At 41.7% G+C, this 57,671-nt stretch carries 46 protein-coding genes, 1 tRNA gene and 1 riboswitch (1 of these 48 running past the window's edge); of the genes, 25 read left to right on the top strand and 22 right to left on the bottom strand.

Going from position 1 to position 57,671, the window contains the following annotated elements:
- The 7 genes from bglX to KTR07_RS20650 form a co-directional block, all read right to left on the bottom strand.
- Nucleotides 1-262, bottom strand: partial view of a beta-glucosidase BglX gene (gene bglX, locus KTR07_RS20680; RefSeq protein ID WP_055229694.1) — the beginning only. Its footprint begins 2,018 nt before the window's first position; 262 of the gene's 2,280 nt are visible here — the first part of the coding sequence; the start codon lies at nt 260-262; the stop codon falls past the left edge of the window.
- A 193-nt stretch (nt 263-455) separates the two neighbouring features.
- The gene (locus KTR07_RS20675) at nt 456-1,439 is read right to left on the bottom strand and encodes a glycoside hydrolase family 43 protein (RefSeq protein ID WP_016269673.1); all 984 of its coding nucleotides are present in this window, start codon (nt 1,437-1,439) and stop codon (nt 456-458) included.
- A gap of 58 nt (nt 1,440-1,497) precedes the next feature.
- Complete coding sequence (locus KTR07_RS20670) at nt 1,498-3,456, bottom strand: RagB/SusD family nutrient uptake outer membrane protein (RefSeq protein WP_217315495.1); 1,959 nt, start codon at nt 3,454-3,456, stop codon at nt 1,498-1,500.
- Between the two features lie 11 nt (nt 3,457-3,467).
- Nucleotides 3,468-6,827 carry a TonB-dependent receptor gene (locus tag KTR07_RS20665; RefSeq protein ID WP_196045169.1) on the bottom strand — a complete coding sequence of 1,120 codons (3,360 nt, stop codon included), beginning with the start codon at nt 6,825-6,827 and terminating at the stop codon, nt 3,468-3,470.
- A 271-nt stretch (nt 6,828-7,098) separates the two neighbouring features.
- On the bottom strand, nt 7,099-8,112 hold the full coding sequence (locus KTR07_RS20660; protein ID WP_217315494.1) for a FecR family protein: 1,014 nt from the start codon (nt 8,110-8,112) through the stop codon (nt 7,099-7,101).
- Between the two features lie 70 nt (nt 8,113-8,182).
- Nucleotides 8,183-8,773, bottom strand: coding sequence for an RNA polymerase sigma-70 factor (locus KTR07_RS20655; protein WP_130042076.1), 591 nt, complete (start codon nt 8,771-8,773; stop codon nt 8,183-8,185).
- A 127-nt stretch (nt 8,774-8,900) separates the two neighbouring features.
- A complete protein-coding gene (locus KTR07_RS20650) occupies nt 8,901-11,093 on the bottom strand; it encodes a GH92 family glycosyl hydrolase (RefSeq protein ID WP_193759474.1) in 2,193 nt (730 codons plus the stop codon).
- 258 nt (nt 11,094-11,351) lie between these two features.
- On the opposite strand from KTR07_RS20650, the gene sppA reads away from it, so the two are divergent.
- From sppA to KTR07_RS20625, 5 genes are all read left to right on the top strand, one after another.
- Nucleotides 11,352-13,130 (top strand): signal peptide peptidase SppA, encoded by a 1,779-nt coding sequence (gene sppA, locus KTR07_RS20645; RefSeq protein WP_008765466.1) that lies wholly within the window; start codon nt 11,352-11,354, stop codon nt 13,128-13,130.
- 10 nt (nt 13,131-13,140) lie between these two features.
- Nucleotides 13,141-14,283, top strand: a complete 1,143-nt coding sequence (lpxK, locus tag KTR07_RS20640) for a tetraacyldisaccharide 4'-kinase (protein WP_008765467.1) — start codon at nt 13,141-13,143, stop codon at nt 14,281-14,283.
- Complete coding sequence (locus KTR07_RS20635; RefSeq protein WP_008761225.1) at nt 14,222-15,031, top strand: purine-nucleoside phosphorylase; 810 nt, start codon at nt 14,222-14,224, stop codon at nt 15,029-15,031. The genes lpxK and KTR07_RS20635 overlap by 62 nt, the downstream gene beginning before the upstream one ends.
- Before the next feature lie 15 nt (nt 15,032-15,046).
- Complete coding sequence (gene thiL, locus KTR07_RS20630) at nt 15,047-16,081, top strand: thiamine-phosphate kinase (protein WP_008761224.1); 1,035 nt, start codon at nt 15,047-15,049, stop codon at nt 16,079-16,081.
- Nucleotides 16,082-16,246: 165 nt separating this feature from the next.
- A tRNA-Phe gene (locus tag KTR07_RS20625) sits at nt 16,247-16,319 on the top strand.
- A gap of 77 nt (nt 16,320-16,396) precedes the next feature.
- Here KTR07_RS20625 and KTR07_RS20620 read toward each other — a convergent pair.
- From KTR07_RS20620 to KTR07_RS20600, 5 genes are all read right to left on the bottom strand, one after another.
- Complete coding sequence (locus tag KTR07_RS20620) at nt 16,397-17,623, bottom strand: glycoside hydrolase family 76 protein (protein ID WP_022470651.1); 1,227 nt, start codon at nt 17,621-17,623, stop codon at nt 16,397-16,399.
- A gap of 270 nt (nt 17,624-17,893) precedes the next feature.
- On the bottom strand, nt 17,894-18,352 hold the full coding sequence (locus tag KTR07_RS20615) for a cold shock domain-containing protein (RefSeq protein ID WP_113748222.1): 459 nt from the start codon (nt 18,350-18,352) through the stop codon (nt 17,894-17,896).
- 54 nt (nt 18,353-18,406) lie between these two features.
- Nucleotides 18,407-19,531 carry a DEAD/DEAH box helicase gene (locus KTR07_RS20610; protein WP_008761181.1) on the bottom strand — a complete coding sequence of 375 codons (1,125 nt, stop codon included), beginning with the start codon at nt 19,529-19,531 and terminating at the stop codon, nt 18,407-18,409.
- Between the two features lie 94 nt (nt 19,532-19,625).
- On the bottom strand, nt 19,626-20,699 hold the full coding sequence (locus KTR07_RS20605; RefSeq protein ID WP_016269667.1) for a nitronate monooxygenase family protein: 1,074 nt from the start codon (nt 20,697-20,699) through the stop codon (nt 19,626-19,628).
- 363 nt (nt 20,700-21,062) lie between these two features.
- Entirely contained in the window at nt 21,063-21,365 is a 303-nt protein-coding gene (locus tag KTR07_RS20600) for an RNA-binding protein (protein WP_008761179.1), read from the bottom strand.
- A gap of 319 nt (nt 21,366-21,684) precedes the next feature.
- On the opposite strand from KTR07_RS20600, the gene KTR07_RS20595 reads away from it, so the two are divergent.
- Nucleotides 21,685-22,461, top strand: a complete 777-nt coding sequence (locus KTR07_RS20595) for a LuxR C-terminal-related transcriptional regulator (protein WP_008765472.1) — start codon at nt 21,685-21,687, stop codon at nt 22,459-22,461.
- On the opposite strand, the gene KTR07_RS20590 is transcribed toward KTR07_RS20595, so the two are convergent.
- Nucleotides 22,462-23,046 carry a hypothetical protein gene (locus KTR07_RS20590; RefSeq protein ID WP_008765473.1) on the bottom strand — a complete coding sequence of 195 codons (585 nt, stop codon included), beginning with the start codon at nt 23,044-23,046 and terminating at the stop codon, nt 22,462-22,464.
- A 141-nt stretch (nt 23,047-23,187) separates the two neighbouring features.
- Here KTR07_RS20590 and KTR07_RS20585 point away from each other — a divergent pair, with 141 nt between their 5' ends.
- The 6 genes from KTR07_RS20585 (at nt 23,188) to KTR07_RS20560 (ending at nt 31,221) form a co-directional block, all read left to right on the top strand.
- Nucleotides 23,188-25,248 (top strand): UvrD-helicase domain-containing protein, encoded by a 2,061-nt coding sequence (locus KTR07_RS20585; protein ID WP_117981759.1) that lies wholly within the window; start codon nt 23,188-23,190, stop codon nt 25,246-25,248.
- 706 nt (nt 25,249-25,954) lie between these two features.
- Nucleotides 25,955-27,610, top strand: a complete 1,656-nt coding sequence (locus KTR07_RS20580) for a lipopolysaccharide assembly protein LapB (protein WP_008761175.1) — start codon at nt 25,955-25,957, stop codon at nt 27,608-27,610.
- A 162-nt stretch (nt 27,611-27,772) separates the two neighbouring features.
- Nucleotides 27,773-28,177, top strand: a complete 405-nt coding sequence (locus tag KTR07_RS20575; protein WP_016269651.1) for a hypothetical protein — start codon at nt 27,773-27,775, stop codon at nt 28,175-28,177.
- 12 nt (nt 28,178-28,189) lie between these two features.
- The gene (locus KTR07_RS20570) at nt 28,190-29,476 is read left to right on the top strand and encodes a leucine-rich repeat protein (protein WP_048694876.1); all 1,287 of its coding nucleotides are present in this window, start codon (nt 28,190-28,192) and stop codon (nt 29,474-29,476) included.
- Between the two features lie 245 nt (nt 29,477-29,721).
- The gene (locus KTR07_RS20565; protein WP_055220211.1) at nt 29,722-30,273 is read left to right on the top strand and encodes a LemA family protein; all 552 of its coding nucleotides are present in this window, start codon (nt 29,722-29,724) and stop codon (nt 30,271-30,273) included.
- 15 nt (nt 30,274-30,288) lie between these two features.
- Nucleotides 30,289-31,221, top strand: coding sequence for a DUF3137 domain-containing protein (locus tag KTR07_RS20560; protein ID WP_117860391.1), 933 nt, complete (start codon nt 30,289-30,291; stop codon nt 31,219-31,221).
- Nucleotides 31,222-31,304: 83 nt separating this feature from the next.
- Here the strand turns inward: KTR07_RS20560 and KTR07_RS20555 are convergent, their stop codons facing one another.
- Together KTR07_RS20555 and KTR07_RS20550 are read right to left on the bottom strand one after the other, a co-directional pair.
- The gene (locus KTR07_RS20555) at nt 31,305-32,012 is read right to left on the bottom strand and encodes a TIGR02757 family protein (RefSeq protein WP_072067428.1); all 708 of its coding nucleotides are present in this window, start codon (nt 32,010-32,012) and stop codon (nt 31,305-31,307) included.
- 12 nt (nt 32,013-32,024) lie between these two features.
- The gene (locus KTR07_RS20550; protein ID WP_113748220.1) at nt 32,025-33,347 is read right to left on the bottom strand and encodes an MATE family efflux transporter; all 1,323 of its coding nucleotides are present in this window, start codon (nt 33,345-33,347) and stop codon (nt 32,025-32,027) included.
- 437 nt (nt 33,348-33,784) lie between these two features.
- Here KTR07_RS20550 and KTR07_RS20545 point away from each other — a divergent pair, with 437 nt between their 5' ends.
- Entirely contained in the window at nt 33,785-35,095 is a 1,311-nt protein-coding gene (locus KTR07_RS20545) for a lysine-sensitive aspartokinase III (protein WP_011108043.1), read from the top strand.
- Nucleotides 35,096-35,128: 33 nt separating this feature from the next.
- On the top strand, nt 35,129-35,929 hold the full coding sequence (locus KTR07_RS20540) for a pyrroline-5-carboxylate reductase (RefSeq protein WP_070750098.1): 801 nt from the start codon (nt 35,129-35,131) through the stop codon (nt 35,927-35,929).
- A 253-nt stretch (nt 35,930-36,182) separates the two neighbouring features.
- Here the strand turns inward: KTR07_RS20540 and KTR07_RS20535 are convergent, their stop codons facing one another.
- The gene (locus KTR07_RS20535; protein ID WP_055220199.1) at nt 36,183-36,407 is read right to left on the bottom strand and encodes a winged helix-turn-helix domain-containing protein; all 225 of its coding nucleotides are present in this window, start codon (nt 36,405-36,407) and stop codon (nt 36,183-36,185) included.
- Between the two features lie 312 nt (nt 36,408-36,719).
- Here KTR07_RS20535 and KTR07_RS20530 point away from each other — a divergent pair, with 312 nt between their 5' ends.
- Nucleotides 36,720-37,577, top strand: coding sequence for a GyrI-like domain-containing protein (locus tag KTR07_RS20530; protein ID WP_070750099.1), 858 nt, complete (start codon nt 36,720-36,722; stop codon nt 37,575-37,577).
- A 121-nt stretch (nt 37,578-37,698) separates the two neighbouring features.
- On the opposite strand, the gene KTR07_RS20525 is transcribed toward KTR07_RS20530, so the two are convergent.
- Together KTR07_RS20525 and KTR07_RS20520 are read right to left on the bottom strand one after the other, a co-directional pair.
- On the bottom strand, nt 37,699-38,064 hold the full coding sequence (locus KTR07_RS20525; protein ID WP_011108047.1) for a VOC family protein: 366 nt from the start codon (nt 38,062-38,064) through the stop codon (nt 37,699-37,701).
- Nucleotides 38,065-38,157: 93 nt separating this feature from the next.
- On the bottom strand, nt 38,158-38,961 hold the full coding sequence (locus KTR07_RS20520) for a helix-turn-helix domain-containing protein (RefSeq protein WP_055220194.1): 804 nt from the start codon (nt 38,959-38,961) through the stop codon (nt 38,158-38,160).
- Nucleotides 38,962-39,171: 210 nt separating this feature from the next.
- Between KTR07_RS20520 and KTR07_RS20515 the strand changes: the two genes are divergently transcribed.
- Entirely contained in the window at nt 39,172-40,389 is a 1,218-nt protein-coding gene (locus tag KTR07_RS20515) for a TnsA endonuclease N-terminal domain-containing protein (protein ID WP_113748219.1), read from the top strand.
- A 51-nt stretch (nt 40,390-40,440) separates the two neighbouring features.
- Here KTR07_RS20515 and KTR07_RS20510 read toward each other — a convergent pair whose 3' ends face one another.
- Nucleotides 40,441-41,310 (bottom strand): hypothetical protein, encoded by an 870-nt coding sequence (locus tag KTR07_RS20510; protein WP_011108050.1) that lies wholly within the window; start codon nt 41,308-41,310, stop codon nt 40,441-40,443.
- Between the two features lie 529 nt (nt 41,311-41,839).
- Between KTR07_RS20510 and KTR07_RS20505 the strand changes: the two genes are divergently transcribed.
- From KTR07_RS20505 to pncB, 3 genes are all read left to right on the top strand, one after another.
- The gene (locus KTR07_RS20505) at nt 41,840-42,778 is read left to right on the top strand and encodes a DUF1848 domain-containing protein (protein WP_011108052.1); all 939 of its coding nucleotides are present in this window, start codon (nt 41,840-41,842) and stop codon (nt 42,776-42,778) included.
- A gap of 383 nt (nt 42,779-43,161) precedes the next feature.
- Complete coding sequence (locus KTR07_RS20500) at nt 43,162-43,941, top strand: SDR family NAD(P)-dependent oxidoreductase (protein ID WP_008766263.1); 780 nt, start codon at nt 43,162-43,164, stop codon at nt 43,939-43,941.
- 932 nt (nt 43,942-44,873) lie between these two features.
- A complete protein-coding gene (gene pncB, locus KTR07_RS20495; protein ID WP_113748218.1) occupies nt 44,874-46,043 on the top strand; it encodes a nicotinate phosphoribosyltransferase in 1,170 nt (389 codons plus the stop codon).
- 212 nt (nt 46,044-46,255) lie between these two features.
- Here the strand turns inward: pncB and KTR07_RS20490 are convergent, their stop codons facing one another.
- A complete protein-coding gene (locus KTR07_RS20490; RefSeq protein ID WP_113748216.1) occupies nt 46,256-46,579 on the bottom strand; it encodes a co-chaperone YbbN in 324 nt (107 codons plus the stop codon).
- Between the two features lie 190 nt (nt 46,580-46,769).
- Nucleotides 46,770-46,976, top strand: a riboswitch (cobalamin riboswitch).
- Nucleotides 46,977-47,111: 135 nt separating this feature from the next.
- On the opposite strand from KTR07_RS20490, the gene accC reads away from it, so the two are divergent.
- The 4 genes from accC (at nt 47,112) to KTR07_RS20470 (ending at nt 52,374) form a co-directional block, all read left to right on the top strand.
- Nucleotides 47,112-48,623: an acetyl-CoA carboxylase biotin carboxylase subunit gene (gene accC / locus KTR07_RS20485; RefSeq protein ID WP_217315493.1), complete on the top strand. Its 1,512-nt coding sequence runs from the start codon at nt 47,112-47,114 to the stop codon at nt 48,621-48,623.
- A gap of 20 nt (nt 48,624-48,643) precedes the next feature.
- The gene (locus KTR07_RS20480; RefSeq protein WP_113748214.1) at nt 48,644-49,153 is read left to right on the top strand and encodes an acetyl-CoA carboxylase biotin carboxyl carrier protein subunit; all 510 of its coding nucleotides are present in this window, start codon (nt 48,644-48,646) and stop codon (nt 49,151-49,153) included.
- A gap of 20 nt (nt 49,154-49,173) precedes the next feature.
- Nucleotides 49,174-50,709 (top strand): acyl-CoA carboxylase subunit beta, encoded by a 1,536-nt coding sequence (locus KTR07_RS20475; RefSeq protein WP_113748213.1) that lies wholly within the window; start codon nt 49,174-49,176, stop codon nt 50,707-50,709.
- Nucleotides 50,710-50,871: 162 nt separating this feature from the next.
- Nucleotides 50,872-52,374: an arylsulfatase gene (locus KTR07_RS20470; RefSeq protein ID WP_061473757.1), complete on the top strand. Its 1,503-nt coding sequence runs from the start codon at nt 50,872-50,874 to the stop codon at nt 52,372-52,374.
- A gap of 181 nt (nt 52,375-52,555) precedes the next feature.
- On the opposite strand, the gene KTR07_RS20465 is transcribed toward KTR07_RS20470, so the two are convergent.
- Nucleotides 52,556-53,590, bottom strand: a complete 1,035-nt coding sequence (locus KTR07_RS20465) for a YeiH family protein (protein WP_008766269.1) — start codon at nt 53,588-53,590, stop codon at nt 52,556-52,558.
- 579 nt (nt 53,591-54,169) lie between these two features.
- The gene (locus KTR07_RS20460) at nt 54,170-55,210 is read right to left on the bottom strand and encodes an N-acetylmuramoyl-L-alanine amidase (protein ID WP_008761152.1); all 1,041 of its coding nucleotides are present in this window, start codon (nt 55,208-55,210) and stop codon (nt 54,170-54,172) included.
- A 121-nt stretch (nt 55,211-55,331) separates the two neighbouring features.
- Between KTR07_RS20460 and KTR07_RS20455 the strand changes: the two genes are divergently transcribed.
- Together KTR07_RS20455 and KTR07_RS20450 are read left to right on the top strand one after the other, a co-directional pair.
- Nucleotides 55,332-56,612, top strand: a complete 1,281-nt coding sequence (locus KTR07_RS20455; protein ID WP_008761151.1) for an O-acetylhomoserine aminocarboxypropyltransferase/cysteine synthase family protein — start codon at nt 55,332-55,334, stop codon at nt 56,610-56,612.
- 213 nt (nt 56,613-56,825) lie between these two features.
- A complete protein-coding gene (locus KTR07_RS20450) occupies nt 56,826-57,593 on the top strand; it encodes an MBL fold metallo-hydrolase (protein ID WP_008766271.1) in 768 nt (255 codons plus the stop codon).
- Nucleotides 57,594-57,671 lie beyond the last annotated feature (78 nt).

Raw genomic sequence — 57,671 nt, 5'->3', positions numbered from 1 at the left:
TTTTGATTCCTTTTACATTGAAAAAGCCACCGATCTCTTCTTTGCGAATCATATCACTAAGCTCACTATTCATCACCGAGCCTGTCACCAAGTCGCCACCGGAAGGAAGGTTCAACTGTCCCAGCTTCTCACGGATCGTCATTTTACCCATCAGGTCTGTGACAAAGCGATCCATCTCTACCTCTTTTCCCCCACCAGACTCCGAACAGGAAAAGAATATAATGCCACAAATGGCACCAAACACCAGATTTCTTATTTTCATAAGCTCTTCAAATTATTTATTTACTTTTCTGACTTTACCTTCTATACAATAACGGCAACATCGGTCAACAGAATCTATTTCGCCAAAGTTAACACTTCCTTCTAAATAATGAGACATATACCCGCAAAATAGATTATTTATTTCTGTCAACTGAATCTATATACAATAGACGGTTCAGAAAGAAAAAGCCACATTAATTCAGAGCTACAAATTTTCCATCCTTAATATAAATAGGTGTTATCACCGGATGTTCCGTCTGCGAATTCGGTGCATGATAAGAAATCATCAGCCTGCCTTTAAGATCCTTGAATACCATCGCGTGTCCGCCATCGTCACTATTTAACGTTTCGGGCTCCTGCACCCAAGGACCAAGCACATCACCTGATGCCGAGACAGCCTGCCCGATGGCATATTTTCCATCTGTCTTTCGGAAACTGGACCATAGCATAATCAGTTTTCCATCATCCAGACGATAGATAAAAGGAGCATCCGTAACATTGCCTGTCACCCCGGAACTTGTAATAGAGCCTACCCAGGGAGCTTCCGAAGCCTTGAACAACAGATACGGATCACCTTCTGTCGTTTTCAGATCTTTCGCCAGCCGTTGGGCATAAATTTCACCGTCGATGGCCTCCAGCCACTCACGACAGAACAACAGCCAGGGATTTCCTTCTTTGTCAATATACAAAGATCCATCCAGACACATCCAGCCGGAAGGAGTAATCGCCTTGTTTACAAGTGGAGTGAAAGGGCCTTTCGGACTATCGGAAACTAGAATAGAAGTTCCCCGCTTCACTCCCGCATTACTGAAAGTAGCAAATAAATAATAACGTCCTTCATATTCATACACATCCGGTGCCCAAAAATCCTGTTGCCCCCAGAAATCAGTTTTAGCTATAAAAGAATATCCTTCGTCTTTCCACGTGGACAGGTCTTTACTTTTATAAACTCTGATTTTCAAGTTATTATTGAAATGAAGATAATACATCGAAGTTTTCTTGTCGACCAGAATAAACGGGTCCCGCAAACGCAAACTCGATACAGGAATCGTGAAACTTTCTCCCCCTACTTCATCCGGATCGGTGGAGGAAGTCTGTCCATCATCATTACTACAACTGACAATACACGCTCCCATCAATAACAAGAGCGAAAGAATAGAATGCTTTAACTTTTTCATATATCAATGATTATTTAATAAAATACCTATTGAAAACTGATAAATAAATTGTTCAAGATCAATAATGAGGATTCTGCTCGATATGAGAATTTTCAATAATAACCGAAGTAGGAATCGGGAACAAAAGATTCTTCTCTGAGAAATTAGTACTATACTTCTTACCGGTTTCTACATATTTCCCCATCCGGATCAAATCTTCCCTGCGCTTTCCTTCATACCAGAACTCCCAGCCTCTTTCTTTCAGAATCCAGTCTCTCAACGACTCCTTATCCGGGAAATCGGATAATTGCTTTATGATAGCGTCTCCACCATCAGCAGCCTGTTCCATTGCTGTAAACTCGATTTCATCAATCCAAAGTTCATATCCGCTTCCGGAATTTCCCAAAGCAAGGAACAGAGCACAATTTTGATCTTCCGTAGCTTTACCTGTCTGTGTGGAGAATTCCTTTACTTCGCCTGCTTTCAAAGAGATGGATTCCATGTGGCTCAATGGTCCTTCAACGCGTATTTCAAACTGAATGTCTTTCGAGGCTTTCAGCTTCATCTTTATTGAATACTTACGCCCTTTTGCAACCAAAGGTTCTGTTCGCATCTGCAAAGTCCAGAATTCTGTACCCGAAGATTCAACTTCCACATGTAAGCTGTTTCCGTTATTCAACGTGTTGTTTTTATCCACATCATACTTCCAGGCAGATCCACCGGCCTGATCGTAGTTATTCATCGAGAATATCCCTATAACATTGTCAACAAACTCTCCGTCAAAGCTCTCTTTAAAAACGGGTATTGCAGGCAGCGAGGTGCCAAAGCCAAAAGCACGTTTCCGGATATCATTAATCAGATCGACACTCCCTTGATTAGGACCATTCAGTTCATTCAATGCTTCCGCCTTAAATAACAACACTTCTGCATATCGGTCGAGTACCTTGTCATTGCCTGCCCATGTGCCTGTAGCTTCAGGATCAATCCCATATTTCAAAGGCAAAGCACCTACATCACCACTGGCTCTCAAATCAACTGTAGCACCGGACTTTGATGTATATTCGGCCTGTGCCAAAGCTCTTCGTCGGTCATTTTCATCAAACGTATCATAGAATTCCCACGGCATCCGGTGTCCGGACCATCCTTCTACGATGTTTCCATAAGGTGAAGCGTAGTCACCCGGCAAAATATTTGCATATGTATGATTACCATAATCTGCCAGTGGTTCAGCTCTCACAACAAACATCAGTTCTTTATTACCTTCGTTCTGATCTGAAAATATACTTGCATAATCCTTCTCCAGTTCATAGTAATTCAGACCGATAATCTCATTTGCCGTTTCGAGAGCATTCTGCCACTGCTTTTCATGCATATAATATTTCAGTAAATAATGCAGGGCAGCTCCCTTTGTGATACGTCCGTATTCAGCTTGTTCTACCGGAAGTGCGTCGGCAGCAGCACGTAGTTCTGTCGTCAGGAAAGTTCCGACTTCTTCAGACGTAGGTCTGTAAGGTTTATAATCCGGGTCCGGATTGATTGCCTGGTCGGCTTCCAGAATCATTGGCATAGGACCATAAAGCCGATATAAATCGAACATGAAAAAGGCTCTGAGCGCCCGGACCTCCGCAATATACAAGTCTTTCACCGACTGAGCTACCGGAGACTCTTCCATCTTCGCTATCGTATAAGTGCAACGGGTGATATTAGGGGCAGTCCAGTTATAGAATCCTTTCACCATCTGGTCAGCATCCGTCCACGAACCATTCAGAAAAGCAACCCATGACCACTTGGTAGTCCATTCTTCGGTTGAAACTTCATCCATTACAAAAGAACTTCCATCACAAAACAAATAAGGTCCCCAGCCTTTTTGGCGTAATTCATAATAAAGGGCAACCGTTGCAGCCGAAAGGTCTGCAGGAGTATTAAACGCATTTCCAGTATCTACAACTCCATACAAGTGAGGTTCCAAGCTCCCCTCACAGGCTACAAACTGAATGCTTATAAATAGTAATAATAGTTTTTTAGCTAATTTCTTCATGACATTCCAGTTTAAAATTTCACATCAAGTCCAAATGAAAAAGTCTTCTGTTGAGGATATGACGCCCGGTCGTTTTCAACTTCCGGATCGAGTCCTTTATATCCGGTAAACGTCAGCAGATTCTGACCGGAAAAGTAAAATCTTACTTTCAACTTATCAGCTTTAAACAGTCTGCTCAAATCATATCCCAACGTTACGTTCTTCAGACGTAAATATGTATTCTTCTCCCAATTCGGAGCACCGTAGCTATCATAGCTGTTCACTTCGCCACTAGGCATAGCGGAACTCATGTTATCGGAAGTCCAACGATTTTTTATATCCGCCAGAAAGTTATTATTGTCTTTCAGCCTCTGGATGCCGTTTCCACCATACACTCCGTGTTCTACCTGAGTGTAAGGATAGGAATATCCGCCAACCGAAGCATAAAGATAAATATTCAGATCAAATCCTTTGTACCGGAAATCATTCGAGAATCCCATAGTAAACTTCGGTGCACGTGTCCCCAGATATACGACATCTGCCTGGTCTATTTTCCCATCAGGCTTTCCTGTCAGATTCCCTTCCTCGTCGAGTCCGTTCACATCTTTATATTTGCGCTGTCCCGGTAACAAATCCGGCATAGCCGGCGTATCTTCACCGGCCTGCTTTATACCGTCCGGAATCAGCGTATAGATAGCACTTACCGGATCGTCTTCTTTGACATAAGGAGCCAGGATTACTTTCGGATCACGTTCTTTCCATCTGTCACGATAGGAAGTATATGTCAATGTCGATTCCCAATGTAACGGTCCTTCCAGATTCACTGTATTCAGCGTCAGTTCAAAACCGGTACTTTTTGTTTTTCCAATGTTGGACCATATACCGGTAGTGACAGCTGTATGCGGCAACGAACGCCAGCTCAGCAGGTCTTTTACCTCTTTAAAGAAAACATCTACACTACCATTGATACGATTCCGGAAGAAACCGAAATCCAGTCCGAAGTTAACTTCTGTAGTGGTTTCCCACTTTAAATCAGGATTACCGAACTTTCCCAGATTTACTCCTCTCTTTTCTGTATCTCCCAGATAATAATTTCTGCCGTCAAAGGCAAAGTACTCGGAAGCAGCATCGTTAGGCAGATTTTCATTACCCACTTGTCCCATGCTGACACGCAACTTGGCATCGGAGAGCCAGTTGACATCTTTCAGAAAATCTTCCTGATTCATTCTCCACGCAAATGCTCCCGAAGGAAAGAAAGCATAACGGTTGTTCTTTCCAAAACGGTCGCTACCATCGATACGGGCAGTAAAAGTAAACAGATACTTGTCTTTGAAAGAGTATTGGGCACGACCAAAATAAGAAGCCAACACGTGTTTATTTTTATAAGAACTGACCACCGGACGCGTTTCACCTGCCTGTAGTTTATAATACATCAACGCATCAGACATAAATCCCATAGCACGTGCATACGCTCCGTCATCATTCTGCACCTGATACGAATATCCCAGTAATGCAAGAAGTTTATGTCTCTCCTTGAAAGTCTTCTGAAAATTAAAAACCATATCTGCCACATAGTCTTCACGGTTGGCGGAATTGATATTCGCATCTCCATTCACACTACTTCCATATTTCGTAGTCATCGGATAGTAGCTATGGCGGGACCCGTCGCGGATATCCGCACCGGCAGACAGTTTCAACCAGAACACATCTTTTATAAAATAGAAATTAGTGAATGCTGTTGCCAGAAAACGCTTGGTCTTTGTCTCATCCTCAATGTCGAGATAGGACAAAGGATGATTGAGCAATGCCTGCTTAGGATCTTCCATCCATTTGCCGGTCGTCGGGTCTCGTTCCGCCTTCACTGTCGGACTATAACTTAACGCCGATTCAATAATACCTGCCGTACTGTCATATCCTCCCCCCAGTGTCGCATTCTGATCGACTACATAAGAGGCTGTGGCAGAAATACCATAATCCCACCATTTCGTTATTTTATGGTCCAGATTATAACGGAAGCTATAGCGTTTATAACCGGATGTTTTCACCACTCCTTTCTGATCGAAGTAGTTCAGCGAAATCAATGATCTCATCTTTTCATTACCATAAGTCACTGTGAGGTTATGTTGCTGGATAAGACCTGTACGGGTAATCATATCATACCAGTTGGTCCCTTTTCCGGCTTTTGTTATTTCTTCATCTGTGTACATAGGTACATAAGGGCTGACAGCACTCGGATCTGTATTCCCATAAGGATATACCAGATTCTGCATTAAATACTGTTCTTTATAGTAACTGTTCTGAGTAGTCATTAACTCTCCGGCCGTCAATAATTCCGGTCGTTTATTTATAGTCTGAAATGACATATTCATGTTATACTCTACTTTCGTATCCTGAGTACCTCTTTTTGTCGTAATCAGAACAACTCCATTAGCACCCCGCGCACCATAAATGGCAGTTGCCGAAGCGTCTTTCAAAATCTCTATGGATTCGATATCGTTAGGGTTAATACTGCTCAAAGGACTGTTACTTCCTGCCGTCCACTGATTACCGCTTCCGGGATTGACACCGGCGTTCACTATGGGGAAACCATCGACCACATACAGCGGATCATTCCCCGCACCGGTAGAAGCCGCACCCCGAATCAGAACTTCAATACCACCACCGGGCTGTGCACTCCCCTGTTTTACAGTAAGTCCTGCCGCACGCCCCATCAACATTTCAGAGAAGTTCGGTGAAGCTGCTTTATTGAGTTTCTCAGACTTTACAGAAACAATCGAAGCATTCAAGTCACTTTTCTTCATTGTACCGTATCCCACTACCACAACTTCATCCAGCAATTCTTGCTTTTCATACAAAACGATGGATAAATCTGTCTGATTTCCAACTTTCACTTCCAGAGGCTGATAACCGATGTAAGATAGTTCCAATACCGCTCCCGACGATACTTCCAACGTAAACTTCGCATTTATATCCGATACCGTTCCGTTAGTTGTCCCTTTTTCTTTGATGGTAACACCGATAATAGGCTCGCCGTTAACATCGTTTACCACACCTGTGATCTTACGTTTTTTACCATCCTTTGAAGTTTTCTGCCTGGCTTGTCCTTTCTGAACAATTACATTCTTCCCCTTTACTTCATAGACAACGTCTTGTCCGTACAATATCTGATCGATAGCCTCATTCAGCTCTTTCGCCTTTACAGTTATAATCTTCTTTGTATCCAGATCTCCGACTTTATAAACGAAAGAATATCCGCTTTTATTCTTCAACTGGGTCATTGCTTCTTTCACTGAAACGTTATCCATTTTCAATGAAACAGCCTGGGCTAGTATTGCTATGTTAAGGCAAAACAGAGCCATGACCATTAATATGGCCTTCTTCCTGTAATTCATAAAATAAACAAATTATTAATTAAAACTTGAATAACTCGTTTTAAAAGAGATGTATTTTGCTAACTTTGCATATTCTCTTTTGAAAACATATTCACACTAGATGATTGTTGAAAGAAGAGATTCAAGGAGCCGGGAGATGTCCGAAATCTTCCGGTTTTTTATTTGTCTCTCCTTATTTGTCAGCTAAAGATTATTCTGTATTTTTCTCTTTATTCATACTTTTCAATTTTTAAGGTTAAACAATCATAGCATTATAATCTCTGGTAACCGGTTAGTAGATAGTTATATTGCGTTCTTCAATCTTATATTGCATTTTTTCCGTAGAAGCCAGTGCTTCCAGTACTTCCTGGATATTTTGTTCGCGACGAACGAAGTTGCCATAGAAGCGGAATGTTTTTAAGGAATCATTGGCTATGTGAATCTTCACATTATAGCTGCGTTCCAGTTCTTTGGCGATATCCGACAAGAGTTCTTCATCAAAAAACAAGTAACCGTCCGTCCACTGAGACGCATTGGATGCGGTAACCGACTCTACAGTCAAAAACCCGTTCGCCTTATTTAATACAGCCCTTTCATCAGGTGAAAGGACAGCTTCTTTTTCTTCTCTCAACAAGTTGTTCAATCCGACCTTACCTTCCAATAAAGAAACGACCACTTCATGATCTTCCGGATAGTCACGGAAATTGAATTTTGTTCCTAACACCTGTAATTGCAAATCTTTAGTCTTTACGAAAAAGGGAATCTTCTCATTCCGCTTTACCTCGAAATATCCTTCCCCTTCCAGTTCTACTTTTCGGTTATCGACACCAAACCCCTGCGAGTATGTCATGCGTGAACCGGCATTAAGCCAGACCAATGTGCCATCCGGCAAATAAAGTTTTGTTTTTGATCCTAAAGGGGCTTCTACTGAAATATCTGCAAAAGTATCTTTCACATTCACCTCTCCCTGCCAATAAGAAATACATCCCACCGCTATTATGATTGCAACAACCGCAGCATAACGCCACAACGCTGACAGGCTAAAACCTCGACGGGAAGTGCTCTGAATTTCCTTCTGACTTTCGACACGGTTTCTAAAATTCTCAAACGCTTTATCCTTATCATAGACAGATGCGGCTTCACGACTTACAGCTGAAAACCAGATCTCCCGCTGACGGATAAAATATTGCTGATTTTCAGCCGATGCGGCAATCCATGTTTTCAGTTCATCTAAAGCGTTCTTATCCAGACCTTCAGTCAGATAGTTGGCAATCAGTTCATCAATATGTTTATTTTCTTCTTCCATATTTATGCTTTCTATAAAGGAGACAGTTGTTTTTTAATTAAGGGTAGTCAGAAAATGATTTTTTTTCGCTTTACCTGAAAAAAAATAGTAATAGAGAAATCAGGTACTTACTCAAATGAGCGTGTAAAGAAGCTAAAGCATTCTTTATATGATACTTAACTGTATTAATAGATATTCCCAGTTCACCGGAAATTTCTTCGTATGATTTTCCTTCAAAGCGACTTTTAGCAAAAACCCGACGGCATTCGTCCGGCAATTTATCGATAGACTTATATATTTCGTTTTCAAGTTCACGTTCCAGTAAAATACCTAACGGATGCGAATCGGACAGTATGATTTTATCATCCGTTATCTCATCGGGCATAAGAGCAGAAAATGCTATTTCTCTCTTTTCACGTTCCGAATTAAGATAGTTAATGCAACGATTACGGACAGCTCTCAGCAGGTAACTACGGATAGAGACTGAAATATCCAAAGTCTCACGTATCTCCCATAAATGAAAGATAGTATCTCCTACAATGGTTTCGGAAAGGAACTGATCTTTTAGATAACCATTGGCAACATAACAGAGCAGGGCATAGTGATGATCATATATGTAACGATAAGCATTTTCATTGCCTATCTTCAGTTGTTCCACTATTAAAGTTTCAGTATTCTCCATGAATGTACCAGTCAGATTAATAGCACAAATTTAGAGAATTATTCGAATTTAAAGCATATAAAGCCAAAAATCCCTCCAAAGAAAAAAAACTTTGGAGGGATCTTCTTTATACTACTCTGTATACAGTCTATTTCATCTTATATACGAGTGTACCACCTTTCAGAATATCTTCATGAGAAATCGTATTCTTTGTATAAGGTTCGCCATTCAGCATGATACTATCCACATATTTATGTTCCTTCGATAAGTTTTCAGCGATCACAGTAAAGGTCTTTCCATCAGCCAGATGTAGCACAATCTTCGGTAACTGAGGAGCTCCGAATACATAATCACCGCTTACCGGATCTACCGGATAGAAACCCATTGCACTGAACATATACCATGCGGACATCTGACCACAGTCATCATTACCACAAAGTCCGTCAGGCTTGTTCTTATATTGAGTATCAAAGATTTCACGGATTAGTTCCTGTGTACGTTCCGGACGCCCTGCCAAAGCATATAAATAAGTAACATGATGACTGGGCTCATTACCATGTGCATACTGTCCGATCAAACCTGTCACATCAGCCTGGGTTGTTTCCAGTTTCACTGTAAACAGGGAATCCAGCTTGTTCAGGAAAGGTTCTTCTCCACCGAAGAGAGCAATCAAACCGGGAACATCGTGTTGCACATGCCAGGTATATTGCCATGCATTTCCTTCCGTATAGTCACCGCCTGTACTTTCCGCATGTCCTACATCACTAGGATTAAACGGAGATTTCCAGGTTCCGTCAGCTTTACGCGGACGCATAAAATTCGTCTGTGAATCGAATAAGTTCTTATAATAATCTGCACGTTTCGCAAAGTAAGCAGCATCTTCTTCTTTTCCCATACGACGGGCCATGTCAGCTGCCGCATAATCGTCATATACCGATTCCAGAGTTGAAGAGACGGATTCCGCTTTTGTCAGGTCGGTCGGGAAATATCCGTATTTCGTATACACTTCCCAGTCGGACTTCAACGGATGAGATACAGTCTGTGTCTTCTTCACCATATTGAAAGCACGTTCCGCATCAAAACCACGGAAACCTTTTCGGTAGGCTTCAGCAATAACAGATACACCATGATTGCCGATCATACAGAAATTTTCTTTTCCCCACAATGCCCAAATAGGCAGGAAGCCTTGTACTTCACCTTGTTCTATCAATGAATTAACAAAACCATCCACACGTTCGGGAACCATTAATGTATAGAATGGATGAGCGGCACGATAAGTATCCCATAAAGAGAAGGTTGAATAGAATGTTCCTGTTCCGGCCTTCACAATCGAATCGGCAGCATTACGATACATACCGTCTACGTCTGAAATCTGGTTAGGCTGAATCAGTGCGTGATAAAAACAAGTATAGAAATTCGTCTTTTCATCATCCGTACCCTCTACGTCAATGCGACTCAGATAGCTGTTCCATTCGTCATGGGCAGCCAGCTTCACACCGTCAAAGTTCCAGTCTGGTATTTCAGCCTGCAAGTTCTTCTTTGCTCCCTCTACGCTGGTAGTCGAAAGGGCCACCTTCATCATCAGTTCATCTCCCGGCTTCAAGTCGAAAGTAGCAATGATTCGCTTTCCTTTCTCAGTTTCTCCCATCGGAAGGTAAAGCGAATCTATTACCGGACGATTAAACTTCATCACAAAGAAGTAGTCCTGATCAACCCAGACCGTGTTATTCACGTGTCCGGTCAGCGTCTGAGCATCTTCCCAGTTCACTTCGCAACTATTCACTTGTGAATGATATTGTTCTTCTCTCCAGGCAGGTCCGTGCTGCAAGTCAATCAGCAGAGAAGCTGAATCCGCTTTATGATATGTATAACGATGAAGAGCTGCATGGATAGAAGCAGTCAGTTCCGCCTTTACCTGCGGATCGGATAATTCGACTGTATAATATCCCGGAGTAGCAGCTTCCTTGTCTTTCGGGAAATGGCTGCGATAAGCATCCCATGCACGGGCACGGGTACCGGTAACCGGCATCACCAGAATATCCCCCAAATCCATACATCCGGTTCCGTTCAGATGAGTCTGAGTGAAGCCCCAGATCAGAGAGTCCTGATAAGTATATTCCGAACAATATCTCCAACCTACTGCACCCGTCACCGGACTGGTCTGTATCATTCCGAAAGGATAGCAAGCTCCGGGGAATGTATGCCCATTGTCAGCAGCACCAATAAAGGTATTCACATACTGAGTGTAATCTTTCGTTTCCGCTTGCTCCGTCGGAGAACAGGAAGTGTACATAAACAGTCCCGCCAAAGCAACGGCCATCACAGGGGATTTTCTTTTCATGATAATCATAATGTTAAGTTAATGCTACAAATTTAGAGAATAATTCTCAATGCTACACTAAAATACAATAGAAAAATGGTCCCCAAGTCCGATCATTCAAAATTTATATCTACCCTGTTCCGGGCAGCATTCTAAAAGCAAATAAACCTGATTCATTGTGACAAAACAAAAATTCGCACGACTTATTGAATAAATATCAACTCAATTATTTATCTTTGTTAGCTTTAAAACAAGCTGACTCAAAAAAACAATAGTATAATGAAAGATTTCTTGAAATTTACGCTCGCCACTGTGACCGGTATCATCCTGTCAAGCATTGTATTATTTATTATCGGCATGGTAACATTGTTCGGCATTGTATCAACCGCGGATACAGAAACAATAGTGAAAAAGAATTCTGTGATGATGCTCGACCTGAACGGTGTATTAGTCGAACGCACTCAGGAGAGTCCGTTAGGTATCTTATCACAGTTGTTCAGCGACGACTCCAATACATACGGGCTGGACGATATTCTTTCTTCCATCAAAAAAGCAAAAGAAAATGAAAATATCAAAGGAATTTATCTGCAGGCAAGTATGCTCGGAACTTCGTATGCATCTTTGCAGGAAATCCGTAACGCATTGCTCGACTTTAAAGAAAGCGGAAAGTTCATCATAGCCTACGGAGATAGCTATACACAAGGACTTTATTATCTTTCCAGTGTAGCGGACAAGGTATTGCTCAATCCGAAAGGAATGATTGAGTGGAAAGGCATCGCTTCCGCTCCTCTGTTTTATAAAGACTTACTGCAAAAGATCGGGGTAGAAATGCAGATATTTAAAGTAGGTACTTATAAATCCGCTGTAGAACCGTTTATTTCTACAGAAATGAGTCCTGCCAATCGTGAACAGGTGACAGCTTTTATCAACTCGATTTGGGGACAGGTTACCGAAGGGGTATCTGCTTCCCGCAGCCTCCCCGTAGATTCACTGAATGCTTTAGCTGACCGTATGCTGATGTTTTATCCGGCAGAGGAAAGTGTGCAATGTGGCTTGGCGGACACATTGATTTACCGCAATGATGTTCGCAATTATCTTAAACAGTGGGTGGACTTGAAAGAAGATGACCGCCTTCCGGTGCTAGGGTTGAGTGACATGATCAATGTGAAAAAAAACATGCCGAAAGATAAAAGCGGTAACATCGTAGCGGTCTATTATGCCTCCGGAGAAATCACAGATTACAGCGGTTCTTCAACTTCTGAAGAGGGAATTGTAGGCACAAAAGTTATTCGTGACTTGCGTAAGCTAAAAGATGACGAGGATGTAAAAGCTGTCGTTCTCCGTGTTAATTCACCGGGTGGAAGTGCTTTTGCATCCGAACAAATCTGGCATGCCGTGAAAGAACTGAAAACAGAGAAACCAGTAATTGTTTCTATGGGTGATTATGCCGCATCAGGTGGTTATTATATCTCTTGTGTAGCCGATACAATCGTTGCAGAGCCGACTACATTGACGGGATCCATCGGAATTTTCGGTATGGTACCGAATGTTAAGGAATTATCAGAAAAGATCGGTTTGACCTACGATGTGGTAAAAACAAATAAATTTTCAGATTTTGGAAATATCATGCGTCCTTTCAATCAGGATGAGAAGACACTGATGCAGATGATGATTACCCAAGGTTATGATACATTCGTCAATCGCTGCGCTGAGGGGCGCCATATGAGCAAAGAGGCCATTGAGAAAATAGCTGAAGGTCGTGTATGGACAGGAGAAGCTGCTAAAGAACTTGGACTGGTAGACGTACTCGGAGGTATTGATACAGCTTTGGAGATTGCTGTCAGGAAAGCAGGAATCGAAGGATATACAGTTGTTTCTTATCCGGCAAAACAAGACCTCCTTTCTTCACTGCTCAATACGAAACCCACTAATTATGTGGAATCACAAATATTGAAAAGCAAGTTAGGAGAGTATTATCAACAATTCGGTATGCTGAAAAATTTAAAAGAGCGTTCCATGATTCAGGCACGCATTCCGTTTGAACTAAATATCAAGTAAACTGTACTGCATGGACGAACACTTTATCAAGATACATAAGTGGCTTTACCCTGTCTCATGGATTTACGGGGCAGTGGTAACAGTAAGAAACAAACTCTTTGACTGGGGATTCCTCCGGTCAAAGAGTTTTGGTGTTCCTGTCATCTGCATCGGCAACCTGTCTGTAGGCGGCACGGGAAAGACGCCGCACACCGAATATCTGATAAAGCTGCTTCGTGATAACTATCATGTGGCAGTATTAAGCCGGGGATATAAAAGGCATAGCCGAGGATATGTGCTTGCCACTCCCCAAAGTACTGCACGCAGCATCGGTGACGAGCCTTACCAGATGCATACCAAGTTCCCGTCTGTCACACTAGCTGTCGATGAGAACCGTTGCCATGGCATAGAACAATTACTATCCATCAAAGAACCGTCCATTGAAGTTGTATTGCTGGATGATGCTTTCCAGCACCGTTACGTCAAGCCGGGACTAAGCATCCTGCTGACGGATTATCACCGCCTCTTCTGCGACGATACTTTACTTCCGGCAGGTCGTCTGCGCGAGTCTGTCAACGGTAAAAACCGGGCACAAATCGTCATTGTCACAAAGTGTCCGCAGGATATTAAGCCGATTGACTATAATATTATCACAAAACGACTGAACCTTTATCCTTATCAGCAGTTATACTTCTCATCGTTTCGTTATGGAAATCTGCAACCGGTATTTCCATCAGCAAATTCAGAGATTGATTCTACAGTGAATGAGTTACCGCTGAGTGCTTTAACGAATACGGATATTTTGCTGGTAACGGGCATTGCATCACCTGCGCCTATTCTCGAAGAGTTGAAAATGTATACCGATCAGATTGATTCGCTTTCATTCGACGACCATCATCATTTCAGTCATCGGGACATACAACAGATCAAGGAACGATTCGGAAAACTAAAAGGTGAACATAAACTGATTGTCACCACCGAGAAAGATGCAACCCGCCTGATTCATCATCCGGTATTGAGCGAGGAACTGAAACCGTTTATTTACGCCTTGCCGATTGAGATTGAGATATTACAAAATCAACAAGATAAATTTAACCAACACATTATTGGCTATGTTAGAGAAAATACAAGAAACAGCAGCTTTTCTGAAAGGGAAAATGCACACCAGTCCTGAAACAGCCATCATCCTTGGCACCGGACTTGGCAGTTTGGCAGACGAGATCACCGAGAAGTATGAAATAAAGTATTCGGATATTCCTAACTTCCCGGTGTCTACTGTCGAAGGTCATAGCGGTAAACTGATTTTCGGCAAGTTGGGCAACAAAGACATCATGGCAATGCAAGGGCGTTTTCATTATTATGAAGGTTATTCCATGAAGGAAGTGACTTTCCCTGTACGTGTAATGCGTGAGCTGGGTATCAAAACATTGTTTGTATCCAACGCCAGCGGTGGTACAAACGAAGCTTTTGAAATCGGTGACCTGATGATTATCACCGATCATATCAACTACTTCCCCGAACATCCGCTTCGTGGCAAGAATATTCCTTATGGTCCACGCTTCCCGGATATGAGCGAAGCATATGATAAGGAACTGATTCGTAAAGCTGATGAGATTGCTCAGGAAAAAGGCATTAAGGTACAACATGGAATTTATATCGGTACGCAAGGCCCTACTTTCGAGACTCCTGCTGAATATAAACTATTCCACATTCTGGGTGCCGATGCAGTCGGTATGTCTACCGTTCCCGAAGTGATCGTAGCCAACCACTGCGGAATCAAGGTATTTGGAATCTCCGTCATCACTGACTTGGGAGTAGAAGGAAAAATTGTAGAAGTATCGCATGAAGAAGTTCAGAAGGCAGCGGACGCAGCCCAACCTAAAATGACCACTATCATGCGTGAACTTATCAACCGTGCTTAATACTAAACTCTATTTATGCGAACTGAAATAGCAACTCTCGGCGAGTTCGGTCTGATCGACCGCCTCACCGAGGGAATTAAACCAGAAAACGAATCAACCAAATACGGAGTGGGTGATGATGCCGCCGTCCTCTCCTACCCTTCGGAGAAACAACTATTAGTAACAACCGACTTATTAATGGAAGGTGTCCACTTCGACCTGACTTACGTCCCTCTGAAACATTTGGGATATAAATCGGCCGTAGTCAATTTCTCCGATATTTATGCAATGAATGGTACCCCCCGACAGATTACCGTTTCGCTCGCTCTTTCCAAACGCTTCAGCGTAGAGGACATGGAAGAGCTTTATTCAGGCATTCGTCTGGCATGCCAACAGTATCATGTTGACATTATCGGAGGCGATACATCCTCTTCTCTTACGGGACTTGCCATCAGCATCACCTGTATCGGAGATGCCGATAAAGACAAAGTGGTCTACCGCAACGGAGCCAAAGACACTGACTTAATCTGTGTCAGCGGTGACTTGGGCGCTGCCTATATGGGTCTGCAACTCCTGGAACGTGAGAAAACAGTACTGAAGGGTGAAAAAGATATCCAACCGGACTTCACCGGCAAAGAATACTTACTGGAACGCCAGTTGAAACCGGAAGCCCGTAAAGATATCATCGAAAAACTGGCGGCTGCCAATATTGTCCCCACATCCATGATGGACATCTCCGATGGTCTGTCGTCCGAATTAATGCATATCTGCAAACAAAGTAATACGGGATGCCGTGTCTATGAGGAACATATTCCTATTGACTATCAGACGGCTGTCATGGCAGAAGAATTCAACATGAACCTGACCACTTGTGCCATGAATGGCGGTGAAGATTATGAATTGCTTTTCACTGTCCCCATCGCCGATCATGAGAAAGTATCACAGATGGAGGGAATCCGCCTCATCGGGCATATCACCAAACCCGAACTCGGTTGCGCATTGATTACCCGTGACGGACAAGAATTTGAATTGAAGGCTCAGGGATGGAATCCGCTAAAAGAAGATAAATAGATTTTCTCAGTTATATACTGAAAAATATTTCATTCCATACAACACTGATAATAAGCAAAGTAGCTTTTTATCAGTGTTTTTTATTTATAGAAGCCTTGCAGAATCCAAAACTTTAACTACCTTTGCAACCGCAAAAGAGAAACAACTGAGTTGAATTAGCCTTACGGTGCCATAGCTCAGTTGGTAGAGCAAAGGACTGAAAATCCTTGTGTCCCCGGTTCGATTCCTGGTGGCACCACTATCAACTCAGTAACAAAAATCCCTTGAACTTTTGAAGTTCAAGGGATTTTTGTTTTATCTCTTTTCTTATTCACTCTATCGGTGTTTAAGTACACACATAGCTTCCATCAGCATACAACCGGTCAGATGCGATGTCAATCCCACACTCTCATCATCAGCAGGTGCTTTTCTCCAACGACCGCTATATAACATAGTCTTCTGATTCACTCCTTGCTCTGCCATAACCGTAGCACAATGAGTTATGTAGTCGCGAAACTTATTATAATTGGCACTATCCAGTGCAGGGTCATTAATCAGTTTCACAAAATAACGGAAGAAGATGCCATGAAACAAGCCACCGTCACCACCTTCTGCATCGGAGAGTACACCTTCATTGGTCGACAAATGGTCAATCACAAAATTGGCCGCTTTTACTGCATCTGCCAGATATTGCTTATCACCGGTAATCTTATACAGTTCATGAGCTGCTCCTAGGAAAGTACCCGAGTTGTACGAAAATACCCATTTGGTAATCTTGCCTTCTCCATTCATGCTGTCATACACTGCCCCCGTCTGACGATCGAACAAGTTATTCTTCTCCCATGTATATATTTTAATGGCCTCATTCAGATAAGCCTGTTTGGGTTTTCCGGCCTTTTTACCCATAGCATCGTAAAAATTATACAACCGGGCAGCAATAAGGGCAGCAGGACCATTGGAACAAGCGTTCTTAGATTTTGCCACATCCGTCTTCCAGGTAATGCCACCAAACCACGGAGCCTCATCTTCCGGTCCCCAAGTAGACCAAACCCAATCATCGTAGGTCTGTCTCGCCTTTTTCAGATACTTGGTATTCTTAGTGCTTTCAAACATGCGAATCTGTGCCAGAGCAATCCATTCCATATCGTCTACAAACACATTCCACCACGGGTCTTCCTCTCTGCCCGCAAAATTGAATTTCGGTGCACCTTCCCACCATAACGGGTATATATTCAAATACTGTTTGCTTCCGGTACGCATATATGCATCTACCATGACATCCATAGCATGTGCCTGTGGCCAATAATGATTGGTAGTCATATTGGAAAGATCACTACCATAATTAAAATAAAACCGATTCTCATACCCTTTGAAGTTTGCACCCCAAAAATGCTTGATAAGGGCTTGCGACATACCATCTGCCATTTTCTGCCAATAAACAGGCGTCTTTTCCGCCAGACTTGCTGTAGTTTTTTCTACAATTACAGGATTGCTTCCCCCTGTCTCCGCAGAGAGCTGCAAAGTCAAGCTGAGAAAAAATACCGTAATCAATAAGTTCTTCATGTTTTCTGCGTTTAAAAGTTAATAATATTTCAGACTCAGCGGGCAAAGGTATGAAATAGTAGAGATAATGAATCATTATTTCTTGCCATTTTTGTACGATATGCTGCATTCTTCTTCCGGTTACCCTCCGTTCCCCTGTCTACCTGCAATACTATTTTTACGCATAAAAAATCCCTTGAACCTCTGAGACTCAAGGGATTTTTATTTTATCATATTACACTTAAGCAAATGAATATCTAAAAATAAGTTTCAATACTTACATTTTTTGTTTTAATTCTCCACCGGTTTCTTTTCGAGACAGATATTGACCGCATTCATTCCTTTCACACCACGTTCAAGATCGAATGTTACAATATTACCTTCCGAGATATTACCAACGACATTATTAACATGGAAAAAGTACTTATCAACTCCGGCAAGGTCCTTTATAAAACCAAAGCCTCTTGCCCCATTAAAGAATTCAACTCTCCCTCTCAATATAACGGGTTCCTCGTCTTCTTTCTTCGGAGTTGCAATGATTATCTCATCCAGGTTTATCTCTTCCTTTTTAATGTTTTCAGCCGGAGGAGTCGAAGTTATCATTCCATTCTCGTCCACATAAGCAATCATATCATCGAAGCTGCTTTTACTGGATAACTTCTTGCTATCCTTTTTCTTTTGTTTTTCTTCTCGTTTAGCGAGTCTCTTTTTTTCATTTTCACGTTTACCTACCGTAATGGATTTTGCCATAGAACTTATATTTAATTTATACTATATTTTAATGAATAATGTAAGGGAATGACCTTAAATTGTAAAATCAGCCCTATTTAGTTTTTTGCCTGTCAATTTCTGAATATCATTAATCTGTTTGCGTTCTTCCTGAGAGCAGAATGTAAGTGCCATACCTGCATTTCCTGCTCTTCCCGTACGCCCGATTCGATGTACATATGTCTCAGGAACATCAGGAAGATCATAATTGATAACCAACGGCAGCTCATTAATATCAATTCCCCGGGAAGCGATATCTGTGGCAACCATCACTCGCGTTTTACCCGACTTGAAGTTACCCAATGCGGACTGCCGCGCCGCCTGACTCTTATTTCCATGAATAGCCTGGCTGCCAATGCCGGCTTTACCCAATATTTTAACTATCTTATCAGCATTGTGCTTGGTACGCGAAAAGATAAGTACCGACCGGTCCTCCGATTTTTGCAAAATTGAAATCAGCAACAGGCTCTTTTCTTTCTTCTCTACAAAGTAAACCAGTTGCTTTATAGAATCTACCGTTGATGATTTCGGTGTAACATAAATCTTCAACGGATTCTTCAGCAAGGAATTAGTCAGAGCAATAATCGTATCAGGCATTGTAGCCGAAAAGAACAAAGTTTGCTTTTCTTTCGGAAGTTTCGGCAATATTCGTTTAATATCATGTATAAAGCCCATATCAAGCATACGGTCTGCTTCGTCCAGAACAAAATACTGAATATTATCCAATCGTATATGTCCTTGATTCATCAAATCGAGCAAACGCCCCGGAGTAGCAACCAGAATATCGATTCCTTTATGCAGCATATCCACTTGCGGACGTTGATTCACGCCTCCGAAGATGACTCCGTGACGGATACGTGTATACTTTGAATAATCTTCAATACATTCACTGATTTGCAATGCGAGTTCGCGGGTAGGAGTCAAAATCAGAGCTTTGATTCCCGAACGCTTGCCTTCTCCCTTATTGAGATGCAAATGTTGTATAATAGGTATTGCAAATGAAGCAGTCTTTCCGGTTCCAGTCTGCGCACAGCCTAAAATGTCTTTTTTTGCCAATGCTACAGGAATCGCTTTCTCCTGAATAGGAGTAGGTACTGTATATCCTTTTTCTTCAATTGCTTTTAAAATAGGTTCGGTTATATTTAATTCTTTAAATGTCATAAATGTTATTTTTGCTGTTTCAGCACAGCGGTTAATTTTATATATAGTAAGAGAGCACAACACATTCAATACTGAATATGCAAGGTCTCCGATATTAAACCAGTTTGTGAGTCGCTAAGAAAAACTCGCGTTCCAGTGTATTCATCACTTCTTTCACACTGCTTATTTTATCTGCGAGAAAGGCGTTGCTACCGGCAAAAGCATAACCTTTTTTCATATTTCCTTTGGCCGCATTATACAGCGCTTTAATAATGCAATAAGGACTTTTTGTATAGTCACACGTCTTAATGCAATGGAATGAGCATTTCCTCGGCTTTTCCAGACCATTATTCACACTATGAATAAATTCTCCGTCAATAGCCCGTCCCGGCATTCCGACAGGACTTTCAATAATAAGAACATCTTCGGATTTGGAGTGAATATACACTTCTTTGAAAGTTTCCGAAGCATCACATTCAAGGGTCGTCACGAAAATACTTCCCATCTGCACTCCCGAAGCTCCCAGTTCCATAAAGTGCGCAATATCTTCCCCTGTCGAAATTCCACCGGCGGCAATCACCGGAATATGTTTCTGTTCTTTATAACTGGCCGCAATCGCCACCACTTCGGGAATCAATACATCCAAAGCATAATTCTGGTCTTGCAGCTGTTCTTTCTTAAACCCCAGATGCCCTCCGGCTTTGGGACCTTCTACCACTATCGCATCCGGCAGATAGTTATAATTCTTTTGCCATTTGTCACAGATTATTTTGGCAGCTCTTGAAGAAGATACAATAGGTACTAATTTCGTAATACTCCCCGTAGTCAAATAGGAAGGCAAATCAAGTGGAAGTCCGGCACCGGAAAATATCACATCAATCTTTTCATTAATCGCAGTACGCACCATATCAGCATAATTCGATAAGGCAACCATGACATTCACACCAATAATACCTTTTGTTTTCATGCGTGATTTGCGAATCTCTTCTTTCAGGCCACTGATGCATTTTTCTGTATAAGTGCCTTTTTCTTTGGGATAAAGCAACCCCAGACCTGCACACGATATAACTCCCACTCCCCCTTCGTTTGCTACTGCTGACGCCAGACCGGACAATGATATCCCAACTCCCATTCCACCTTGTATAACAGGTACTTTAATTTCAATATTTCCTATAAAAAATGATTTCATATATTTTATTCTGTGCTTGGCCATTTCAAAATCAACACACTCCGAACATACTCTATTCAAGTATTCAAAGTCGCCTTCATCATTGGCTGTTCGCTTGATTGGATATTATTTATTAAACTCTCACTCCTGTTTCTTCCAAGAGCATTGTATTACAAAAAAGCCTAATAATCTATTGTCAGAATGGAAAGTGCAGGATTATATACTCCTGATATTGCGCATAAAAGAGGCAGAATTAGCAGAACTTAAATGTAAAATGATTTTTCGTTTTCTCCGTATAACAGAAATTCCTCCGTTGAATCATGAAACGGTAATAGTCTGTATAAAAGCAGAAGACATTATCTTCTGCTTTTATTTATTCTGATATTAATATCTTCTTGAATTGTTATAACCACCTCCACGGTTACCACCGTATGACGGTTTTTCAGCGCGAGGACGTGCAACGCTCACTGAAATAACCTTCTGGTCATATTCAACTCCATTCAATTCGTCAATAGCTTTTTGTCCTTCTGCATCATTCGTCATTTCTACGAAAGCGAATCCTCTGGATCTGCCGGTTTCTCTATCAAAAATAACTTTGGCTGAAGAAACTTCTCCATACTCTGCAAATAAATTTGTCAAGTCAGCATCATTTGTGCCATAACTTAAACCTGAAATGTAAATGTTCATCTAAAATTTTATTAAAAATAAATACTAATTTGGAGTGAGGAGGATAATTACAGAAGAGGACTACTTACTAATAATATATTATAAAGAAGAACTACACAATAATGATTCGTGACTCAAACTCTGGGAACAAAGATAACACAATTAATTAGATAACTATCTTTTTATTATTTATTTTTCAAGAGATGTTCAATAATTATCATTTGTTAGCACGATTATTGTATGGAAACAATAAGAATAAGCAAATCTCTACTCCTTCCTTGATAATATCACGGATTATATCTACTTTTGTCATACTTCAATCAAAAAAACAGTTCCATACATGCGGGAAATCAAGCTAACAGATATCACACGGGAAGAATTGTGGGCAAAGCAACGTTTGTCCTTTACCGACATCGACTATGCCGTGTGGGAACGGAATAAATCCATGCTTCATCAATTCTCGAAGATGAACCGGAACTGTACATTTGTAGTAGACGTATATAAATGCAGATATGCCTATGCTTCTCCGAACTTTGTAGATTTACTGGGATATGATGCCCACAAGATAGCAACATTGGAAAGGCAGGGTGATTATCTGGAATCGCGCATCCATCCCGACGACCGCGAGCAATTGCTCATCTTACAAATAAAATTAAGTCAGTTTATATACAGTTTGCCTCCGGAACAACGAAATGACTATTCTAATATTTACAGTTTTCGTGTTCTCAATGCGAGGCAACAATACGTGCGTGTTGTCAGCAGGCATCAGGTTCTGGAGCAGACCATCGATGGAAAAGCATGGCTGGTAATTGGGAATATGGATATCTCACCTGATCAACAAGAGGCCGAAACGGTAGACTGTACTGTACTCAATCTGAAAAATGGAGAGATGTTCTCTCCTTCTCCGTCACTGCAGACCTTCAATCCTCTCACCAAACGGGAAGCTGAAATTTTACGCCTGATCCAAAAAGGACTGTTAAGTAAAGAAATAGCAGACAAACTGTGTGTCAGCATTCATACCGTCAATATTCACCGACAGAATCTATTACGGAAATTAGGAGTACAAAATTCCATTGAAGCCATCCGAATAGGATATGAGACGGGGATATTAAGCTGATTAAGGCATCCATTCCAGCACTCCTCCCACCGGATGCTCTTTTCGCCATTCTTCAAACCCGGCATAAGTCCGCACTCCATCCCGTATGACAGCCTGATAATATTCTACCCCCATAATCTTTTCACTTTCGGGTGTCTCATTTTTCAATTGAAGAATTGTCCGCTTAATCTCATCTGTCAAGACGGAAGAAATACGTTCGGCTACTTTCTCAAAATACCCATCGTATCGGGAACCTTTCCGGATATGTATCATATCAATTTGCCAGAGTGCATTATCCGAATCCTGATACCAGGCATGCCATTCAACACACGCCTCAACAGTATGCAGCAGATTCACGCACTCTATCTTCTTCACTGACGTGTTTTCCGCCAGCTTCGCCATCGCCCTGAAACTATCGGCTAAACTTAAAGAAGACGTATATATATGAAAATCAATATCCCGGTGTTTCATCAGCAACCCCATACGAAGAGAACCAACCAGATTAACCTGTGCACCAATACTTTCCCATATCGGGATAACATTGACTTTCTCTATTATTTCCCATGCTTTCTGCTGATTTCGTCTTGCAACATCAAGGATATCCATCTTTCTTCTAGATTAAATGAGCACGCAAAAATAAGAAAAAGGCTTGATATATAGCTATAAATAACTATTTAATACCCCACCGGATCTAGCTAACTTTGCCACCCTTTCAATCAACTTTTAATACCCAAACTGAATTTATATATGATATTCAACGAAACAGAAGAGCAGGAAAAAGCATATTTGCAACAGGTGCTCAATATCATCAATGATACGATAAACAGCACAGACAAGTCTGTTAAAGAGCACATAGATACTCTGCAGGAATACAAAGATTATCTATGGTCCAATAAAGACATCGATCCTCATGAAATCCGTTCCATGCGTGAAAGTATACTGAATCATTTTGCACGAGGCGAAAATGTGATAGACAAACGCAATCGCCTGAGTAAGATATTGGATATTCCTTACTTCGGACGAATCGACTTTAAGGAAAATGGAAGCAGCGGCAAAAAACTTCCTGTATATATAGGTATACACACATTCTACGATTTCAAAAACAAAAGAAATCTGATATATGATTGGCGGTCACCTATTTCGGGTATGTTTTATGACTATGAGTCAGGTGAGGCCACTTATTCTTCTCCGTCAGGTGAAGTGCATGGAGAGATTTCACTCAAGCGTCAGTACCGCATTCGCAAAGGTAAGATGGAATATATGATTGAAAGTTCCGTCACTGTTCATGATGATATCCTGCAAAAAGAGCTCTGTTCCAATGCAGACGACAAGATGAAAAACATCGTTATGACCATCCAACGCGAACAAAACCGGATTATCCGCAACGAAGATACGCCCGTACTCATCATACAGGGAGTCGCCGGCTCGGGAAAAACGTCTATTGCCTTACACCGTATTGCTTACCTGCTCTATGCACAAAAAGGAAAAATTTCATCCAAAGACATTCTGATCATCTCACCTAATAAAGTATTTGCCGATTACATATCCAATGTCCTTCCGGAACTTGGTGAAACGACTGTACCGGAAACCAGCATGGAACAGATTCTCTCCACCGTCCTTGACAACAAATATAAGTTTCAGAATTTCTTCGGACAAGTCTCGGAACTACTGGAAAAGCCGGCTCCGGATTTTATCGAACGGATACAATACAAAGCTTCTTTCGAATTTGTTTCCCGACTCGACAAATTCATCCTCCATATGGAAAATCACTATTTCAGAGTGACTGATGTAAAACTCACCAAGTATATCACTATTCCCGCAGAATTCGTAGGGGAACAGTTCAAACGATTCCATCGTTACCCCATACGCCAACGATTTGAAACCATGACAGATTACATTCTGGAAATGATGAAAATCCAGTATAACCTTACAGTGACTACCGCTGAGAAAAATCTGCTGAGAAAAGAAATTAAGAATATGTTTTCAGGAAATAACGATCTCCAGATCTATAAAGACTTTTTCGAATGGGCCGGAAAACCTGAAATGTTCAAGATGCGAAAGAATCGTATGCTGGAATATGCAGATATGGCTCCCCTGGCTTATCTGCACCTCGCATTGGATGGAAATAAAACTCAAACTCATATCAGACATCTTCTGATAGATGAAATGCAGGACTATTCTCCCATACAATACAAGGTGATCCAAAAACTTTATCCCTGCCGGAAAACAATTCTTGGAGATGCTTCTCAATCTGTCAATCCCTATGGTTCTTCAACTGCTGCCATGATTCAAAAAGCGTTTACCACCGGAGAAGTAATGAAACTATGTAAGAGTTACCGCTCTACTTTTGAAATTACCAGTCTGGCACAGAAAATCCAGGCAAACAATGAACTGGAACCCATTATGCGACATGGAGAACAACCTGAAATTTTTCCATTCAAGAATGCAGAAGAAGAAACGACAGGCATTGTTAATTTGGTATCGGACTTCAGAAACTCCGGATATACATCTTTGGGAATAATCTGTAAAACAGAAACTCAGGCAAAAGCGCTTGCTCAGAAACTCCAAGTCCATACAGATAACATATCGTTTTTGTCAAGTCTAAGTTCAGCTTATACAAAAGGCATTGTTGTCACTTCCGCACACATGGCAAAAGGGTTGGAATTTGATGAAGTGATCGTTCCACAAGCTGATAATCAGAATTATCATTCCACCATAGATAAAAGTATGCTTTATGTGGCGGTGACAAGGGCGATGCATAAAATCACATTGACCTATAGCGGGATACCCAATCGGTTCATCGAATAATTCCCATCAAGATGGTGGTTATTTGCCCGTTTACCGCTTCTTTGCATATAGTATACCCTGGCTTAACCTGTTTATCAACTAAAGTTTGTGTATTATCTAACCGACATCTTCATCGTTCCACCCGGGTGAACAGTCTCTATCACCTAGGTGAATAAGCCAGTTCATTATTGTGCAATGATCTGTTCACCCGGGTGGAACGATGAAGATGTCGGTTAGATAACAGAATAAGATATATAGGATAACATCTAGGATACAGTGACTTAACATACAAACAACTGCTGGTTTTAAACAGATATAGCGGACCACATCTTATGTACTTACTTTGATGTGAGAGATAGCAATGAGAGATAACCGAAAACTAGTGGTTTTGATGGAAAAACAATGAGAGATACCTGTTCGGAAAGGTATCTCTCATTCATTATATTAATGATTGTCAGCATACTAGATATTCCACAGTGAGACCGTGAGACTAAAATTATTTTTTTTCTTTCTAGAAGAGTCTTTTTCCAATAATGACAAAGGATTCATTGTAACAGGCAAAAGCAGCACATACCGCTTTGATGATATTGGGGAACTGCCCTCTATGAATATGACAATGATGCATATGGAATCACAATGATAAAAAATAATGTGTCAATGCAGTCATCATTAAAAAAAGGCACTACTCCTTATTTCAAATCCGAGAGATTTTCACTACATTCACAGCATGAAATGCAGAATTATACTTGGACTATCAGCCATTCTCTTTTTTACAGGATGTTATAATAGAGAACATATTTCCCGGCTTGACGAGGCGGAAGCTCTGTTACAAAACAAGCCGGACAGTGCCTTGACAATATTAAAGCAGCTCAGACAGGAAGGCAGTCAGGCCGAACAGGCCAGATATGCCTTGCTTTACTCGGAAGCATTAGATAAAAACCATATTAAAGTAACGGATGATTCACTGATTCGCCAGGCTTGGAGCCATTATAAACACTATTCCAAAGATTTACGACACCAATGTAAGACTCTCTATTATTGGGGACGAATCAAACTACGGGCAGGAGACAAACCGGGAGCATTGCGCCTTTTTCTCAAAATAGAAGAGAAACTGAAAGACACCAATGAACCTTATTATACAGGACTGTTATACGGGCAAATCGGTGAAGTATATTATGAACAGATGAACTACAGCCGGGCTTATCATTATTTCCGTGAAGCCCGCAATAACTTCCGGCAGTCGGATAATGTACGTGAAGAAACGGAGTCAACACTTGATATGGCAGCCGCAGCTTTTCATTCGAAAGACATAGAGAAAGCAATGCGTCTCTACGCCGCCGCTCTTGATCTGGCCGACGAACAAAAGAACGATCACCTGGCAAAAGCCAGCCTCACGAACCTTGCCTCTCTTTATGTAGTATCGGGCAAGCGGCAAATTCCTCATGACTTGCTGCAACGCATCGAGCTTTCCGCCCGACAGGATACCCTGTACGGCTACCATACACTGGTAGATGTGAACCTTCTGAAAAATCGTATAGACAGCGCACGCTACTATCTGGCTCTCGCAGAAGCACAGACTACCGACATCCGTGACTTGGCCGACCTGCAATATACCGCATATCGTATTGAAGCACAAACCAGGAACTTTGAGAAAGCAACCGATAACATACATCGTTATATCTATCTGACTGATTCGCTGACACGCTCAAACATGCAGTTTTCCGCCGGCATGGTGGAACGCGAATATTTTAAAGAACGGACTGACTTTGCCGAATACCGGATGAAAAACCGTACTACCTGGGAAATCGCAGCAGCAACTGTAATCCTTCTGATGATAGGAGTGGCTTATTACATCACCCGCCAACGCCTGCGACTGCAACGCGAACGCACCGACCGCTATCTGCTACTGGCAGAAGAAGCTAATTCCGAGTATAAAACTCTGACCGAACGCATGGAAGGACAGCGCAATACTGAAAACCATCTAAAAGGATTGATAGCCTCTCGTTTTGACATTATCGACAAATTGGGAAAAACTTACTACGAACGCGAGAATACCGCATCACAACAGGCCGCCATGTTCCACGAAGTGAAACAAATAATCACCGATTTTGCAGAAAACAATGAAATGCTGCAAGAACTGGAGCTTATCGTAAATACCTGCCATGACAACGCCATGCAAAAACTCCGGAATGATTTCCCTGCAATGAAAGAAGCTGACATTCGGTTACTCTGCTATATCTTTGTAGGTTTTTCACCACAAGTAATAAGCCTGTTCATGAAAGATACGGTAGCCAATGTATATGCCCGGAAGTCACGACTTAAATCACGTATCAAATCAGCAGAGACTGCTAACAAGGACCTGTTTTTATCACTTTTCGGATAGGTGTTAGGCCAGTGTTAGAAATCTGAGAACCCATTCAAAATAACTATCTGAATATCAACACTATTAAAACACCAGTGTTAGATTTACAAGATCGTACCATAACTCAAAAATGATACGATCTTACTACTTTTGCATTCGAAAAAATTGAAAAAAGAGAAGATTATGAGAAAGATTGTTATTCTGCTAGGTATCATACTTTTTATGATAGCGTGCGAAAAAGGAAACGAAGAAGTGAGAGAAGCTAAAGTAGTGGTTGTCGTTTATGATGAAAATGGAAAAATTGCAACGGGTATTCCCGTAAAGATGTATAATGAAAAAGATTATAAAGTTTTTGAGAAAGATAATCTGACCTTACCTACTGCGGTTGCCCGAACCAATGAAAGCGGGATAGCCACCTTTATTTTACCGCAAGAAGAATGGTTCGCAGCACAGTCGCAGCGGTTCTTTACGTTCGTGGTACAAGAAGGTGGCGGACCTGATAACTACCAGATATGGTCTTCCGGCAGAACCGTAGAAGCAGGTAAGGTAGTGAAAATAGAAATACGTTTAACCCAATTCCCTAACTAAGCTTTTATCACAATGAAACAAACTAAACTTAATATATTAATAGTACTTTGCCTGCAAATGATGACAGGACTTACATTACTGAGTTGCAGCACTGAAAACGATGAATTCAAGAAGGAACTGCCTCCAACGGAGCAACCATCTGAACCCACAGGAGCCTTACTTGAACGTTTTTCCATAGACCAGCTGCCTGCAAAAACGATTTATGCATTAGGAGAGAGTATAGACTTAACTGGACTCAAAGTGACAGGTGAATATGATGATGGGAAACAACGGTCCGTGAATGTTGCCCCAAAACAGATCAGTGGTTTCTCGTCATCTGTCCCTGTCGACAAACAGGAAGTGACCATAACAATAGAAGGAAAGCAGAAAAGCTTTACTATTCAGGTGGCGCCTGTCCGTGTGGAAAACGGAGTTCTGACAGAAGTCCTGAAAGGGTACGATGAAATCATACTCCCCAACAGCGTGAAATCCATTCCTAAAAACGCTTTCAACGGCAGTAAAATAAACAAGGTGACACTCAATGAGGGACTGAAATCCATCGGAGATATGGCTTTCTTCAATTCAACTATTCAGGAAGTTATATTTCCCTCGACTCTGGAACAGCTTGAGGAAAACATATTCTACTATTGCTATCACCTTAAAAAAGCAGATTTAAGCCGGACTAAACTCACTAAACTTCCCGCAAGCACCTTTGTATATGCGGGCGTTGAAGAAGTGTTATTACCTGCTACGTTGACAGAAATCGATGCACAGGCATTCCTCAAGACGTCTCAACTGAAAACGATTGAGATTCCGGAGAACGTCAGAACAATCGGGCTGGAAGCATTCCGGGAAAGTAGCATTACAACCGTGAAGTTACCGAATGGTGTTACAAACATAGCGCAAAGAGCCTTTTATTACTGTCCGGAATTAACGGAAGTGACAACTTACGGAACTGTTTTCAATGATGATCCCGAAGCTATGATTCACCCTTACTGTCTGGAAGGATGTCCCCAATTAACACGTTTCGAAATTCCACAAAGTATCCGGATATTGGGACAAGGATTATTGGGCGGTAACAGAAAAGTCACTCAACTGACCATTCCGGCAAATGTGACACAGATTAATTTTTCAGCATTCAATAACACAGGTATCAAAGAAGTCAAGGTAGAAGGGATAACACCCCCACAAGTATTTGAAAAGATATGGTACGGATTTCCGGATGACATTACTGTCATTCGTGTTCCCGCCGAATCTGTAGAGAAATATAAAACCGCAGCCGGTTGGCAAGACTACACAAACAAAATACAAGCGTCCTGATGGTTTCTCTGAATTTTCGGTTATCATTGTAAAAGTCGATTCCACATCCGCTTTTTTTGATGATAATCGGAAATTCTTTTTTATTCGGTTTCTGTCAGATATATTCAGTAAATATTCCGCTATATATTCTTCTTTACTCCCAAATACTGTTCTATTTTCCAGTTTTATTCTTTATCTTTGACGCAATAAAACTACTTCGAATTCACAAATATAGAAAACGGCAAGAGGATGCCAGACATATAGTTATGACTATACTAATTATTATAGCTGTAGTAGTAGTGATTTTCATCGCTATTTACAACTCACTAGTGCGAAAAAGAAATGAGACGGAAAATGCTTTCGCAGCCATCGACGTAATGCTGAAAAAGAGATACGACTTGATTCCTAATCTGGTAACTACAGTCAAAGAATATGCAGAACATGAAAAAAGCACATTCGCACAGATTACGGAAATGCGCAACAAGTCGTACGCATCTTTCTCTAATCAGGATAAAGAAAATCTGGACTCTGCTTTCTCACAAGCCTGTACACACTTTTTTGCCATTGCAGAAAACTATCCGCAACTGAAAGCGTCTGAAAACTTCGAACAGCTACAACGCGCGCTTAACGAAACTGAAGAGCAGCTCTCGGCGGCACGCCGGACTTTTAACGCTTGCGTCACTGACTATAATAATGCAGTACAGACTTTCCCGTCAAATCTGTTGGCCGGTATGTTCGGTTTCACACGCAAAAACGTATTCTCCATTTCCGAACAGGAACGTACTGTTCCGAATGTGAATAACTTGTTGAATCAGTAAAAAACAATATATAATATGGCAGAAAGTCCGCAATTTGAGACATTGGCACAAAGTCTTTCCTCTACTCTGCAAAGTCTTGAACAGAAACGCAAAGAACTAAAAAAGCAAGGACATTCCACCGGAATATGGGTAGGAGGGATTATTCTCGTGATTGGTATTGCATTTTCCCTTTATGCCAATGCCGCACTTATTGGAGTCGGCATTGCGGCAGGCCTTGCTTTGTTGGCATACTACAGTTGTATAAATGCCAAATCGCAGGAGTTATCCACCTATTATAAACAGGAAGTAATCGCACAAGTATTACAATCTTTTTGTGAAAATGCCGTCTTCACACCCGAAGAGGGAATCAAGGAAAGTACATTCCGAAACTGTGCCCTGTTCACTTCTCCCGACCGTTATCATACAGAAGATCTGATACAGGGACGTGTAGGAAAAACGGACTTCTGCTGTGCGGAAATTCATGCCGAAGAAAGAAAAACACGTGTCAATTCAAAAGGACAGACAAGTCATTATTGGGTAGATATCTTTAAAGGTTTCTTTTTCATTGCCGATTTTCAGAAAGACTTTCAGGGACATACCACTATCTTAAGGAATAGCCTGTTCAAACTAAGCTCCAGCGGTTCGCGGGTAAAACTAGAAAATCCGGATTTCGAGAAAACATTCGATGTTTACTCTACAGACCAGATTGAAGCACGCTATCTTCTTTCTCCTTCAATGATGGAACGACTTCTTGCACTAGACAGAGAATTCAATAAGAACATCACAATTAGTTTCAGAGATTCAAATATCCTGATAGCTATTCCCGAATCAAGAAATCATTTTGAAGCCAGCATCTGGAAACCGATGGATGACCTTAGCCAGCTCAAAAACGATTTCAGCATGATTCATGCATTGGTCTCTATTGTAGAGGACTTAAATCTTAATACACGAATCTGGAGCAAAAAATAAAAACGAATCAGCAGAAACAGAACCCGTTTTATATGTCGGACTTAATAGAGGTTTGATTGATACTTCTATAAAGCTTCTGCAACTCAAATCTCCCCGTTGACTCCTAATCCAAATAAAGCAAAATCACCCAGGCAAGGATCATCCGGAAAGACTTCAGCCAATGCAGCGGTGATCCGACGGGCATTCTTCAAAGAAAAAGTTTCCGTATCCGTCAACTTGAAATAATAAGCTACCCTACAGACATGAGTATCTAACGGAACAATCAGGTCTTTACGGTCAAAACTCTCCCAAATACCCAAATCAACCTCTGAATCCCGACGAATCATCCAACGTAAAAACATATTCAGTTTCTTTTGAGGACTTTTGGCTGAAACTTCAAGAAATGCACATAACTTCTCCATAGGTATTCCGGAATATACCTTCAAAGCATCTTCCAAAGTTCCGAACTGCGTATAGGCCGTATATAACCGACGGAAGTATCCATGAAAATCAGCATACGACAGCATCCGATAAAAACTATGGGTTGCCCCGGAAGGAAAATCTTCCTCCCACCGACGGGATAATACATATTGATAAGGTGAAGTTCCCATTAGCTTATGCAGTTCTTCCGCTTTCTTCAATATCTGCTTGCGATTGCCAAAACTCATAATTGCCGTCAGCAGTCCGCTAATCTCTATATCTTGTTTCAGCGTATAACGATGAGGGAACTGTACCGGATCACTTGCGATAAAGCCTGCACAATGGTACACCTCTGCACACATCAAAAGTTTATTCTTTATATCTTCAGTCATTTCGAGAAAGTATCAATCATTGAAAGTACAAAAGTACATATTCCGTTTGGATTTCCTCTTCAAGTACAGAATGGATTGTATTCCCAATAGAATAACGAACAGATATTCTGCCGTCATATACACCCACAAAGATGCATGAAAACACTCGCTCAGCAGATATAGATAAATCAGATAGATCAGGATAGTAGCCAGTTGAAAGACAAAGGCAAGCCTCGTCTTCCCCGTTCCTGTAACAGCATTGATATAAACATATCCGGGCAATGCAAACACATAATTCAACAACATGACTATAAAAGGCCAAAAAGCAAGTTTGACTAAATAATCGTTATTCGTATAAAATCCGATGATCCATTGATTGCCCCAAAGAGCTGTCAGTATCAATGGAAGCCCCACCATATAGCCTAATCTGAGAACTTTGCGGCAAACGGGAAAAAGTTCCTTCCCCTGTCCTCCCCCGATCAGATTGCTAACTAACGATCCGGTAGTAGAAGCGAAAGAATTGACTATCACAAAAAAGAGGGTAGACACACTTCGGGTAATATTGGAAATAGCAAGTTCTGTCTTCCCCAAATGTTCAATAGCCACAAAAAACAAAAACCAGGGAGCGACACTGATAAAAGCATGAAGCATACTCCATACGGACAGTTGCAGTAGTTTCATCAGCAATCTGCCATCATAGACGGCACTCAGACCATATTTTTTCTTATCTACCGTTTTACACATATATAACAAGAGTATGAGAAACGCTCCAAACTCAGCAATGGAGGAGGCCATCGCTGCTCCGGATATGCCCATATCTAGTTTGAATATCAGTAAATAGTTGAAAGGAATATTGATACAGACTGCCGTAAGAGCTGCTCCGGAGAGGAGTTTAGTATTCGTGACCCCAACCAGGAAAGCCCGGAAAGCTAAGAAAGGAAACGAAAATAACAATCCGAAACTACGCCAGTTCAGGTAACGGATCACAGCCTGATAAATTTCATCAGAAGTAATCAGCTGTTGCAGAATAAACGGAGAAACAAGATGTATCAGCAGACAAAGCATGATTGCCATCACCATCAGAAAATATAATCCCTGAAAGAAGGTACGCCCTGTTTCTTTGTAATGCTGCTCCCCATTTCTTCGGGCAATCATAACCTGCAGACCAATGCTGAATCCAAATCCCAGCATATAAATCGCTAAATAATATATTCCCGCAAGTGCGGATGCTCCCAATTCGATTTCTCCTACGTGTCCTAAAAAGACAGCATCGGTAATGTTGATTAATTGCTCCATTAGAATGCTCATCATCACAGGAAAGTTGATGAGCCATATTTGCTTATATGTATATTTCATTGCTCAACTAAAAATAGCACGATACAGCATACTACACTCATAGCAGTACACAGTTTCGTAAATTCATAAAAATGGGTATAAAAACTCTTTGGCAAGCGGGTCGTTGCTTACCGGATAGCTGAATAGCCTGATTAGAAAGGATGCTATTCGTTGAGCGTAGCTATATACAGAGTTTCATAAATAGATGGATATACTATTAGTTCATTAATCACGCTACAAAGATAGTCATTTTTATATCATCTCCTAATATGGTATGGTATTAGCAGATTACATCTAGTAATGGACTGCTTCAGAAGCGGGAATAATAGAATTAATAATTTGATTCTGAACAACATACCTGATAATCAAATAGCAGATCGATGGCAACAGACCATCTCTATTTGAAAAAAGGCATATCATTTTGAAAAGATCAGTAACCAATAAATTATCAGATAACAATGAAAGTTTGCAAATTTGAAAAAATGAAAGAAGAGGATGAAATCAGACAAGTAATCAATTACATCCTAAAGGAACATCCTTACGTAGTTGTGGTTCCGACACTGACGCAACTACAAGAATGGCTGCAGGATATTTCTATCAGCTGGTTTCACGAAGAAGACAGTGCTTCGCATACAACAATCAATAATATCGAAGAATATTGCTGCACACTGGCAGATCACCTCATAACAGATTTGCCACTAAATACGGATATAAAGAAATATATCCGGGAATGTATCGAAAAGATGCACAAACTGGTGGAGGACAAAGCCGATTTATTAATTGATAAAATAATAAAAGCCGAAATATACCGGTTATCCGGAGAATTGTTTGCCTGCTGCCTGCGTCAGCATGGACTGAATGCCCGCACATTGGATACCGGTACTTTTATGCAGATGAATCTGGAAAGGAAACCGGATATCCCCTACATTCAGGAATCTATCAGGCAGTATATCAATGAGAATCGGGATACTGACATTTTCATCGCTCCTCTTTCCTTATGCAAAAATGTATATGGCGAAATTGATTTCATGAATGAGAAGCGTAATGATTATTATGCTACCGTACTCGCCAGCATATTCGAAGCAGACGAAATCATTCTGTCAACCGAACTCACGAATATCTATGCCAACCGGAACTGTGCCAGGGAACAACATTCTCTGACCTACACCGAAGCCGAACAGTTGATTAACAGTGGAGTACACTTAATTTATACAGACTGTATCACTCTTGCAGCCCGTTCCAATATCGTTATCCGCTTAATAGACACCCATGACCTGGAAACAGAACGGCTCTACATCTCTTCCCATGATACGGAAAGCAGTGTTAAAGCCATTATTGTCCAAGACTCAGTGACGTTTGTACGCTTCACGTCATTGAACGTCCTGCCCGGCTATTTACTCATGGGCAAATTACTGGAAGTCATTAATAAATATCAGATAAACGTTATCTCAATGGCCTCATCCAATGTTTCTGTCTCCATGATTCTGACAGCCAGTCGTGATACCCTGCGAATAATTCAAAGAGAACTGCACAAATACACAGAAATGGTTGTTGACGAAAATATGTCCGTAATACATATCATAGGATCACTTCATTGGGAACGTACGCAACTGGAAAGTAACATCATGGAAACAATCAGGCATATCCCCATATCACTGATTTCTTATGGCGGCAGCGATCATTGTTTCACAATATCAGTTCACACGGCTGATAAGAAGCAATTACTCAATTCGCTGTCACAGCGTTTTCTTGAAAGACTTTCAGCCTGATTAACAAAGTAATAAATACAAATCCATAAAAACATGAAAATTACAATTATAGGAGCCGGAAACATAGGGAGCGCAGTTGCTGCCTGTCTGGCAAAAGGACATCTCTACAACGAAAAAGATATTATCATTTCTACCCCTCATACAGACAAGCTAGAAAATCTGCACAAACAATTTCCTGCGATACGCATAATGACAGAGAATCAGTATGCCATATCGGAAGCCGACATTATTATTCTGGCTGTCAAACCATGTATAGTAGACGAAGTATTATCTCCGTTACGATTCTCACGCACCCAAATCCTGGTTTCACTGGTAACCGGAATATCCATTTCTCACCTGGCACATTTATCGGAAACCGAAATGCCTATATTCCGGGTTGTTCCAAACATCGCCATTACGGAACATTCGAGCCTGACCCTGATAACTTCACGCAAAGCCGGCAAAGAACACCAGCAACTCATAAAACAGACATTTGAAGAAGGAGGAAAGTGTTTGTTCGCAGAAAAGAAACAGCTGGATATCATTTCTGCATTAACTTCCAGTGGAATCGCTTTCGCATTAAAATATATTCATGCAGCCATGCAAGCCGGCATAGAATTGGGTATCTCCGCTGAAGATGCAATGCGAATGACGGCATATAGCATGGAAGGAGCTACAGAACTGATTTTAAATCACGACACCCACCCGCTGTTAGAAATAGAAAAAGCAGCCACTCCCGGTGGAGCCACCATTAAAGGATTGAATGAACTGGAGCACAGGGGATTTACTTCCGCCGTTATTCATGCCATAAAAAGTAGCGCCACAGTATCGACCGATAAAGAGACTGAAGAATAGACAAACGATCCCCTAAATTTTCACGCACATAATTTCGCACTAATATAAAGTATATATTTTTCATATAAAGAAGAAGATACTAACAGCATTATTATACGTTTATTATACATTAAAAAGAGTTACCCTATACACAGAGTAACTCTTTCTAAATTCAGTTCTTCAGGTTCAGATTTAACTTACGATACTTTATATCGACAATTCTTTACTTATAAGTTAATGGAACTTCAAAGATGTTCACGAACAGCATTCTTTATTATCCAAAGCTAAAAGGGAAAGTGCTTTCATCAGATAAAGCAATTAATCCATTTTTCCGCTGGATACAAATTTTGTTCTCTCTCGCCAGCCAACCGGCGGCTAATGCTGTACTCTCTACGCTAAGGTTTAATCTTCTCGCCAATTCTGGTATCGAAATTTCACCAATTTCTTTCAGGGCACACCAGACCTTGCCGGCATTGTTCCCTACTACTCTTTTATCCATGGCTATTCTCTATTAATAATTCGAAACTAAGATAGCTATTTTAATAATAGTTCATAACATATTCTCTTATTTTATTTAATAGATTGACATTATTTAAAGATTCAAAAAAGAATCGGGTTCAAACAGTTAAATATTCGGTCATATTTTATACTAAAGCACCATTCTGGAATACTCAAAATCATCAAATAAATTCATAGCGTAACTAAAAGAGAATCAACAGGTTTTATTAAAAAAAATGAATAATAGCAATATCGGACAAGTTCGTTCCCTTTTTTACCAATACCTTTGCGAAGTGAAATACCAAAAGAAGTTATGCAACAGAAGAAAACAACCAAAGAAGAGTATCAAAAGTGCGTAAATGTTGTGGTGGAATATATCAATCAACATTTAGGAGAAGACATTGATTTGAAATCGCTGGCCAGGATATCAAACTTTTCTCCTTTTTATTTTCACCGGATTATGAAAGCATTCCTCGGTGAACCGATCGGTACCTTTATTGTCCGGACGCGGACAGAAGCAGCCGCACGTTTATTGCGCTATTCGGATATTCCAATTGCCGATATTGCCTATCGCATCGGATATTCATCCCCTTCTTCCTTGTCGAAAGTGTTCAGACAGTTTTATGGTATTTCTCCTTTAGAGTATCGAAACAATAAAAACTTTGTAATTATGAAACCAGCGATTATCAGGCCAGACTTGGAACTGAAAAGTGAAATTAAGAGTATACCTGCACGCAATGTTATTTATATCCGCCTGTCCGGTGACTACAAACTGAATGACTACGGAGGGACATGGGGACGTCTGTGGCAGTTCATCAAAGAACAAAAGCTGCCGATGGGAGATTTCAGCCCGCTCTGCATCTATCACGATGACCCCAAAGTGACACCAGCCGAAAAATTGCGCACCGATGTATGTATGGTGATGCCCGTACAGGTAGCTCCCAAAGGAGATGTAGGATTCAAGACACTTCCGGCAGGACGTTATGCAATCTTCTTATATAAAGGTCCGTATGACAATCTGCAAGCGGTATATGATACTATCTATGGAAAATGTCTGCCCGAAATGGAATGTACGCTACGCGATGAACCCAGTGCCGAACGCTATCTGAACAATCCGTGCGAAACCGCTCCCGAAAAGCTGTTGACAGAGATTTATATTCCGGTAGAATAAGAAAGATTTAAAAATAAATGAGACTGCATCCATAAAAAATGCAGTCTCATTCTACTTTCGCTCATCATTACCCATCAGAGGGCAACTACGCCGGACAGATAATCTTCCTCTCTTCTATCTGTTATTTATCAGCGTAAAGCCCTACTCTGTTTCCCTCGCTATCCGCAAACAAGGCAAACCAGCCTCTGCCCTCTACTTCGATTTTCGTCTTGGGCATCATGATTTTTCCACCTTTCCGAAGGACTTTTTCCAGTGTCTGATCGATGTCTTCACAATTAAAAGAGATAATCACTCCTTTTTCCGAAGGAAGATAATCGGGAGCATGAAAAATAGCGCCGACCGTTTCACCTTCTTCCGTGAAACACGCCATCTTCTCCTCTTCACATTCAAAAACCGGAAGCTGTACCCCAAACACTGTTTCATAGAAATCGACAGCCCGGTGAAAATCAACTGTAGGAATCTCAAAAAATGCAATAAACTTTTTCATTTCGTTCTTTTTTATGGTTATTATTGAGCCTTTGCAAAGACACTGCAAAAGTAAGGGATGCCACAAAGCTCTGATAGGAAAAAAAAGACATTTTCAAAGTTCCGAGAAGTAATCGGAATAAGGAGCACAAACAGAAAGATATTCTGCAGGCGTATAGCCGGAAAATAGTTTGAATTCCTTAATCATGTGGGACTGGTCGGAGTATCCACACTCATAGGCCACTTGTACAAAAGGCAGAGTCGCATCCTGTTGCAACAGAAATAAAGCACGTTGCATACGCACAATACGAAGATATTCCTTAGGAGTCGTACCGACATAATCGGCAAAAACACGTCCGAACTGCTTGCTACTCAAACAAGCCGCCTCCGACAATTGAGGAATATTTATTTGTGGTTGAAGATTGATTTCCTGAAAGACAGCAGACATCCTCTTCAGGTTATACCCGGAAAAAGTATATAAACGACGAAGAAAAAACTGCTCTATCAGACGGATACAGACTATATTATCAGAAGTATCAGTGACTTGCTTCGCCAAATCTGAAAGTTCGACATCTTCCACTTCATCCATCGCTACATCCTTCCCATGAAACAAGTGAACGGGAATGTGGAGCAAGGCTTTCGCTGCATAAGGTTGAAAAACAACCGTAATCATCTCTATCCTACCCGTCGACAACACATCGGAGAATCCGACCGACTGTCCGCAAATAAAAGACTGTGGCTGCAACTTTGAATCATTCTGCAGGAAGAGTTGTTTCCCTTTATGAAAAACAAGTTGCATACAACCGATGGGCAAAGTCCGTTCGGAAACAGGAACTGCTGCATCATCCTGCAATATCCAATAATGGCGGATGTAAGGCGATAGCACAGGAACGGGCTTTATAATCTGAAATGACTGCATATGGCAAAGATATCACTTTTTTAATTATGGAAGCAAAAGTAGATAGTCTCTTTGAATCTGTATTGTAAAAAAGAGACATTTAATTATTAAATCAAACCTAAAGAATTATCCTTCTGTTAAAATGATAAAAAGAATAGAAGTATTTATGTCTTTTTTCTTTTTTATTGTCTAATATTGTTCTCTATTAATACACACAATACATAAAACCATATGGATGCTCAAGGACTTCGTCTCATAACTGCTCTTAAACTGTGCATACTAGCCACTAAAAAAGATGGTACACCTTTATATAGTGACAGAGAGCAATACATCTTCTCCGAATTATATGGTTTGGAAGGAAACGAAATACAAAATATGATAAGTTTGGGAGATAAATTAGGACTTAGTCGTGAAAGAATCCGTCAATTAAAAGTAAAAGTATTCAAGAAATTCGGAATTTTAAGAAAAAGAAATATCCCAGCCATCATTGACATTGATAATCTATTGACTAATAATCACCAGATCAATCTTGATGAAGTACACAATTTTGCTTGCTACTTAAAAAAATTTCAAGAAAGCCATCTGTCTGAATATCCCATAGAAACTCTTTTTGATCTAGCTCAACTTTACTTTAAACAGGATTATTCCATTATCAAAACCTGGAAAAGAGAAATCAAAGAAACAAGCACAATCTTTCCCAAAAAGCAAAATTCACAATTGACAGATATTACAAACAAAATTATATGGTTTGATCATGTGAAGTCATGGACTCTTGAAGAAATCCACCAAATAACTCCTCATAGAAACTATGACCCAAACAAAAAATATTTAGAATCAGAAGCTGGAGAGTTCTATAGTAATAAACTTCAAAGAAATGTTTTTTACGAATCGATGCTTGAGAAAAAATTCTATAAACGTTTAGAAAAATCACATGAGGTTATTTATTATGTCGAACAAGGCATTACAATCACATACGATAGAGGAAAATATACCCCTGATGCTATAGTCTTCCTTGATGATGGGAAAGGTTTCGTTGTAGAAATTAAGCCTTTGACCGAAATGGCCAACCAATCTGTACAAAAAAAATTCAAGGCATTACTTGATTTTTGTGAAGAAACAGGTCTTGGAGCTACTTTAACAGATGGGCGTACAGATATCAATCATATATTCGAAACTATTCCAAATCTCGCTTTCGAAGAAAGCATCTTGCAATCTTTGAAAGAATTTAAGAAACTTACTTATGGTAAAGTAAACGAATTAAAAAATAAATATCAAGTAACGACTATACATCTGCTACAATGCATTATAAAAAATAATTTATCCTATAACTCCATGCCGACACTTATTTGGAAAACTAAAAAGCCCATTATATGTGATTTACTTTTAAGTCCTGAAAATAAGATGTTATTAAAAGGATCGACAGATATTATCAATAACGACAAAACATAAAATATGCCTCGCCTGGGTATAATATAATAGCCAGGCAAGGGGTCTTATTTTTCAAATAACAGAAAGCCCGTATTCATAGGCTTCTGACATCGCCTGATATTCTTTGTCCGAATATGCACCTTTACTTCTTGCCTTCTGCATATCATTCATAAAGGACTTAACGGTAGAAAGGAAGCTCTGAAAATTCTTCAGTTCTTCATCATAACCTGTAACAGCCGGAATTTTTTCCGCAGCCTTCAGTTCCTTCTCCAACTCCGCCATTTTCAAATCAATCCGTACTCCGTCCATTGCATGTTTGCGGGAATACAAATTCATTATGCTCTGCACCGTGCCTGACATCTTGCGCATCGCCATTATCTGATCTTTCAACGGCTCATCAGCCAAAAGTTCACTCTCCGCTTGTTCGGTCAAAGGACTTAGGATATCAAAAATCACTTGCTTATACTCGGACAGTTCTACGCTCAACTTATAGTTTTCATCCAAAAGCTGAGCCGTTTTTGCTGTATCTTTCGACTTCTTATAAGCTAGAAATTTATTGAAGTTATCATAGAACTGTGTCCGCACATTAAACAATCCGGCATAATTCTGCTTTAGATTCTGACGGACTTCAGGATTAAAATAGTCTCCCGGGTCCAACAATTCCGCTGTATCACGGGCAGCTATTTCCGGAGGTGCAATCGGGTCAACTTCAGGCACTTTCCCTGTCTGTTCCATGTATCCCAACACAGCATTTATATCTTTCGCATTAGCCACATGCCTCAATACAGCGAGCGACATATGATAATAATTGATCACCTTACTGGCATCATCCAATTCCTCCGTACTTTCCGAGGATACAGTCTGCTTTTTACTTCCCCCCGAACAGGAAGACAACAGCAAAGCACCGACCAGTGCTCCAAACAATAAAAATTTCTTTTTCATAATGTTCTCCTTATTAGTTACTTTCCGTACTATAACAATAAAAAACGATTTTTGTTATGTACAAACAATAGGTATCACATACACTTACAACGGTGGAAAAATTCAAGATGCTATTAACGATGATTAAAGAATAAACAATTATCGACGTATAAAAACAAAAAATGGCTACTCATCACGAGCAACCAATCTTTTGTTAACCTTAAATCTAATACTTATGAAAAAAACACAGTACAAATATACCACCTTTCAAGTAAATAGCAAATTTCAGAGCCGAATCGGACGATAATATAACACGGTTTAAGACTCTCGGAAGCGCATTAACATTTCAGACTTTTCGTGTTAACATTTAACATATTCATTCACAGTTCCTGCTTAAAGAAATTCTTGAAAAAGCAACTAAGTCCGCTTTTTCAAGAATTTCGCATTAATCCTTTTTCAGTATACTCTATTCTCCCTCCTATCCGTACTATTGATTATTTTTCATCACGGAATTATTGCAATACAACCAATTTTACCGTAACTTTGAAATATGATAATTAGCGCCAGCCGCCGGACAGATATTCCGGCATTCTATTCGCAATGGTTCTTCAACCGGATTAAAGAAGGATATGTGTTAGTTCCCAATCCTTTTAATCCTAAAATGATCAGCAAGGTCAGCTTACATCCTGCTGTGATAGATTGCATCGTGTTCTGGACCAAGAATCCCGCCCCGATGATTGATAAACTGGATCATCTGCAAGACTACAAATACTACTTTCAGTTCACCCTCAATCCTTACGGAGAGAAATTAGAGAATAATCTGCCGTCAGTCAACAAACGAATAGACATATTCAAACGCCTTTCGGATAAAATAGGAAAAGAAAAAGTGATCTGGCGCTATGACCCGATACTGACCAATGAAGAGTACGACGTTTCTTTCCATAAGGAGGCGTTTGCCCAAATTGCCTATGGACTTAAAGACCATACCGAAAAGTGTATGCTGGGATTTATTGACCATTACCAGCATATCCGCACCGCAGTCGGCCAGTTCAACATACAGCCGTTGCGAAAAGAGGAGATTGAAGAAATAGCCGTCTCTTTCAGGAATACCATCAACGAATATCCTGCCATCCAACTAGATACCTGCACCTCCAAAGTTGATCTGAGACATTTGGGAATCCCTGCCGGACTGTGTATCGACAAAGAACTGATCGAAAGAATCACCGGCTACCCCCTCCTTGCCAAAAAAGACAAAAATCAGCGGAATGTCTGCAATTGCATTGAAAGTATCGACATAGGCACTTATGAAAGTTGCCTCAACGGATGCATCTATTGTTACGCCATCAAAGGCAATTACAACAGTGTGGAATATAACACTAAGAAACATGACAGGAATTCGCCTTTGCTGATCGGGCATCCGGCAGAAGATGATGTAGTGAAGGAACGGGAAATGAAAAGTCTGCGAAACAATCAATATTCATTATTCTGAATCACGCCCGGACTCCAAATAATTCCTTCGCATAAGAGCAAAAAAAAGGCTATCTATCCCAGACAGCCAATCTTTGTTAACCTTAAATCTAATACTATGAAAAACACAGTACAAAGATACGGACTTTTGCCTCATCTCCAAATTTTCCGGCTAAAACGGGACATCTTATAACATGGTTTAATAGAATCAGAACCGCATTAACAAATAAGCAACTTCATGTTAACATTTAGCAGTCTTCTTAAATATTTAGCCCATAAAACTGAATGAGATGCAAAAGTTTTCGAATCTGTTGCCGATTCCTATTAATAAGAGTTTACAGGCAACAACAAATCCATTCATTAGCTGTTAATTAGAGGAAGGTAATCATCAAATTCTCAACATATATGAAAAGATTTGAAAACAAAGTAGTCGTCATCACCGGTGCTGCCGGTGGCATTGGCGAAGCAACCACACGCCGCATCGTCTCCGAAGGAGGAAAAGTAGTCATCGCCGATCTTTCGCAGGAAAGGGCCGACAAGCTTGCCGCCGAACTCACTCAAGCAGGGGCCGACGTGCGTCCCATCTATTTCTCCGCCACCGAACTCCAAAGCTGTAAAGAACTGGTTGATTTCGCCATGAAGGAATACGGTCAGATAGACGTACTTATAAACAACGTAGGCGGAACCGACCCCAAACGTGATCTGAATATTGAAAAGCTGGATATCGATTACTTCGACGAAGTATTCCATCTGAACCTTTGCTGCACGATGTATCTTTCTCAGCAGGTCATTCCCATCATGACCACTCACGGAGGCGGAAATATCGTAAACGTAGCATCTATAAGCGGACTGACAGCCGACGCCAACGGCACTCTCTACGGAGCCAGCAAAGCAGGTGTCATCAATCTGACCAAATATATCGCCACCCAAATGGGAAAGAAAAATATCCGCTGCAATGCCGTAGCACCGGGACTGGTTCTTACCCCTGCCGCACTGGACAATCTGAACGAAGAAGTACGCAATATATTTCTGGGACAATGCGCCACGCCTTATTTGGGAGAACCCGAAGACGTTGCCGCCACTATTGCATTCCTGGCCTCCAACGATGCACGATACATCACCGGACAGACGATTGTGGTAGACGGTGGCTTAACCATTCACAATCCTACCGTTGAATTATCATAAATATACCCCGGACAGTACATCCTGCTTTTTATCATAAGAACGATGAAGGTGTGTCAAAAATCAAAAGTAACTAAACTGAGGCTGACTAAAAAGTCAGTTGTATCCACACTCTCCTCCTTCGGGAAGAGGAGTACCCGTAGGAGGAGGTGGTAGGTGAGCACACAAGCTATTGATATTCAACCATACAGCATACCTACCACTCCGGCTTTCAGCCACTCTTCCTTCCTGAAGAGGGGAGTTTAGTTACTTTTGACACACCTTCATAAAGCCAGATGTACTGTCCATTTATTCTCTTTCTCGTCTCCCTCAGCATACTCCAAAGCCGTTTTTTCTAATTAACAAATAAAAAGTCCCTTTTTCCCCGCTAATCGGACACAGCAGCCCCGATGGCAGCAACGGAAAGATCGTGACCAATACCTCTTCACTTACCACAGCACTGCATATCGTCAAGAGTATAACCATTCATATCCAATAAACAAAGTAAATAAAAGGCTGCAACTATGAGCAGGTTATTACTATAAGCATCCGTTCTCTCTTTAACGAGAAAAAATTCTCATGCCTTCGAGAAAAAATTCTCATTGCAGTGAGAACTTTTTCTCAATGCGATGAGAAACTTTTCTCATAGTGGTGAGAATTTTTTCTCATCACCATGAGAATGATTGAGAATATAGTAATCCGTATCATACTGTATAATAATCATATACGTATTTTGCGTCTTACGGTTTACAGCAATAATTGATTGGTTATAAAGAAGCTTATTCATAAAAAAAGTATTTTTTCGCCTATTTTGTTGAAGCATCACCGCTATAGAAAGCGAAAACACCCTAAAAGTGGGATTAACTTACTAAAAGAAGGAATTATTGCCAATTAATCAGTAGGATTGTTCAACAAATGCTAACTTTACGACGTTTTACATATAAAGAATAAACGGCATGATTGTAAGAACACTACTGGATACAGACCTCTATAAGTTTACCACCTCGTACGCTTATATCAAATTATTCCCTTACGCAATGGGCACTTTCAGTTTCAACGACAGAAACGAAACTGAATATACCGAAGAGTTTCTGGAAGCGCTCAAAAGCGAATTCAACAAACTCAGCCGGTTGAGACTTACGGAAGAGGAACTGGAATACATGACACGCAATTGCCGGTTTCTTCCTAGAGTCTATTGGGAATGGCTGTCTTCTTTCCGTTTTGATCCGGACAAGATCGATATCCATCTGGACACAACGGGCCGGCTGCATATTGAAGTCAGCGATTTTCTTTATAAAGTCACACTGTATGAAGTACCGCTGCTCGCCATCGTATCCGAAATCAAAAACAAGTTTTTCGGCAACGTACCCGATATGAGCGAGATACTCTGCAAATTGTCGGAGAAAGTGGAATTGTCCAATCAGCACCAACTCCGCTTCTCAGAGTTCGGCACGCGGAGAAGATTCTCAATCGACGTACAGGAGACGGTGATCAAACGGCTGAATGATACGGCCAAATACTGTACCGGAACTTCCAATTGCTATTTTGCCATGAAGTACGGCATGAAAATGATGGGAACTCATCCGCATGAGTGGTTCATGTTTCATGGGGCACAGTTCGGATATAAGCACGCCAACTATATGGCGCTCGAAAACTGGGTGAATGTATACGACGGAGATTTGGGCATTGCGCTGTCCGACACTTATACTTCAGGAATATTCCTGAGCAATCTCAGCCGCAAGCAGGCCAAGCTATTCGACGGAGTGCGCTGCGATTCCGGCAATGAGTTTGATTTTATCGACAAGCTGGTAGCCCGCTATAAAGAACTGGGCATCGATGCCACTACCAAAACTATCGTCTTCAGCAACGCTCTCGACTTCACAAAAGCACTGGAAATTCAGGAATACTGCAAGGGCAAGATTCGCTGTTCCTTCGGAATCGGTACCAATCTTACGAATGATACAGGATTTACCCCTTCCAACATTGTCATGAAACTCACGCAATGCAAAATGAATGTCAATCAGGAATGGAGAGAATGCATCAAACTATCGGATGACGAGGGAAAGCATACAGGCAGTCCGGAGGAAGTACAGGCTTGTCTGTACGAACTGAGGCTGGCGAAATAAAGACCGCTCTGAACAGAAAGCCGGGATACGGGCATAAAAAAAGGAGCAACGCCTTGCTCCAACCTTTGTTAACCTTAAATCTAATACTATGAAAAACACAGTGCAAAGATACGTACTTCTGTGTTATTAGCAAATTATCCAAATAAAAAAGTATGTTTTATAACACGATTTAAAACTTTCAATTAAAAACATCCCTTTTTATTAATACTTTTTCAAGATTTAAACTCCTTGACTGCTCTTCCCAATCTTCCCAGAGTCAGTTCGCCGGATTGTCTCCAGAGCTGTTCACCTTTTCTGAAAAGAATGAATGTGGGAGTGGATTCAATGGTATAAAAATTAGCGAGATCACTTTCCTTGTCTACGTCTACCTGTACTACCTCGACTATCCCTTCCATCTCTTTCTTGAACTCTTTAATCAAAGGCTGCATACGCTGGCAGTGAGGACACCACGTTGCATAAAATTCTGCCATTACCCAGTCATCACCCGCCAGTTTCTCTCTGTTTCTCGTATCACGAGCTATTTTCTTTTCTTTCATATCGATTCTCCTTTTAATTAATTAGTGGGAGTCTTAACAATACAAAAAGGGGAAGGTTTAACACATAAACATTAATACACAGAGATTTAGTTCTATTGGAAAAGTAAAGGAGAGGAAATCTGCCGGAGCATTCATTGCACAAAACTGAAACTTTCGTGCAAAAACAGAACACAGTATTCAATATTTATTTATCTTTGCCCCCCGAAATGGTTCGGAGTCCGTGTCCAACGGACAACGATTAAAAGGGAATCGGGTGCAAATCCCGTACAGTCCCGCTGCTGTGAAGCTCTATACAATGTCTTATTAATGAACTAATTTATCGCCACTGATGTTATTTCGGGAAGGCACTATAAGACAAGAGTCAGTCAGAAGACCTGCCACTTCGCGTAAAGCGTTCTTCTGCCTCGTGGGTTAGGAGAAAGAACATCATTTGTTAAGCCCCAAATCAAGAAAATACTGTGTTTCTGTCGGATGGACTATGTCTGTGAAGATGGGAAGGCATTAAATAAGTATGTACTTAATTGAGTAAAGTATGATAAAAAAAATCTTAGTAGCCAATCGCGGTGAAATTGCCATAAGGGTGATGCGCTCCTGCCGGGAGATGGAGATAACGAGTATCGCTATTTTCTCCGAAGCAGACCGGACCGCGAAGCACGTGCTCTATGCAGACGAAGCTTATTGCGTAGGACCGGCAGCATCCAAAGAGAGTTATCTGAATATAGAAAAAATCATCGAAGTGGCAAAGGAATGCCATGCAGACGCTATTCATCCGGGATATGGTTTCCTGTCCGAAAACGCGACTTTCGCCCGACACTGTCAGGAAGAAAATATTATTTTTATCGGACCGAACCCCGAAACGATGGAGGCAATGGGCGACAAGATATCCGCCCGTATTAAAATGATCGAGGCAGGAGTCCCTGTCGTTCCCGGCACACAGGAGAATCTGAAAAGTGTGGAAGAAGCCGTAGAACTCTGCAACAAGATCGGTTATCCGGTGATGCTGAAAGCATCTATGGGCGGCGGCGGAAAAGGTATGCGCCTTATCCACAGTGCGGAAGAGGTGGAAGAGGCTTATACGACTGCCAAAAGCGAGTCACTTTCTTCGTTTGGCGACGATACCGTTTATCTGGAGAAGTTCGTGGAAGAACCTCATCACATTGAATTTCAGATTCTGGGCGACAAACACGGAAACGTGATTCACCTGTGCGAACGCGAATGTTCCGTACAGCGCCGCAACCAGAAGATTGTAGAAGAGACGCCATCGGTTTTCGTGACTCCCGAACTACGTAAAGACATGGGTGAAAAGGCGGTAGCCGCCGCCAAAGCGGTCAACTATATCGGTGCAGGCACGATTGAGTTCTTGGTTGATAAGCATCGCAATTATTACTTCCTCGAAATGAACACCCGTCTGCAAGTAGAACATCCGATTACGGAAGAAGTGGTCGGAGTGGACTTGGTGAAAGAGCAGATCAAAGTTGCCGACGGCCAAGTGCTCCAGCTGAAACAGAAAGATATCCAACAGCGCGGCCATGCCATCGAATGCCGTATTTGTGCCGAAGACACGGAAATGAACTTCATGCCGAGCCCGGGAATCATCAAGCAGATTACAGAACCGAACGGAATCGGTGTTCGTATCGACAGTTACGTTTACGAAGGATATGAAATCCCGATCTATTATGACCCGATGATCGGCAAACTGATCGTATGGGCTACTAACCGCGAATATGCCATCGAACGGATGCGCCGCGTACTCCATGAGTATAAACTGACAGGGGTAAAGAACAACATCAGCTACCTGCGTGCCATCATGGACACTCCGGACTTTGTGGAAGGCCATTACGACACAGGCTTTATCACCAAGAACGGCGAGCATCTGCAACAATGTATCATGCGCACCAGCGAACGTGCCGAAAACATTGCCATGATTGCTGCCTACATGGATTATCTGATGAATCTTGAAGAAAACAGAGGTGACGCAACGGACAACCGTCCCATCAGCAAATGGAAAGAATTCGGTTTGCACAAAGGTGTACTTCGTATCTAAACTAAAAACAGCATTCAATTATGGAAATTCATATAGGAGACCGCGTAGCGGAAATAGAACTCGTCAGCAAGGAAGACAATAAAGTGGTACTTACCATTGACGGAAAACCGTTTGAAGCAGATGTTGTGATGGCCGAAAATGGCACCTGCAATATTCTGATGGACGGTCGCAGCGCAAACGCACAACTGATTCGCCGCGAAAGCGGTAAAAGCTATAAGGTAAATACGCATTATAGCAGTTTCAATGTCGAAATCGTGGACAGCCAGGCAAAGTATCTGCGTATGCGCAAGAAAGGTGAAGACGAACAGAACGATCGTATCACTTCCCCAATGCCGGGAAAGGTGGTGAAAATCCCTGTTACGGCAGGGCAGGAAATGAGGACGGGAGATACCGTCATCGTCATCGAAGCCATGAAAATGCAGAGCAACTACAAAGTGACTTCAGATTGCCGCATCAAGGAAATTCTGGTTCAGGAAGGCGACAACATCACCGGTGACCAGACATTAATAACATTAGAGCCGATTGTATAATACTAAAAACGGATTGCATCATGGAAGAAATAAATAAAGCATACGCCACGTTCCAGGAACGTGACCGCATCGCTTCCCTCGGTGGGGGCGTGGAAAAGATTGAAAAGCAACACGAAAGCGGAAAGATGACTGCCCGCGAACGCATCGAAATGCTGCTCGACAAAGGTACTTTTGTTGAACTGGACAAGTTAATGGTTCACCGCTGCACCAACTATGGCATGGACAAAAACAAGATTCCGGGAGACGGCATCGTATCCGGTTACGGAAAGATTGACGGGCGCCAGGTATTTGTTTATGCCTACGACTTTACAGTCTACGGAGGTTCACTGTCCGCTTCGAATGCAAAAAAGATTGTGAAAGTGCAGCAACTGGCATTGAAGAACGGTGCTCCGATAATTGCGCTGAATGATTCCGGAGGCGCACGTATTCAGGAAGGAATTGAAAGCCTTTCCGGCTATGCGGATATTTTCTATCAGAACACAATGGCAAGCGGAGTGATTCCTCAGATTTCGGCTATTCTTGGTCCGTGTGCCGGAGGCGCCTGCTACTCTCCTGCCCTTACTGACTTCATCTTTATGGTGAAAGAAAAGAGTCACATGTTTGTGACAGGTCCGGATGTGGTAAAGACTGTGATTCACGAAGAGGTAAGCAAAGAAGAACTGGGCGGTGCCATGACACACAGCAGTAAAAGCGGTGTCACTCACTTTATGTGCAATACCGAAGAAGAACTGTTGATGAGCATTCGCGAACTGCTTTCCTTCTTGCCTCAGAATAATATGGACGAAACAAAAAAGCAGAACTGTACTGACGAAACCAACCGTGAAGATGCCGTACTCGACACCATCGTCCCCGCAGACCCGAATGTACCATACGACATGAAGGATATCATCGAACGGGTAGTAGATAACGGCTATTTCTTCGAAGTAATGACCAACTTCGCAAAGAATATCATCATCGGTTTTGCACGTCTGGCAGGCCGTTCGGTTGGTATTGTCGCCAATCAGCCGGCCTACCTTGCCGGTGTTCTCGACATTGACGCCAGCGACAAGGCAAGCCGCTTCATCCGTTTCTGCGACTGTTTCAACATTCCGTTGATTACTTTCGAAGATGTGCCGGGATTTCTTCCCGGATATACGCAGGAGAACAACGGTATCATCCGCCACGGTGCTAAAATCGTTTATGCGTTTGCCGAAGCTACTGTTCCCAAACTGACAGTCATTACCCGCAAGGCATACGGCGGCGCGTATATTGTGATGAACTCCAAACAGACAGGTGCAGATGTGAACTTCGCTTATCCGAGTGCGGAAATCGCAGTCATGGGTGCGGAAGGTGCGGTAAACATCCTGTTCCGCAAAGCGGATGCAGAGACAAAAGATAAAGAACTGGAAGCCTACAAGGAAAAGTTTGCCACTCCCTACCAGGCTGCCGAACTGGGATTCATCGACGAAATCATCTATCCGAGACAAACCCGCAAACGTCTGATCCAGGCACTGGAAATGACAGAGAACAAGATGCAGACGAATCCGCCTAAAAAACATGGAAATATGCCTTTATAAGTTATAGGCGGTTAGCTATAATAAAAGAGACTGTTTCAGTACAGGTGCCCCCACCTGTTTCTGAAACAGTTTCTTTTTTCATATAAAAAGCAGAAATGCTTTCACGCAAAATAGATAAAACTTTATACCTTTGCAGTATTACATTATGAAAAACCAGAAAATATGATTAACCTGAAATGTACATTTGCCGTCACGGCCGGATTGTGCTCATTTTTGGCCTATGCACAAAAACAACCGCACATTATCTTAATTATGACCGATCAGCAACGTGGCGACGCCATGGGATGCATGGGTAATGAATCTGTTATCTCCCCCCATCTGGACGATTTGGCAAGCGAAGGAACGTTGTTTATGAACGGATATTCTTCGTGTCCCAGCAGTACCCCTGCCCGTGCCGGACTGTTGACCGGACAGTCTCCCTGGCATCATGGCTTGTTAGGATACGGTAAAGTTGCCCCCAAGTACAACCACGAAATGCCTCAGATGCTGAAAGATGCCGGATATTATACCTTCGGTATCGGAAAAATGCACTGGCATCCGCAACGAATCAAACACGGTTTCGAAGGAACGCTGCTGGATGAAAGCGGACGCCGGGAAGATCCGAATTTCATCAGTAACTATCGCTTATGGTTTCAAATACAGGCACCGGGAAAGAACCCGGATGAAACCGGAATCGGATGGAACGATCACGGAGCAGCTACCTATAAACTGAAAGAAAGTCTGCACCCTACTTATTGGACAGGTGAAATGGCTTGTCAGATGATACAGAATTATGATAACGGCAATCAGCCCTTATTCTTGAAAGTTTCCTTTGCCCGTCCCCACAGCCCGTACGACCCGCCTCAACGCTTTCTCGACATGTATAAGGATGCACAGGTTCCCGATCCCGTCATTGGTGACTGGTGTGGGAAATACGCCAAAGAACTGGCCCCCGAAAAAGCAGCCAAAGATGCTCCCTACGGCAACTTCGGAAATGAATATGCACGTCACTCCAAACGCTATTATTATGCCAACATCACTTTCATAGACGAACAGATAGGGCGTGTCCTCCAGACCTTAAAAGACAAGGGAATGTATGATAATTCCCTTATCATTTTCGTTTCCGATCATGGAGATATGATGGGAGATCACTACCACTGGCGGAAGACTTATCCGTATGAAGGATCTACGCACATACCTTATATTATTAAATGGCCAGCCAAAGCGCAAGTCGTTCCCGGCAAGGTGGATAATCCCGTAGAACTCCGTGACCTGCTGCCAACTTTCCTCGAAATAGCGGGAACCTCCGTCCCCACCGACATAGACGGACGCTCTCTGCTATCTCTGGCTAAAGGTACAGAAACGGAATGGCGCAAATACATTGATCTGGAACATGCCACTTGCTACAGTGATGACAACTATTGGTGTGCCTTGACCGACGGAAAGATTAAATATATCTGGTACTTCTATACAGGTGAAGAGCAATTGTTTGACCTTGCCAAAGATCCCAAAGAGCTGCATAATGCTGTGAACGACAAGAAATATAAAAAGCTGCTGACAGGCATGCGTGCAGAAATGATCCGCCACCTCAGTGAACGGGGAGAGGAATTTGTGAAAGACGGTCAATTGGTTGTCCGCAAAAAAACGATGCTTTACGGTCCTAACTATCCGAAAGAAAAGCAATAAATATAGCCTGCCCGGATGAAACGCATCACTTTCGCCACAAATTGTATCTATCATACAGATAAAATGGGAAGTTCTCAGTGACTGACACTTAATTTATCCGTCTAAGATTGTACAATTTGCGGTGAAAGTGATAATAAGTATTTTGCAAGGAGACGTTTTCCCTTACATCAGATGATTTCTCCTACATCAGATAAGGAGTGAGATACTTCACAAGGAAATATCCGCCGACCACCAGCCACACATAAAGTAAAAGAGCCAGTACGAAAGGTTTGGCTCCGGCCTTTCTGAATTTATCGATGCTTGTTTCTGTCCCAAGTGCCGTCATAGCCATTGTCAGCAAAAAGGTATCCAGTGTGTTAATACCTGCCACCAACTGCGCAGGAAGCAAATCAAAAGAATTGAAAGCGATGACACCCATAAAGCCTATTGCAAACCAGGGCACTGCAATCTTCTGAAACTTCTGCCCTTTCTGCACTTGTCTTTTCCGCGCTCTCGCCACCAGATAGGTAGTAATCAGAAGCACAGGAACCAACATCATCACACGAATCATTTTCACTATGATGGCAGAATCCGAAATACCGTTTCCCATCGCGTCTCCGGCACCTACTACATGGGCAACCTCATGCAGGGTAGCCCCCGTATAAATCCCCATCTGATCGGGAGTCAGTGCACAAAATCCGTTCCGGTACAAGAAAGGATACAGAAACATGGAAATAGTACCGAAAATCACGACAGTAGACACGGACACAGCCGTTTTATATGGCTTTGCCTTGATGGTCGATTCAGCCCCCAGAATGGCGGCGGCTCCACAAATTCCACTTCCGATGGAAGTAAGTAATGCGATTCCACGGTCCATCTTCAGCAGCTTACCAAGATAGATGCCGCCACAAATAGTCACAGCCACAATAATCACATCGATCAGCATAGCCGGCAATCCGATAGCCATCACATCCTGAAAAGTCAATCTGAAACCATATAAAATGATACCGATGCGCAGAATCTTCTTCGAGCAAAACTGGATACCCGGCACCCACGTTTCCGGAAGGTGGTTTCGCAGACTATTGGCATAAAGCATACCCAAAATGATACCGACAATCATCGGACTGAAAGAAATACTTCTTACAAAAGACATCTCGCCAATATAAAATGCAGCACAAGAAAATAATGCTATCAACAGGACACCGTGCAGCATGCTGCTTCTCTTTTCATTGAACATAAATGATTTGATTTAAGTGATACTTAATTATTTCTTTTTTGCAAAGGAAGACATTTTCCGGCAGACTGAATCACAGAATTTTATTATGTCGGATAATCCCTGGTTATAACCCCAAAGCGGTTATAACAAAAAAACGGCACCTCGATTCACATCGCAGCACCGTCACAACACAAACACAAAATAAAACACGACAAAACTACTATGCAATCTTACCTGTAATGCCGGGGAGGCATATCTTGCTTGACTTATCTATATTCGCATACCCATAAGAAGCTTTATCAGGTGATTTGCATAATAAATAACGCACCCATTCGGATTTTGTTCACAAGAGTTCTGAAAAAAATGAAGTTAAGACGACTTTTTAACAAAAAAAACGGTACCCCGATTCACATCGCAGCACCGTCACAACACAAACACAAAATAAAACACGACAAAACTACTATGCAATCTTCCTGTTATGCCGGGGAGGCATATTCACTGACTCATATATATTCGCATACCTACAAGCAGCCATCAGGCGATTTGCACATATATAACATCCCGATTTTCGTTTTGTTCACGAAAAAAAGAGATTGAAGTTTATTTTCTCCCTTTAAAATCTTTCAGAAAGCCTTCCATCAACCATTTGGCAAGGGCCTGACGGTTGGAATCCATCACCAGTCTCCGCTGGTCAAATGTATTCTGTATATTCCCCAGTTCGACAAAGACAGAAGCAGGAGTAGTGTGTGAAAGTACATATAAATTGCGTCCGCTCACCGTTCCGGAAAAGCCGCGGTTCGGCTGATGCTTTCCATATTTGGATTCGAACGTATCTTTCATGTTGTTTGCCAGCCGTTTGCTTTCAGCTTTCTTATTGGAATGATAGAAAAAGACATCCGTCTGCTTTTTTTTGCTGCGGCTGTCTACATGGATGAAGATAGCGCGGCAGTAAGTATAGTTCTGACGGTCTTTCCGATAAAGAGCATTGATTTTGTTACAACGCTGCTGAAGACGCTGCACCTGATTCAATGGAATCGGGTCGCCCATACAAGTCTCACGCTTGCTGTTAGAGAGGTAAGCGTCATTACGGATACCATCTTTGGCATCCTGAATAATGATATGCACTTCCGCCCCTTCCTGCATCAGATTCCGGGCGAGACGAAGTGCAATGTCATAGGCATATTCGTCTTCGTGAAGTTCGTGCTTCCCTACCCGTCCGATGGCTCCCGGATCAGGACCGCCATGCCCGCTGACTACATAGAAGCAGGCACCTGCCAGTCGGTTGGAAGTGACCTTTACATTCGCCAGTTGCTTACCGAAAAGAGGTTCATGAAGAGTGGTTCCTATTTTCGAAGCCTTTGAGGATTGTTTTCTTGCCGGTGTCTCTTTATCAGCCGCCGTCGATCTCTTGACAGGAGGAATTGTATATGTCACCCCCAGTTTCAGCACATTTCCTTTCCCCAGCTTTGCCTTATTCAGTTCCACAAAATCATCGTAATATTTCTTTGGAGCACGGTTATGACGCAGCAAAAAAGTAGAAATCCCCTCACCTGCTTTCGGAGTAGCTTTTTGTTGCGCCTGCACATCAGCCAACGAAAGAAGAAAACTAATTAATAAAAGAATATAGAATCTTTTTTTCATATTCGACTACTACCTTATCAGTATCATTTCACTTATAAACAGGACAAAAATACAATTATTTTCCCTACTTTTGCCCCGTTAAAACTTTTTTTGGCAATAAAACTTAAAACCCTATATCATTATGGCAAAACAATTCAAACCCGAAACCCTGTGCGTACAGGCCGGATGGACGCCTAAAAAGGGTGAGCCGCGTGTGCTGCCCATCTATCAGAGTACAACTTTCAAATACGATACCAGCGAACAAATGGCACGCCTTTTCGATTTGGAAGACAGTGGTTATTTTTATACCCGCCTGCAAAACCCGACCAATGACGCGGTTGCCGCCAAGATTGCCGCCCTTGAAGGTGGTGTAGCTGCTATGCTTACATCCAGCGGTCAGGCAGCCAACTTTTATGCCATTTTCAATATCTGCCAGGCAGGAGATCATTTCGTTTGTTCATCCGCCATCTATGGAGGAACATTCAATTTATTCGGTGTCACCATGAAGAAACTCGGCATCGACGTTACATTCGTTAATCCGGATGCCAGCGAAGAAGAAATCTCGGCAGCTTTCCAGCCTAATACGAAAGCACTGTTCGGAGAAACGATCTCCAATCCTTCTCTCGAAGTGCTGGATATCGAAAAGTTTGCCCGTATCGCACACAGTCACGGAGTGCCTTTGATTGTGGACAATACATTCCCGACTCCTATCAACTGCCGTCCTTTCGAATGGGGAGCAGACATCATCGTTCATTCTACTACCAAGTACATGGACGGACACGCCACCAGCGTAGGCGGCTGTATCGTCGACAGCGGCAACTTCGACTGGGATGCCCATGCAGACAAATTCCCCGGACTCTGTACACCGGACGAATCTTATCATGGTCTGACCTATACAAAAGCATTCGGCAAAGGCGCTTACATCACCAAAGCAACCGCACAACTGATGCGTGACCTCGGCAGCATCCAAAGCCCGCAAAATTCTTTCTTACTGAATCTTGGACTTGAAACACTGCACCTGCGTATGCCTCAACATTGTCGTAACGCTCAGAAAGTAGCAGAATATCTTTCTAAGAACGAGAAAGTGGCTTGGGTTAACTATTGCGGCCTGCCGGATAACAAATACTATGCACTGGCACAGAAATATATGCCGAACGGCTCCTGCGGAGTAATCTCCTTCGGACTGAAAGGCGGACGTGATGTATCTATCAAGTTTATGGATTCATTAGAATTTATCGCTATTGTGACTCACGTAGCTGATGCCCGTAGTTGTGTGCTTCACCCCGCCAGCCATACTCACCGCCAGTTGTCGGATGAGCAGCTGATGGAAGCAGGTGTACGTCCCGACTTAATCCGTTTGTCCGTAGGTATCGAGAATGCGGATGATATCATTGCGGATATTGAGCAAGCGTTGAATGCGTAAAAGCTGATTACTATCAGATAACAAACAGCAAAGGCACAGGACATTTTGATTCTGTGCCTTTCTCTTTTCACCAATGCTTCATCCCTTTCTTATTTACTGCCTATCATCCTACTTCTCAATAAGAAAGTTAATTTCTAACAGAATATGTTTAATCATGAACTGATAAATCGCTATAGATGTTTATCTTTGTAAGGAACCAAACTCTGTATAGATATGAAAAAGATTTTATTAGTAGCACTCGCGCTGTGCCTTTCTTACGGATTTGCTTATTCCTGTTTATTCAATCATTCAATTAATCTGACCACAAAGATGCAGAACTTCGAAACGGATTCGTTTACCACCAAGAACGGGAAAAGCCTGAAAATCACTTTCTTTAAGCATGCCAGCTTGTTAATAGAATATGCTGGAAAAAAGTTTTTTGTTGATCCAGTCTCTGATTACGCAGACTTTACACAACAACCGAAAGCTGACTATATCCTGATAACACATGAACACCATGACCATTTCGATACCAAAGCAATTGCTGCGATCGAAACCCCGGATACAAAAATTATTGCCAATCCGAATTGCCAGAAGATGCTGGACAAAGGACAAGCCATGAAAAATGGTGATATACTGCAAATTACACCCGAAATCAAACTGGAAGCAGTACCTGCTTATAATACAACTCCCGGTAGAGATAAATTCCATCCCAAGGGACGTGACAACGGATATATCCTCACTGTGGGCGGCACCCGGATTTACATTGCCGGAGACACGGAAGATATCCCGGAAATGAAACAAATAAAGAATATCGATATAGCCTTCCTGCCTGTCAACCAACCGTATACGATGACACCGGAACAAGCTATACAATCTGCAAAAACCATTCAACCACATATTTTGTATCCGTACCATTACGGAGATACGAATATCAATGAAGTGAAGGACGGATTAAAAAACGAAAAAGAAATAGAAGTACGTATCCGTGCTTTACAATAAAAATACAAACCTAGTTGAAAAATAAAAGGACGTTCCTGGGGAAAAAGGGGAAATGTGGGAACAGGAACGTCCTTAGAA

Source organism: Bacteroides sp. MSK.20.82 (assembly GCF_019052485.1).
Lineage (GTDB): Bacteria > Bacteroidota > Bacteroidia > Bacteroidales > Bacteroidaceae > Bacteroides > Bacteroides thetaiotaomicron.
Note: the sequence above shows the minus strand (reverse complement) of the source record. Positions and strands in the feature narration are given on the sequence as shown.

Coding starts and splice junctions, on each gene's coding strand:
- KTR07_RS20675 (WP_016269673.1), bottom strand. CDS start 1,439: ATGAAAAAGTTAAAGCATTCTATTCTTTCGCTCTTGTTATTGATGGGA.
- KTR07_RS20670 (WP_217315495.1), bottom strand. CDS start 3,456: ATGAAGAAATTAGCTAAAAAACTATTATTACTATTTATAAGCATTCAG.
- KTR07_RS20665 (WP_196045169.1), bottom strand. CDS start 6,827: ATGAATTACAGGAAGAAGGCCATATTAATGGTCATGGCTCTGTTTTGC.
- KTR07_RS20660 (WP_217315494.1), bottom strand. CDS start 8,112: ATGGAAGAAGAAAATAAACATATTGATGAACTGATTGCCAACTATCTG.
- KTR07_RS20655 (WP_130042076.1), bottom strand. CDS start 8,773: ATGGAGAATACTGAAACTTTAATAGTGGAACAACTGAAGATAGGCAAT.
- KTR07_RS20650 (WP_193759474.1), bottom strand. CDS start 11,093: ATGAAAAGAAAATCCCCTGTGATGGCCGTTGCTTTGGCGGGACTGTTT.
- sppA (WP_008765466.1), top strand. CDS start 11,352: ATGAAAGATTTCTTGAAATTTACGCTCGCCACTGTGACCGGTATCATC.
- lpxK (WP_008765467.1), top strand. CDS start 13,141: ATGGACGAACACTTTATCAAGATACATAAGTGGCTTTACCCTGTCTCA.
- KTR07_RS20635 (WP_008761225.1), top strand. CDS start 14,222: ATGTTAGAGAAAATACAAGAAACAGCAGCTTTTCTGAAAGGGAAAATG.
- thiL (WP_008761224.1), top strand. CDS start 15,047: ATGCGAACTGAAATAGCAACTCTCGGCGAGTTCGGTCTGATCGACCGC.
- KTR07_RS20620 (WP_022470651.1), bottom strand. CDS start 17,623: ATGAAGAACTTATTGATTACGGTATTTTTTCTCAGCTTGACTTTGCAG.
- KTR07_RS20615 (WP_113748222.1), bottom strand. CDS start 18,352: ATGGCAAAATCCATTACGGTAGGTAAACGTGAAAATGAAAAAAAGAGA.
- KTR07_RS20610 (WP_008761181.1), bottom strand. CDS start 19,531: ATGACATTTAAAGAATTAAATATAACCGAACCTATTTTAAAAGCAATT.
- KTR07_RS20605 (WP_016269667.1), bottom strand. CDS start 20,699: ATGAAATCATTTTTTATAGGAAATATTGAAATTAAAGTACCTGTTATA.
- KTR07_RS20600 (WP_008761179.1), bottom strand. CDS start 21,365: ATGAACATTTACATTTCAGGTTTAAGTTATGGCACAAATGATGCTGAC.
- KTR07_RS20595 (WP_008765472.1), top strand. CDS start 21,685: ATGCGGGAAATCAAGCTAACAGATATCACACGGGAAGAATTGTGGGCA.
- KTR07_RS20590 (WP_008765473.1), bottom strand. CDS start 23,046: ATGGATATCCTTGATGTTGCAAGACGAAATCAGCAGAAAGCATGGGAA.
- KTR07_RS20585 (WP_117981759.1), top strand. CDS start 23,188: ATGATATTCAACGAAACAGAAGAGCAGGAAAAAGCATATTTGCAACAG.
- KTR07_RS20580 (WP_008761175.1), top strand. CDS start 25,955: ATGAAATGCAGAATTATACTTGGACTATCAGCCATTCTCTTTTTTACA.
- KTR07_RS20575 (WP_016269651.1), top strand. CDS start 27,773: ATGAGAAAGATTGTTATTCTGCTAGGTATCATACTTTTTATGATAGCG.
- KTR07_RS20570 (WP_048694876.1), top strand. CDS start 28,190: ATGAAACAAACTAAACTTAATATATTAATAGTACTTTGCCTGCAAATG.
- KTR07_RS20565 (WP_055220211.1), top strand. CDS start 29,722: ATGACTATACTAATTATTATAGCTGTAGTAGTAGTGATTTTCATCGCT.
- KTR07_RS20560 (WP_117860391.1), top strand. CDS start 30,289: ATGGCAGAAAGTCCGCAATTTGAGACATTGGCACAAAGTCTTTCCTCT.
- KTR07_RS20555 (WP_072067428.1), bottom strand. CDS start 32,012: ATGACTGAAGATATAAAGAATAAACTTTTGATGTGTGCAGAGGTGTAC.
- KTR07_RS20550 (WP_113748220.1), bottom strand. CDS start 33,347: ATGAAATATACATATAAGCAAATATGGCTCATCAACTTTCCTGTGATG.
- KTR07_RS20545 (WP_011108043.1), top strand. CDS start 33,785: ATGAAAGTTTGCAAATTTGAAAAAATGAAAGAAGAGGATGAAATCAGA.
- KTR07_RS20540 (WP_070750098.1), top strand. CDS start 35,129: ATGAAAATTACAATTATAGGAGCCGGAAACATAGGGAGCGCAGTTGCT.
- KTR07_RS20535 (WP_055220199.1), bottom strand. CDS start 36,407: ATGGATAAAAGAGTAGTAGGGAACAATGCCGGCAAGGTCTGGTGTGCC.
- KTR07_RS20530 (WP_070750099.1), top strand. CDS start 36,720: ATGCAACAGAAGAAAACAACCAAAGAAGAGTATCAAAAGTGCGTAAAT.
- KTR07_RS20525 (WP_011108047.1), bottom strand. CDS start 38,064: ATGAAAAAGTTTATTGCATTTTTTGAGATTCCTACAGTTGATTTTCAC.
- KTR07_RS20520 (WP_055220194.1), bottom strand. CDS start 38,961: ATGCAGTCATTTCAGATTATAAAGCCCGTTCCTGTGCTATCGCCTTAC.
- KTR07_RS20515 (WP_113748219.1), top strand. CDS start 39,172: ATGGATGCTCAAGGACTTCGTCTCATAACTGCTCTTAAACTGTGCATA.
- KTR07_RS20510 (WP_011108050.1), bottom strand. CDS start 41,310: ATGAAAAAGAAATTTTTATTGTTTGGAGCACTGGTCGGTGCTTTGCTG.
- KTR07_RS20505 (WP_011108052.1), top strand. CDS start 41,840: ATGATAATTAGCGCCAGCCGCCGGACAGATATTCCGGCATTCTATTCG.
- KTR07_RS20500 (WP_008766263.1), top strand. CDS start 43,162: ATGAAAAGATTTGAAAACAAAGTAGTCGTCATCACCGGTGCTGCCGGT.
- pncB (WP_113748218.1), top strand. CDS start 44,874: ATGATTGTAAGAACACTACTGGATACAGACCTCTATAAGTTTACCACC.
- KTR07_RS20490 (WP_113748216.1), bottom strand. CDS start 46,579: ATGAAAGAAAAGAAAATAGCTCGTGATACGAGAAACAGAGAGAAACTG.
- accC (WP_217315493.1), top strand. CDS start 47,112: ATGATAAAAAAAATCTTAGTAGCCAATCGCGGTGAAATTGCCATAAGG.
- KTR07_RS20480 (WP_113748214.1), top strand. CDS start 48,644: ATGGAAATTCATATAGGAGACCGCGTAGCGGAAATAGAACTCGTCAGC.
- KTR07_RS20475 (WP_113748213.1), top strand. CDS start 49,174: ATGGAAGAAATAAATAAAGCATACGCCACGTTCCAGGAACGTGACCGC.
- KTR07_RS20470 (WP_061473757.1), top strand. CDS start 50,872: ATGATTAACCTGAAATGTACATTTGCCGTCACGGCCGGATTGTGCTCA.
- KTR07_RS20465 (WP_008766269.1), bottom strand. CDS start 53,590: ATGTTCAATGAAAAGAGAAGCAGCATGCTGCACGGTGTCCTGTTGATA.
- KTR07_RS20460 (WP_008761152.1), bottom strand. CDS start 55,210: ATGAAAAAAAGATTCTATATTCTTTTATTAATTAGTTTTCTTCTTTCG.
- KTR07_RS20455 (WP_008761151.1), top strand. CDS start 55,332: ATGGCAAAACAATTCAAACCCGAAACCCTGTGCGTACAGGCCGGATGG.
- KTR07_RS20450 (WP_008766271.1), top strand. CDS start 56,826: ATGAAAAAGATTTTATTAGTAGCACTCGCGCTGTGCCTTTCTTACGGA.